Origin of the sequence: Streptococcus sp. 1343 (genome assembly GCF_013277355.1) — a bacterium.
In the GTDB taxonomy this organism is placed as follows: domain Bacteria; phylum Bacillota; class Bacilli; order Lactobacillales; family Streptococcaceae; genus Streptococcus; species Streptococcus pseudopneumoniae.
In genome coordinates, this window is record NZ_VMMT01000006.1 from 1,769 (window position 1) to 44,319 (window position 42,551).

Below are 42,551 nucleotides of genomic sequence, written 5' to 3' on the forward strand. Positions count from 1 at the left end.
CTTCGTCAGTCTTATCTACACCCTCAAAGCAGTGCTTTGAGCAACCTGCGGCTAGCTTCCTAGTTTGCTTTTTGATTTTCATTGAGTATTAGCAACAATATAGATAAAAATAGAGATGACAAATTTTTAAGATTCATTAAAGTGTCTAAACCCTTGATATTACTGATTTTTTGAAAAATCACATTTGATTAAATATCATTAAAAGGTCTTAAAAATTCTCAAAAAGTCCACAAAAAAAGCCCCTCAAAAAGGGCAATAAATGACGAGTTCAGCAGGCAAGAAACTAGCACGGTCAAACGTGCTTTTTTTATTGCTGATTGCTGATAGGTATATTATAACACGATAAAGACGATAGGGCAAAATATCCTATCAAGATGATATACACTTACTTATACACTTCTAGCTCTCCGTTCTGGTGGATTCTCGCAAAGTTTAAGACGGCTATCTGTTTGTATCGGTGGTAGCTAGTGGAGCTAGTACCTGCCATCTCTACGCATTCGCTTATAGTTTTCTTTCTCATGTAGCAATAATGGATAATAAAGTATTTTCTGGCTCGCTTGTTCTCTATCTTATTGATGTCGTTGGCGAATATTTCCAATCCCTCACGGATTGCTTTTTCATGCTCGCCGCTCAAATGCCACTGATCAGGTAAGACAAGTTTCCAAGCCTCTTCATCTATCGTAACTTGGTTTTCACTTCCTGCCATCCTCTGGAAACGTAGAAAGTAAGTCATCCGCTCTCTTACGTTCATCATCGTTTTAAACTTATCCAGCTCCATTAGTTCGCTCCTTTATGATATAATATTTTTATCGGAATATCACAAAGGAGTCAGCTGTGCTGGCTTTTTTTGCGTTTTCTCGGCGTTCAAGGATATTCTCCTTATCTGATTGATAACTGAAAAGCTCTAATCATCACAAAAACCTATATTATCCCAGAATATCCGCAATCCTTTTGTATCTTTAATTCGTGAAATACCTTCTTCTGCTGCTTCTTTTGTCGGATAGACTTCTATAATATCTTTGGAATTTTTTCCACCTATCCTATATCTTACCTCAAAATGTCCGGTATCAATCTGCGTCAAAAACACGGTATCGACTTCATCAATCACAGCTAACTTATTCAACTTATTTAAACGGTTTTTAATCGCCTTCATTTAGTATCTTAGCCTCTAATACTTCTAATTGCTCCACTACCTCAACCATTTCAACTGCTTTATAAGCCATGTTTAAAACGCTCTGGGCGCTCTGTTGTCTAGCATACGGGCTTACTGTCTTATCAAGCATGATTTCCCTCAACACGTTTACCGCCTCAACGCTTGCATTCTGTAAAAGTGTAGTCGCTTCTTTAAGTTGTTCGCTACGTCTTTCACGGTAAATTCTCTTAAAGGTTGCATCGTTCAAGTAATTGTAAGCCGTCTTTCTGGTAATCTCACTTAATTCACTAGCTTTTTTTACATTCCCAGTCATGAGATAATTGGCCATAAATATTTCTTTTTTTCTGCTTAATCCTGTCAAATACTGTTCACCTCGCTTTATTGCTCTAATTCTGAAAACTCACTTATCCCAGTCATTTCCCTAAGTTCATCCATACGTTTTTTTGATTTCTTATAGTCTGCTAGCTTAATATCTTTAAATGGTGTTTTAATAAAATCATCCATATCTATCTTTATTTCATCTTGCTGAAAAGCAAATCTTAAACAATCCACATATAAAGATATACATTCATCAGTTGTTGCATATTCCATCTTTCCAGCATACTCTTCTAACTTTTCTAGTCTTGCTTTTGAACTTCTAACCATTCCCCTACCTCGTGTGTAATTCTGTCTGATTTATGTAAAAAAAGGGGATTGCTCCCCTCCACATCACAAACCGCGTTTTTCCTTGCCTAGTAGCTTATCATACAGGGCTTTATCTTTCTCAAATAGTTCATGTCTACGCTTGTAGCCCATAGCTTTAAACTCTTCAAGGGTCACAGCTTCCTCTTCATAAGATTTTGAAATACTTTCTACGTTCTTGGCAAGTCCTTGCAGTAAGTCAGCTTGTCTCTTCTCTTCTTCGATTTCTTGAAATAGTTGTTTATGTTCATCTTTCATTATTGTTCTCCTTCAAAATAGTTAATACGATTCACAAAATACGCCAAATCATCACTCGGATCTAAATAGCGGTATTGGCTTCCCATATAACCAGCTACACCACTATAAATGTAAGGCTTACTTACTCCACTATATTCTGGGGATGTATTCAGGCGGTCAAATAACTCTTCGATACCTGTTTCTCTTACCTCATCCGCCAATCTTTCAGCAGTATTTTTGTAATTTTCGTTATAATTTGCAATCAATTCCAAAAGCTCAATAGATTTCTGCTTGATTTCTTGGCGCTGGCGCTTCACTGTTTCATCTTGCTCTAATGCAGTTCCTAAATAACCTGATGCATTAATTTTTCTAGCGTCTGCTACGATTGAGTCAATCCGTTCTTTCTCAAGTTTTGTTCTTTGCTCTTTCATATCAGCAATATACTTTTCTTTTACGTTAATAGCTTGAAAATCTTCAAATGTTTGTACATCTGCTTTCTTGGATTTGATATCCTTAACTTCTTTTTCTGCTTTCTTGATTTCCTCATCAAAGCGATCAAAAATCTCTAATTGAGTCCGTACTTTGTCCATCTGGTTTTTCACTTCTTGCAATGTTGGCATTTCTTTTTCCTCCAATCTTCCCAAAAACAAAAGAGACATAGCCAAAATAGATTGCTCCACTTTATGCTATACCTCTGATTTTTTCAGTCAGTATTCTTTTTAAATATTATTGTTTTAGATTCCACGCTGGAGACAATCTCGCCGTCTTGTATTTTAAGCGTGATACTCCCAAATCTTGGAATCTCTAACAATTTTATTATACCATAACTTTTGAAATAAATAAAGCCATTTTGTATCTCCATTCGTTATCCTTTCATCTGTTTTAAGGGTGTCACTAGTAGTTACACCATTGCAAGGGGGTCGGTACTATCTACCCCATTTTATTATCTGTATAATACCAATACGGTAGCTACTGAATTAAAAGGTTCACTAGATGATGTACCAGAAAATTTAACGTCCAGCACTTCAACAGTTGCCATGAAGTCATTGATCTCTTTCTCAAAGTCTTCTTTTTCCCATCGTCTAGTATATTCAAATAGTTTAACTTTCATGTTGTTATCCTTTCTTTATTTTAAGATAAATTATGTAAACTAGCTTATTTTCGCCATTTTTATCTATGTTTTTTATACACTTATCGAAAATTTTAGACACTTTATTTTCGAAGTGTATAAAATTAAAAGCCTGTCATATCAAGGGTTTAAGTCCTGTTTTATACGCTTTATACACTTTATACACTAGTTTATATAATTTACGAGAAATTAGCGCTTAATACTGTAAAAGAAAAAACCTACCGTATAAAGTGTATAAGCGTCTAAAGTCCTTGGCGCTCTAGGGGTTTCAGCTCCCACACTTTTTTATCAAGTGTATAAAGTGTATAACTTATTTCTTCCTTTTCGCTCTGCCATTAAAATACCCCCGTTCATTTTTAGCTTTTTTTCGTTGTTCAGGTTTTTCCCTGCCATTAAAATATGGATGTGCGTAAGGTGCTGAATCTTCGTGCGGATAGAAACCAATGTGAAGTTGTCTCCCTGCTGGTATTGTTTTCTGTCCTACCGTTATCCAGCTTGGTAGATTGCTTTTAATTTCTCTATGCAACCCCATTTCTGTCTTGTGTAGCTTCACTCCATAATATTCTATGAATCCTTTCCAATTATGGAAAACAAAATCATTAGGTAAAAACTCACTTGATAGATCATCAGTAAAGAATGAAGATACAAAAGCAATAACTGGATTGTTATCCTCATGGTATTCTTGCAAAATCTCCTTTGATTTCTCTGGTGTGATGTCCTTTGTCGGTGTCTCAAGGGCTAGGCGTGTGAAATACTCCAATACTTCCTTCCTGTTGATGTAGTCGTCTTTAATTGCCTTGTTTGGTTTCCCTTTAAAGACCTTGGTAAATGGTAGAATCTTAAACCGCCTGTCAATCGCTGACCTGTCCCCGTTCATTCTTGGTAAGCCGTTGGATGACTGGATAATAGTCATATTCAAGCGTAGACTGTAAGGGCGTTTTCCTTTATCCTCTATAGTCATAATGTCACCAGTCGCAAGACTAAACATGTTTGACGTATCTTTGATAACTGCGTCCTTTTGTACATCGTCCCCAATAACCAAACTCTTACCTAACAGAATGGAGGTAGAAAAACGGCTTTTGTCAAACTCAGTCATCTTGAGACTTGCGACGTTCTCCATGCCTACCAAGTTAATAAGCAGCTGCTGAAAGGTTCCTTTACCAGTTCCACCCTCGCCATAAAGCCAAAAGATATTTTTTAGGGTTCTACCTGTGATAGTTGCTTTAATAATCTGAATAGCCAGATCATATAATTCTTGGTCGTTATCAAACAATTCAGCAAGCCACTTGCTGGGCTTCCAACCGTATAAAGTAGGCTCATAGGCTTCTGGGTCGTACCTTGTACGGATTTTTCTAGTTACAATAATGCTAGGTGTTAAAGGTTCAAATGTTTCTTTACTAGCGTTATATAGCTGATTTCCGATAACCGTATAATCATTTTGAATAGACTTTAACGGGCTACGTCTAGCGATTTTGTAAATCGTATCAAAGGCTTGTTTTTCTGTCGTATCTGGTTGAATGGTTGAAATTAAATCTTGAAGTAACTCGTTATCTTCTATCCAGATTCCCTTATCAGGATGATAAAAATATAAGGGCGCTTTCTGTCCCTGCGCTTCTGGTCTGATTCTCACAAATCGGATATACTTTCTAAGAAAGTCAGCAACCCCCAAAGATTTAGATGGTCTATCTTCCCCAAGATTCTTACATACGTTGAATAAAAAGCCTTGTACCCCTTTAAAGGTTTTCAGATAGCTTTCTGATTCTTCTATTGCCTTAGTGGGTTCATGCTGCTGATTCTCTTCAATGATTTTATTTACAATGTCATTGCTATTCAAAAGCCACCTCCTTATAGAATTTTGTTGCTACTTCTAGGAAATAGCTTGCTAGGTCTTTGCGTTTAACGATTGCAGAAAACAAGTCCACTAACTGGCTAAAACTGTAGCCATTCACAAATAGCAGTCGGACAAAAAGCGAAGTCTCATATCTGGTATAAATCCCGTTACAAATCAGGTCAAAAATCCAACCCTTTAACTCCACTCCAAGCCCCTGCCGTTGCTCGGTCAATTTGTTTACCTCTAAATCTTTCAGGATCGTCAGCAAGTTAGGACTGGACAAACCTATCTCTAAATCTCTGGCCAATTCCCAGCCCTTTACTTCCTCGCTTTCGTCTTTAACTACCACATACAAGCCTTTGTAGTGAAAAGCCGTCAAACCCTCGCCTATTGGCTCAAAATAGATAAATTTATAGTGATTGCCATTCTTCCAAACTTGGGTTGGGCTAGACTTGAGAAAGCCAAACAAAGGTAATTTTTCAGCGGATAGAATTAACTCAAGCACTCTCATTCATCCACCCCCAGAAACTTCCAGATGTCGGTCACTAAATAGTAAATCATTCTTGAACCATCGTCTGGCGGTTGATAGCGTCTTAAACCCTGACTTTCCCACTTATTCAGCGTGTTGTCACTAATTTTTAACTCTTCTTTGAGTTCAATCCTATTTATTAACTTGGTCAATCTTGGCGGTGCTTTCTCATGCGCTTCCAGGTATCTTTCCACTACCTCCAGAATGCCATGCGCTAGGTCTTGCTCGCTTTCTCGGCTTAGGCTAAACATATCCGCCCACCTCCTTCAAGGTTTCTTTGTAGCTTTCTAGGTCGCTATTCATCAACACCGCTAGGCGCTTGCTCTCCTCCTGTACTTGGTTGTAAAAAGCCTTAGCGCCATCTAGTAACTCGCCTTTATTCGCTGGAATAAAGTACCCACTAAAAACGCCGCATCTAACCCCTACAATAGGGATGTTGTGCTTAACTACTAGACGCTTGATAATGTCACGTACAGTTCTTTCTGTTAGCTTGGTTGTCAGGCTAATTTCTGACCCTGTTATGGAGTTCTCAGCCCCTACCTTGATTAATCTTAATACTCGTTTATCGTTCTCTGATAGGCTCATCCAGTTCCTCCTCTCCTTTACTTTTATTTACAAAGGTTATTTGTCCGCTCGCTACCCCTTGCAAAATAGCTTTTTGAGTCTCTATGATTGTATCCAAGGTTTTCAAGATAGCTGTCTCAGCCTCTGAATCCAACGCTTGTTTTGTCAACAAGCCCATAGTTACAGCTAACTTTGTTGCATTGTCCATACACGTAGCTAGAAAAATATCTTTTGTAAAATAAGGTTCATCTGGTATTTTTTCACTATCAAGGTATATCTTCACTGTGTAACTCATTTCATCCCTCCGTAAACTCTTACCCCTGCAAGCTGGATATATCGCCCATAATCAGGGTTTAAATCCTCGCTAGGTGTTTCTATCGTCTGTTGGTTTTCTCGCTCTATTTGGGCGCTTTTTTTACGGTCTCGGTGGTTTAGATAAAGTAGTAAGCCAATCAATACCACGATTAAGACAGCAGCCTGTGTATTGGTCAAATCTAGTTCGTTCATGTCAGTGTTCCTCATAAATCATCATTCCACGGGTGTACTCAATCGAACTTGTCCATAAGCCCAAGAGGTTCTTTTTATCTCGTTTTTTCTTTGCAATATCAATTGCCAAAAGTTCCCAGACGTAATTTAATACTTGGTTTTTATCCATAGGATAGTCATTCTCTTTGGTTATTTCCGCTAGGTATGTGCTTATGAAAAGAAATCCATCAAAATTAGAAAGGCATTTTAAAAGATCCATATCCCCCCAAAAATTTTTATAATATGAATATTCTCTCCACTCTAATTCTCCTATTACCTCAGATACTACTCTCTGTTTCATCCTTTCCGTCTGTTCCTTGAGTGTTTCCTGTTGTTCATGGTATTCTGTGCTAGTTAGTTCATTATAAATATCGTCTAAGTCGTTCAATACTTTACTGATTTCCCTTTTAGCTAATGCAGTTCCATTTCCTACAAGAATTTCTTGTATTTCTTCTAAATTTGTTGAAATAGCTTCTAATTTATCTGCTATCATATTTTCCTCCGTTGACCTTTTAATTATCGTTTCTTATACAGGATATCCTCACACTCAGAGTCGCCAAGTTGAAAGCGTGAGAAAGTACCAGTTTAAAGAGTTGGCGCTCTATGCTTTTCAAAACCTTTTCTAATTGCTTGCCTGCTCTTCGGTTTTATTAGTTTTTCTTAGTTTTGCTATTTACTCATAAATCTCTGACAACTCTTTATAGATGTCATCTGGTATTGCTCGCATTGCTTTCTGTTGCAATTCAATCGCCTTGGTCTTGTCGTTGTCCTTACTGGTGTTTGACTCAATGATTCCAGTTAAGGCTAAAACTTGTCTGAAATATAAATCCATCTTCAAACGTTGCTCGGCGCTGATCTCTTGTTTTGTCTCCTGCTTGCTTTTTAGTAGGAAAATCTCACTAAATTCCCCATCTTCTACCCTGTAGTCAATAACTTTACGGTAACGCCAATTTGATAAACGTCCCTTGATGGCTTTTTCTGACCAAGTTGGTAAAGCGTCTAGTATTAAGTCTACTGTGATGATTCCATTTTCTTCTTGTATGTTTCTTAGTATTTCTTGTGTAAATACTTGTTTTCCCATTGTTTCCCTCATTTTTTGGGTACGCAAAAAGCGCACTCTATTTCTGTGTTTGACAAATAAGAGTACGCATGATAAGATATTTACGTACCTCATTCGTGGGGGCTGAGTCTGTTACGTTATCGCTTTGGTCGGTTGAGAACGTAGCAGGCTTCTTTTATTTTTGTGACTTTAAAAGTTGAATGCCTTTAACTATCGTGTCAGCTTTAGAAATATTCAAACTGTCAGCAACTTCTTGAATTTCGTTATATTCGTCTGCTGTCAGTCTAACCTCTAATCGTTTATCACGCTTAGCATTCCCCTTTATAGGTCTTCCTGTTCTTGGGCTCATTATATCACTCCTTTACTTTTGCCCGTGCTTTTTATTATATACTTATGCACGGTATAATGTCAACCCCTAAACCGAAAAAAATTTAAAATCTTCCCAGCGTACCTTATTTTATTTTCAATGTACTAGCGGAAACCGCTGTATTATGCTATAATCTAGGTATAAATCTTACTAAAACCTCTTTGATAATAGCTTGCCTGCTTTTTGTTAAATTCGTTTTAGTGTTAGTGTTAAAGGCTCTGCGGTGTGGTTATTGCTAAGCCTTTTTTTGTTGCTCTCACGCGCTTCTTTGGCGTGTATTTTTATTTCTGAATGCCATAGCCTTGATTTCTTGGTAACTCATATTCAAGCCAATCATAGCTATTACCATATCCTCAAAAGCCTGGTATTGCTCCAGCTCGTCACTGGTCAAGCTATCAATGCCATTATAGCCCCCACGTTCTTCCCTTAACTGCTTAGCGTTCCTGTCGGTTACTGCTTTTAGTAGCAGGTTGTTCATGGTGCTATGCGCGTGCTTTGGGGCTTGTTCCCAATTCTCAATGCTGTCATGCAGTGTTTTTCTTTTTGGCTTTTCTAGCGCCCTCTGCATACGGAACTTAGAAAGTTCCTCACGCATTTCAAAAAATGCTTTGACTAGGTTCATTTTGAATTGCCGTACAGGTTCAGTATTCTTTAGATAAGTGATCAGCAAGGTCGCTTGTTGCTCATTCAAGCGATAGATTTTCATTGGTCGCCCTCGCCCATCTAATTTACGGATTTCAAATCCGATTATTCCGTAGCTTTCAAAATCCTCTTGATGATTTCTTATTAAGCTTTGCACTGTATCGTGTTTAACTTCAGCACATTCAGCTATGATTGCACTCGTAGTATACGGCTCTTTCTTGCCGTCCATGTAAACCAGTTCCATGTTTTTGCTCCTTTCTAGCTATAAAATAGTTCATCTATGGTTATATCTGATTTGATTTCTGCAACCATTGACTTAATCGCTAAACGTTCTTTGTCATTGAATGGCGTTTTACCTAATTCTTTGTTGTTGTACGACTGCAAAGAAATTTTTAGCTTGTCCGCCATTTGTTGCTGAGTTAGTCCTAACATAACTCGATAGCCTCGTAGTTTGCTCATAGGTTTCCCCCTTTCTAAAAAATCCCCCTCCATGAATAGATTGAAAGTGTGAAAGGCTGGAGGAGGTGGTATCCGATTTGGATAACTTGTGTTTTATTATATATCCATTTTGGTTAATTGTCAACTGTTTTTTAGATTTTTTTGTATCATTTCTTGATACTTTTCTAAAAATCAGATATAATCATCTTTGAAAGGTGTGATAAATTATGAATAGATTGAAAGAACTGAGAAAACAAAAAGGGCTAACCCAACAAGGATTAGCTGATAAAATTTCTATATCTAAAATCACCATATTGCGGTGGGAAAACGAGGAACGCCAAATAAAACCAGAAAAAGCTCAGCAACTAGCTGACTTCTTCGGGGTAAGCGTTGGATATCTGTTGGGGTATAGTGAGTATAGAGAATTAGAAAAAGCATTGGATAAAACAATTTTTTCAAACTATCCTGATGTTGAAACATTCCTCACTCAAGAGATAAAAGAGCTAATCGGAGAAAGAACAAAAGATTTTTATGAGTATATTGATAAACAATTTTGTGAAAGCTATAAAAATACTGCCGTACCTCCCGAAATAGTTGTAAAGCACCGTGAAGACTTTTATAGCTCGTTTCTATTTCTCCCTGCTAGATTACAAAAATTTATAGCTTTATGGAGCATACTAACAGAAACTGAGCAAGAAAATATAGGTAAAACTATTGAATTATTAGCTATGAGAGGAAAATAAAACTCCCCCACATTCGCCAATAGCAACCCCATCCCATGGGTCTATTGTGCAAAAACGGGGAAATTTGAAGAATAGAAAGCCGATTTACAGACTAAAGCGCAAAAATGGGCAAAAGTGACAAATAGAAAGGAGAATTATGACCTACTCACAAAACTATCTGGACGATATACTGGTACGCATGGCCTACCATTCTAGCGGTATCGAAGGGAATACTATCTCTCTACCCGAAACCGTCAGCATTATCTTAGAAAGCACCTTACCACGCAACGGCAAAAGTATTCGTGAGTTTTATGAGATTGAAAACCATAAACAAGCCTTTTCTTATCTCTTGGACTCATTGGCAAACCATCAAGCCCTTACTGTGGGGCTGGTTCAAGATTTTCACGCCTTATTAGTGGATAGGCTGCAACATGATCGCGGACAATTTAAGCAAGTTCAAAATGCCATTATCGGGGCGGAATTTCAAACGGCTAGCCCAGCAGAAACGCCCTACTTGATGACACAATGGGCGGATAATACTGCTTATCGTTTGGAGCATGCTCAGAATGAAAAAGAAGTATTAAAGATTTTAGCAGACACCCATATCCAGATTGAACGGATTCACCCATTTAGCGATGGTAACGGTCGTACCGGTCGCCTGATACTTATGTACTTGGCTATGAAGTATCTAAACGCTCCTATCATCATCCCAAAAGACTCAAGGGCGCATTATATGGAACTCCTCGCAAATCAAGACGTAACTGGACTAGCTGACCTCTTCAAAAAGTCACTGGACTACGAAAGAATACGAAAAAAACAGTTTTAAAGCAACAAAAAAAGACAAGCTAGCTACTGACAACTTGTCTAATATCGCCTGAACTGAAATAACGGGAAAGATTCAGGCGATAATACCGAGAATAAGACTAAATAAACCACCAAAAACGCTTAGTAATTGAGGTTTGGGGATGAAAATCATGCTAGATTTTAAGAACTTGGACTTTTTCAAACCTCTTAGTCTACGCTATTATTATACCACTCTTGCATTTAAAAAGCGAATGACGGCATTTCTCACGCTCATTAGGCTATAACTCTCTAATGCAGTATAATGCGGTATAATTTAGACGATTTTCAACACTTCGGCATTTTAGGAACGCTTAAAGCGCTCTAAACAATATCAAAAAAAATAAAACTCTTGAAATATTGGGGCTTGTATGCTAGAATGAAAGCATAAAGGGAAAAACAGTGCTTCTAGCATATGTAACTAAAAAGCCCCACCGTTACAGCGATGGGGTTTTTTGCTACTCTCCCACTGGATCATAGCAATTTCCTTGGCCATGTCTAGCTTGATGATGTGGTCAACTTTGTTGTGACCCCCTCGTCCTGTTTGCTGCTCATTTTTGAGATGCAAAAAATCTTGATTTTCTGTTTAAAGGGTTAAATGCTACTTGCTACGTCTCTTTATCTATAACTTGAAAAGCTCAGATAAGACGTTAACAAGTAACGGAGCTAGAAAAAGGGAAAACAACTCTAGCATATATAACACCTCCCTTCTCTAAATTGAGGGGGCGAAAACATTATATCAAAAACACCCATCACAAACAAGCTCATATAAGCCCCATATCCGCCTTGTTTCATATTCTGGTACAATTTACCATCTGACTGCTTAAAATCGAAAATAGGGGCATTCTCGTAGTCCCTCGCATGGTATAAACTCAAAATCTTTTCTAATTGCTTGCCTGCTGATGGAAAAAGGAGTAAAACCATGAAAATAACAGAATACACCAAAAAAGACGGGTCTACAGTCTATCGCTCTAGCGTCTACCTTGGTATCGATACCGTAACAGGTAAGAAAGTCAAGACGACTATATCAGGGCGAACCAAGAGAGAACTCAAAGCCAAAGCGCTACAGGCTCAAATCGACTTTGAAAAAGACGGTTCTACAGTATATAAAGCAGTTGAGATAAAGACTTACGCCGAACTGGTGGAGAATTGGCTGGAAACATACTGCCATACGGTCAAAAAGGCAACCCTTACAATAATCAAGAGTAGACTAAAAAACTATCTACTTCCAGCCTTTGGAGACTACAAACTAGATAAGCTAACACCCCCAGTTATTCAAAAGCAAGTTAATCAATGGGCAAAAGAGTACAATCAACTAGGAAAAGGCTACCAAGAATATCCGCAACTTAACTCGTTAAATAAACGCATACTTAAATACGCCGTATCCTTGCAAGTTATCCCTTTCAATCCTGCCCGTGATATTATCGTCCCACGTCGTAAGGCAAAAGAAGGGCAAAAACTAAAATATCTGGATGATGATAACTTAAAAAAATTCTTAAATTATCTGGATCGGTTGCCTAATACTTACAAAAATTTCTACGATACAGTGCTGTATAAGACGCTTTTAGCGACTGGTTTGCGCATTCGTGAATGTTTAGCCCTCAAATGGTCTGATATTGACTTACAAAACGGTACACTAGACGTAAATAAGACTCTAAACTGTGAAAAAGAAGTCACTACCCCTAAAACAAAATCAAGCGTTAGAATGATTGACTTGGATAATAAGACGGTGCTCATGCTGCGGCTTTACAAAAATAGACAAGCGCAAGTTGGTAGAGAAATAGGCTTGACTTATAAAAAAGTATTTTCTAATTCCTTTGACGAATATAGAGACGCTAGGGCGCTTAGGTCAAGACTTGAGAAACATTTAAAACTTTCTGAGTGCCCTCGTTTAACGTTCCACGCCTTCCGCCATACTCACGCTAGTATCTTACTCAATGCTGGACTGCCTTACAAAGAAATACAAACAAGGCTAGGGCATTCTCAAATATCAATAACCATGGATACTTATAGCCACTTGTCCAAAGACAACAAGAAAAACGCTACTTCATTTTATGAAAAAGCCATTGAAAAATTAAAAAGTTCTTAAAAAGTCCACAAAAAGTTTAAAAATCCATTAGCTCAATTGTGAAAAGTAGCTATATCAAAGGCTTTGCACGTCATACTTGAAATAAAGCACATTTCTCATAAGAAAGGCAAACATGATTACCAGATAGCTCACTATAAGGAAAACATGCTTAAAAATACTAGTATCAAATAAACTCACGATAGCTAATAATAGATTCATAATAAATACTATAGTCGCAAATAGTTGTACTTTTTTATCTTTCATAACTAGTCCCAGCCTAAATTACTTTCCAATATCCTACCGAAATTATAGCCGGTAATATAGCCTGACATATAACCTGTTGCTGCACCACAAGTAGCTAAAATGAATGCATAGCTAACTGTACCAATAACTGGTAAGGTTATTGTCCCTAGTGCTGCACCAGCTGCCGCTCCAGTTATAGCTCCTGCTATTCCGCTTGCGACACCACCTACACCTCCACAAAGCAAGGCAAGCCACCCTTCACCATCAAGATACATCATCTCTTCTTGCTCAATAGCAACATAGTTGTTTGGTAATACGAGTTCCATCAAAATTCTCTTTTTTATTAATCATGGTTAGGATAGTTTCCTAACAAGTGATCGCAGGCTTTGTTTAGTTACCTAAATTAGACTTCCTTCCTTTATCTTATTTTAAATATTTAAAACCAGTTACTGCTTGAAGCTTAACAGTTTACTTAATTCAAATAACAGCTAATCACTGATTCCCTAATTTTATCAAATATACTAATAACAACAATTGTGATACGATCATCATTATAAGAACAACATTTAACGAATCAAAGTTTTTCCGAGATAATAATAAAGCAACAGCAAGCAGTATTATTACTAAAGATTGAATAACTACTATTACTCTTAACATTTTATCCTCTACCAGTAACCAAAGCATAGTATCTATTTTCAAAACCGAGCATAACTATTGCACCTATTGCTCCAAATGCAACCAGCATTGCTCCCCTAATACCCCACTTATTTTTTTGATAATCAGAGTTTTTATATCCTGAATAGTAGACTCTTTCTCCTAACACATATCCTGTGCTATACGATGCGCCACCAATTGTGATAGCCAAGGCAACAATGGCCGAAATTGACATTGGTTCTCCGCCATCAAGATACATCATCTCTTCTTGTTCAAGATCAACATAATTATTTGGCAATACGAGTTCCATTTGTTTTCTCCTTTTTTATTAAGCATGGTTAGGATAGTTTCCTAACAAGTGAGCATCGACTTTGTTTATAGCACTTAGTTACCTAGATAAGATACTTTTTTGCCTAATCATATTCTATAGATGAACAGATTTGCAAACCTAATTAGTTGAAATTATTTCATTTGTTGTACGAACAGTATGAATCTAGATTATCTTCTTATTACTAATCAATATCCTTCGTGATTTTATCTTATCATACTCTCTATTCATACAGAAATTAAAATTATTTCTTAACCAACTTGTATAATAGAAAAAATCTAGTTGATTGATTCTGATGAGCCGTATTCTAATTTTATCAATCTTTTCTTGCCAGTTATTATTGTTACTAATAGAAATCTCATACAGCAGTAACTCGGCAAGACCTGTACACAGAAGGGTGTTCTGAGAATCTTCGATTTTTTTCAAAATATCCTCAAAGATCTCGCTATCCGTTAAAAAGGTAGATTGGTTAATCGCATCATACAGCAGAATACACATTAAGTCAGAATAATTTAGCTCTGATTTTTGTATTTTATCCTTTAAAGTATTGCTCAAATCCCTGTCAAACGAATCTTCTTTTTGCCATTTATTTTGATTGAAAAGAAATTCCGTCTTATTAAAAACGATATGGTTGATATCCATTATATTCCAAAAAAATATTGTAGTAAGCACGATGAGGGCAGAAGGAATTTTTAAAATAAATACTAGAATAATAGCTATTTCAAGAATAAAACTCCATATAATCCTCGATTTTAAATCATCAGCAGACAAACTTTTACGGTGGAATGAAAAATAGGGTGAGAATCGCACATTTACTTTCTTCTTTCCTGTAAAAATAAAAGGAAAAATTGTAATAAGACCTTCTTTCTTGTATACATCTTTCAATGCATATACTAGGTCTAAAACTATTTTTGAGAAAATCAAGCTACAGAAAGTAAGACCCATACTGATAACAAAATCAAGGGGAATTTCTAAATTCAATGGCAAGTTATTCACTAAGACATGCAACTCTAACCACAAGCCTAAAAAAGGAAGCATTAGTAAGAAAACAATTAGTTTACGCATCATAATTTTACATCACCCTTATCTTTTTTTAATTTTGCATAAACTATCATTGCTATGGTTAAAATCAAAAATATTAAATTAATCATAATGATTAATTTCTTTAGTTCCTCATCAACATGATCATATGCTAAAAAAGTTACAGAGGAAATTAGTAGAAATGCCAAAAATACAATAACAAAAATTTTTTCAATTTTCATACCCATTTTACAATCACCTTAAGTCGTTTAAGTTTAGATCTCTGCGATGAATATCATTATTTGCCCAAATTGTTGTGATTGCATCACCAATTGACATCCAAGTTGCAAATCTGTTAATAGCAGAAGTTGCAAAACCTGCTTTATTGATAACAACTTTAGTCATCATCGTCTCTATAAAAATATTTTCTATACACTCTTGATAATACCAAAATTAATGTCAATATCATACCAAGAGCTATAATAATAGAATTTATTAGATTTATTTTATTATATCCAGCAAAAAAATGTTTCATTTTAAATATCCCAATTTTACCTTTCGTCTTAACAATCCACTAACAAATCTATTTACTTCTCTTTTTTTTGAAAAATCTTGACAGCAAATTTACTCCACTTAATGCTACTAAGATTTCAATGGTAGCATTCCCACAAGAGAAAAATGCAAACTGACAAAGTTCCTACTAAAACACTATCCTCCCAGCAAATAGAGAGTCAGCAGAAATAAAACAACCGAGATTGGCAGAAAAGCAGCATGATTTGTTTTACAAAAAATAGAATAACAAAGACTACCTATCGAAAATGTCAGAATAACTTCAATAGTTATCTTTAAAGCAGGATAATATATATTTTTAATAAAAAAAATTAAAAGGATAAAAAATACCAATGAACTAAGAACAGATTTGATATAAAATTTTAAATGAGTCATATTATGGGATATACACGTTATAAGACAAACTAATGCCAGGTATGTGATCTCCTAGATGCAAGACAGTTACACCATTTTCAACACCCCATTTAGCTAATGCTGCAGCAGAAGCTGTTACAAGCGCAGCAACACCAGCTCCCCACGGTCCTGCCGCTGCTAATTCCTTAGCATACCAACCAAAATAGCCACCTGCAAAAGCCGCAGCAGCCCATCCATTCATACTTCTAATTTTAGGACCAAGATTAATATACAAACCGACAAATCCTCTAAATTGAGTTTTTCTCACATCTAATTCTGCAATAGATAATATATCTTCAGCTTCCTGCTCAGTAATCTCTAAGTCTTCCATTAACTGTTCTTTAGTTGCGTATAAAACTGGATCTCCATATTCATTTTTCGAAAAATAATTTTCTAATTTCAAAGCAACTTCTGTCAATTTTTTATCATATGAATACTGTCCGTAATTTGTAATTATATTTATATCTGCGGAAGTAAATTCATCCACCTTATCTGAACTACTTATATTAGAAATCGTAGATGCATTAGCAAGTGTTGGAGCCACTGCTCCAAATAATGATAATGCTACTATAGATGATGTTATTAATTTTTTCATGTTATTCTCCATAATTCTTAAAAAATCTAACAAAATAAGCAACGCTAAGTTTATATTGTGTATCAAAACAAGAAACAAGTATTATTCAAATCGAATATTGAAAACGATTGATTTCAGTTATTTATGGTAATTTACTTTATAGAGTTAATCTACTATAACTAATATCGTCTTTATTATCCCATTTACAATACACATATTTTAATATTATTATTTATTAAAACTTCTATGAAATAATGTAATAAACTAAAAATCAAAATTATAATTAATTCAAATTTATCGAATAACTACTTTAAAACAAAATTAACATTCACAGAAAATCTTATGCAATCACTAAATTATCCATTGGACTCACCTTCCTTCTTTATTAAAAACGAACTCATCACATCGGCCATTTCCATGGGAAAACCGTAGCAATGCTGAATAAGAAAGCAAGAACAACTAAAAAGCGAAAAACTTTTTTATTCATACTTTTTCCTCCTATCTTTATTTTATATCTATAGTATACCTCTTCTTTACTCTATTTTAAAATTACGTTAACTTTTTTCACACATTATTTTAGTTTTCTTTTTTACTATTCCTGTTATTATGATACAATATTTTTAATAGGATTTTATTATTTGTTAACTTTTTTCACAGAAAGGAGAAAATCATGCGTTATGATTTCGGAAAGGTCTATAAAGAAATACGTGAGTCAAAGGGGCTGACCCAAGAAGAGGTCTGTGGGGGTGTTCTCTCAAGAACCAGCTTATCAAAAATCGAAAGTGGCAAGACAACCCCAAAATATGAAAATATGGAATTTCTTCTCCGTCAAATCAATATGAGTTTTGAAGAGTTTGAATATATCTGTCAACTTTATCAACCAAGTCAACGCACAGAGATTATGCAAACCTATCTCAATATGCGTTCCATTATCGGGACCAGCGATCTTGTCAATTTATTTCAAAAATTCCAAGACTACCTCAAGACCCACCACGATCTCCCTATAGAAGAAATCAGAGATATGCTTGAAGTTGTCATTTATATCCGTCAACACGGGGCAGGTGAACTATCAGATCACGCAGAACAGGTTGTCAAAAAACTTTGGAGAAAAATTGAAAAACAAGATACATGGTATGAGAGTGACCTAAAAATCCTCAATACCATTCTTTTCAGTTTTCCCATTGAATACCTCCATCTCATCACTGGAAAAATATTGCAACGCCTAGAAGTCTATAAAAACTATCAACATTTATATGACTTGCGAATGACAATTCTATTAAACCTTTCCACACTCTATCTATACACTCAAGATAAAAACATGTGTAAGCAAATCTGCTACACTTTACTAGAGGACGCCAAGAATAAGAAAAGCTACGATAGGCTGGCTATCTGCTATGTCCGTATTGGGATTTGTACAGATAATGCTAAACTTATCCAAAAAGGGTTCTCCCTTCTGGAGCTAACCGAGGAAACTTCTATACTGTCTCATCTCGAAAAAGAAGTAGAGATCTATTACCAAGCGAAGGAAAGATAAAAAAGCCGAGGGATTTCCTCGACTCTTTACATATTATTTGTTCGTTAGTTCTTAATACCAGCCATTGTTAATCCCGAAGTTTTTAGCTCTGCCAAGCCACATAGTTTGCTTACTACTACGTGTCCATGTCACCATGAATCGCCGAACGATTTAACGAGAAAGTATGACTTTTACGTTTATCCCAACTCAATTATGACATTTTTTTCAAAAGTCAATATATCTCACTTTTTTAACGACAAGAAAGAGGCTGTCAATCGACCAACCTCTTATTCTGAACCTATCAATCTAGCACTTTTTAGCTTCATTCGCTTTCTTAGCGACTGCAATTTGGTATTTCACTTGGTCAAACCCTGTACCTCCCAAGGAATTTCGTCTTTGAACAGCAGTTTTAGGTTGCAAGTAGACATAGATATCCTCAGCAATGAGGGAATGATAGGTTTGCAATTCCTCCAGACTCCAATCTTGAATATTTTTAGCAGACTTGATAGAGTCTAACACTAATCTTCCCACAACCTCATGAGCTTCTCTAAATGGCAAACCTTTCCCTGCCAAATAATCTGCCAACTCAGTCGCATTTGAAAAGTCCTTCTCTGTAGACTCTTGCATTTTTTCCTTATTTACCTGTAAGCTAGATAACATACCTGCCAATACATCAAGGGAATTTAAAATCGTTTCGACCGTGTCAAACATTCCTTCCTTATCCTCTTGCAAATCCTTATTATAAGCTAAAGGCAAGGACTTCATGACTGTCAATAGTCCAAACAGATTCCCATAAACTCGACCAGTCTTTCCTCGAATCAACTCAGCCATATCTGGATTTTTCTTTTGGGGCATAATAGAGGAACCTGTTGTAAACGTATCTGACAAGGTAATGAATTGGTACTCAAAGCTACACCAATTGATCATTTCTTCGCAAAAACGGCTCATATGCATCATGAGTATGCTGGCATTTGATAGAAATTCTAAGATAAAATCGCGGTCACTAACAGCATCCAAAGAATTTGTATAAGGTTGCTTAAACTCCAGCAAATCGCTAGACAATTGGCGATCAATGGGGAAAGTCGTCCCTGCCAAAGCTGCCGCACCTAGAGGGCATAGATCTGTATGCTTCTGGTTAAATCCAAAACGTTCACTGTCTCTTTGAAACATATTGTAGTAAGCCATCAGATGATGGGCAAAACTAATAGGCTGGGCATGTTGCAGATGGGTATAGCCCGGCATAATCGTCTCCACATGATTTTCCGCCAAGTCTAATAAAACACCCTTGAGATGAGCCAGTTTATCTAGGACATGACCTAGTTGCTCCTTGAGATACAAGTGCATATCTGTCGCAACTTGGTCATTTCGAGAACGAGCTGTATGTAGCTTCCCTGCAAGGGGACCAATTTTTTCTGTCAGTAACACTTCCATATTCATATGAATATCTTCGTTTCCGATATCAAAGTCAAGTTGGCCTGCCTCTAGCTCTTCTAAAAGCTCTTTCAAGCCTTCTTGAATCTTTTCTGACTCATTCAAACTCAAAATGCCCGTCTGACCCAACATCTGAACGTGGGCTAAGGAACCAATCACATCAAATTTTGCTAATTTCTGGTCAAAAGATATACTCGCACCAAAGCGCTCTACCCAGTCTTCGACAGTACCTTCAAAGCGACCACCCCATAATTTTGTATTCTTAGTCATATCACATCCACCTCTCTATCCAATCGCCCTATTTGGCGCTTTTTTGAACCTCAGAATAAACCTTGGTTGGAAGTCCCCACAACTTAATAAAGCCAACAGCCGCATCTTGGTCAAAGGTATCTGCACTGGTATACGTCGCCAAATTTTCATCGTAAAGAGAATTTGGTGATTTCCGAGCCACGACCTGAGCGCTCCCCTTATAGAGTTTAACTTTTGCAGTCCCATTGACAACTTTTTGAGTTTCTTTAATATAAGCAATCAAGGCTTGCGTAGCCGGACTAAACCACAAAGCATTATAAATGAGATTTGATAATTCATTTTCTATAATTGGTTTAAAATGAGCTACTTCTCTCACAAGCGTCAAGTCCTCAATTTCCTTATGAGCTGTCAGCAGGGTCACTGCCCCTGGGCACTCATAGATTTCTCTTGATTTAATCCCAACCAAACGATTTTCCACGTGATCAATCCGTCCGACCCCATGTTTCCCAGCTATTTCATTGAGTTTTTGAATCAAATCTGCCAATTTTAACCCTTCTCCATTAAGGGAAACTGGAACGCCTTCACTAAACTCAATATCAATGTACTCTGGCGTATCTGGAGCTTGCTCTGGAGAAGTTGTGATACCAAAGGCTTCTTCTGGAGCCTGATTCCATGGATTTTCCAAAATACCACACTCATTGGCACGTCCCCAAAGATTTTGGTCGACAGAGTAGGGATTGTCAAGGTCAGCAGGAACAGGCACCCCATTTTCCTTGGCATAATGAATTTCTTCCTCCCGAGACCATTTCCATTCACGAACTGGCGCAATCACTTTTAAATTGGGATCCAAGGCTGCAATCGATACTTCAAAACGTACTTGGTCATTCCCCTTACCTGTACAACCATGAGCAATTGTAGTCGCTCCTGTCTGATGCGCGATTTCAACCAATTTTTTAGAAATAAGAGGGCGGCTCAAGGCAGATACTAAGGGGTACTTTTGTTCATAGTAGGCATGTGACTGAAGAGCCACTAGCACATAATCTGTAGCAAATTCGTCCTTAACATCAATGACATAAGATTCTACTGCCCCAACCTTAAGAGCCTTATCATGGATGAAATCTAAGTCTTTCCCTTCACCCACATCCATACAGACTGCAACAACATCATAATCTTTCTTTAACCAGGTAATAGCAACTGATGTGTCTAAACCGCCAGAATAGGCCAAAATTACTTTTTCTTTACTCATATTCTTTTCCTTCTTTCTATTTTTCAATGGACGCTTTAAAGGCATCCTCAATGAGTTTGTCTAATTCTCCAGACTCCTTCAACTTTTGAATGGTTTTATCGACTGCCTCTTTTAATTCCTTGCTATCTTTTTTCATGGCGACCGCGTAGGAATCATCTTGCTCTTTTTCAAAATTGAGGTCTGCGATTGCTAAATCAGGATTATTTTCCACAAATCCCTTGGCAACTGGTTCTTCAAAGATGACGGCATCCACTTGCCCTGATTTTAAATCTGTGATTAAATTCCCATTTTTAGGCAGAGATACGAGGGATGAATTTTGTAGCAAATCTTTCGCCATCGTCTCTTGAATCGAACCTTTCTGTGCTCCGACCTTTTTCTGCGCCAAGTCGTTTACAGACTGATAAGTGGCCAAGTCAGATTTTTTGACAATGAGTTTATTTTTTGCAGTATAGTAGGGAATTGAAAAATCGAACACCTTGCTCCGCTCATCTGTCTTAGAAACACCAGATATGGCAAGGTCAGCTTTACCTGATTGAACACTAGCCAGTACATTGTCAAAACTCATAGGAGATAGTTCCAATTCGACACCTAGTTCTGTTGCGATAGCCTTGGCTAATTCGATATCTGAACCCACAATCTGATTTTTCCCATCAACTACTTTTTGGTATTCAAATGGAGCAAAATCTGGATTGAGGGCTACAACCAATTTTCCTTTGGACTTGATGGCTTCAATTCCAGCCGATTGATTGTTACTACAAGCAAATAGTAGGGGGAGCATCACTAAACCAAACATCGTCATCAACACCTTCTTCATCTTATTCATAACAAAGCCTCCTTTATGTTTATTCCTTTTGTTTGTATAAATAATACACCTATCTTCATCCTTTGTCAAGCCTAAATTGTAATTTTTTTCAATTTAAAACAGAAAAACCTAGGAAAATTACATAAAAATGTCATTCCTAGGCGTATTTATGCTATTTCTCTCTGAAAAACATGAGTATTCAGTCAGTCAAATGAAGCTGAATGAACTCATTTTCCCTCGCCCAATTCAATGATACGATGACATTGTTGGGCTACATAAGCATCGTGGGTCACAATAATGACTGTTTTCCCCTCTCGATTCATCTCTAGGAGAAACTTCAAGACCAAATCTCTATTTTCAGGGTCCAGAGAACCTGTTGGTTCATCGGCTAAAATCAGCTGGCTGGGTTTTAAGATGGCTCTAGCAACTGCAATTCGTTGTTGTTCGCCACCAGACAACTCGGAGACCTTTTGGTGCAAAGTAGCTGACAAACCTACTCTCTCTAAAATCTCTTCCACCTTTTTGAGCTTGTCTTTCTTGGTCAATTTCACATATTTCAGCGCCAGCATGAGATTGTACTCGACCGTTTCATCATCAATCAGGGCAAAATTTTGAAATAGATAAGAGATATGTTCACGGATTATTGTTTGCGACTTAGCAGAATTGACCGCTAAATTTGTCTGACCAAAAATCTCATACCGTCCGCTATATTCACCGTCTATCAAACCTAATAAATTTAACAAGGTTGACTTACCACTACCACTCTTGCCAACAATGGCTACCAAATCCCCCTGATCAATCCTGAGAGACAAGTGATCCAAAATCACTTTTCCCCCAATGATTTTGGTAATATTTTCCAACTCAATCATAAGATACCCCCTTTCAATAACTCTACTAGACTTCTTTTCTCCATCCTAGAAGCCAAAACTAGCACAAATAGTATATCCAGACATGTAAAGCCTGCAAACAGCAGAAATGGCAAGAACGCATGGGCAAAGAAAATCAAGACTAGAAGAGGCAGACTATAGCCCAGCAAGAGCAGAACGAGGAGAGGACGGTAGCGATCGACCAGTTTCCACCCCATAAACTTCTTGGTAATGATATCCCTGCGCTTCAATAAGAAAGTTGTTACTAGTAAGAAGTAGGAAATCATCATGCTAAGGAGACCAAACAAAGCAAAGAGTAGGTTAAAATTCCGAACAGCATCTCGATAAGAATCCACTTTCTCTTGTTGAATGGCTTGAATAGATGAAAATTTTAAATAATTTCCATCTGACAATTTCTCAACTAACTCTGTAATCTCTTTTTGATGTTGAACCGTATTTTCAATTTTAATCGGATTATTTAAGCCAGTTGTTGACAGGGAGGCTTTCTCATCCCACATCATATCAGAATCATTGACCAAGCTAATAATTGGATTGGAGAGATTTTCCTTTCGCTTATCACTATATGGGAAAAATGACCAATCTCCTTCATAATAGGCAATCTCGACATCCATCTCCTCTATCGTTCGTTTTTGCTGCTCTTCATACTTCATCGAATGAAAGGCAATTAACTTCCCCAAGAGCTGATTTTTATCTTCTTGTCCTTTGTCACTAGCTGGCAACAAAATCACCTTTTTAGTGCCGGTATCTGGTAGCTTGAATCCCTTGCTCTTTAGAAAATTGCGATTGGCATAGTAAACATCCACCGTATCTGTTAACTGATATTGCTGAATCTGTTCTGATTGGACAAAATTTTTTACAGGAAGACTGCTACTCTGCACATAGCCCGCCTGCGTTTTTTCTACCAAATCCTGATAAAATCGATAGAAATAATCTGTAGATTTCCCTGACCCTGCTAGCTCTTCTTGCCACAGATTATCATTGAGTTTGAAGGTTTCTAAGGTCAGGTAATTACCTTGACTTACCCACTGTTGCTGATAAGCAAGTTCTTTGTTTTCTTGTTCTAAACTTCTGCCCACCCCAATCAGTAAGGCCGTCAGTAAAATAGTTGTCCCTATTTTCATCACATAATTGAAGATAAGACCAAATTTGAAAGATGAAAAACCTTTCAACATGGAACTGACTGTCATTTTCTGAATCATCAGGTAGGTCAGCCAACTGATGAACAAATACAACTGTAAAAGCAGAAATTGGGATAAGAGTAAACTTGGAAACAAAAGTTTTGGCCTGTAGTCCAGCACTAAAAATAGTCCCAAGTCAATGACAAGACTTCCACCCAAGAGAAGATAAAAATTAGTCTTTACAAAACCAGCTAAAATCGCCCTGCTTTGAAAACCAAGTAACTTTTGAACCCCCACTCGTTTCATCTCCATCATCGGCTGATAAACTGTCATTAAAATCACAAGCAAGATTGCCAAGATAAAGATAATGATAGATAGTAACAAATCTTGATTTAGCACTCCAACCTGACTTCGGTAAGTGGGTTCTAATAAAATCGTCTTATCTATCTGGAAAAAATCACTCCACTTTTGTAGAATGGTATCGCGATCTATCTCTTTGCTGGAGGTAATCATGTAGCGCCCATTTACAGTATGGGATTTATCCTCAATATAGGATTGGAAGGTCTGGAGTCGAATGAGTTTCACCTTTAAAAAGGTGGGAATGGTTCCTAGATTATTGGGAAGATCCTGGTTGCTGTAGACCCCCTTCTCATTCTTTGAAAAATCAAGAGAAGTCAGACTGAACTCCTGATAGGGGAAGGTTTCCTTATTAAAAACACCAGCCTTGACGGCTTCATCGCCATTATCTACTTTGATAATAGAGACCTTGTCTTGATTTGCAACCTCTTCAAAAAATTGGAGAATCGTTTCTGTCGGTTTAGTGACATCTTTCAAGTACAAGTCAAATGAATAAGTTGTTTTGCCCATCTCCTGAATCCGCACTATTTCTCGTGTAACATTTACATTCAGGACAAAAAACGTAGTACACAGTAAGAGCAGGAGCATACAAAGATGACTGATTTTTTTCATAGAGATACCTCCCGTAAAGAAACTCCCTCTCCAAAAGGGGAGGGAGAATTTTAATTAAAATCCATAGAAATATTCCATTCCCGTTGGTGGGAATTTGAAGATTGAAGCCCGAGCCCATGCCTCAGCTTCTGCACGATCCTTAGAGAATTTATTTCCATCTTTAACAGTTGCTGTATGAGAGCGAGTAGAATGTAAATAATCAGAATAACCAAAATTTCCTGACCATCCTACTCCATAGTTCCATTGACCACCATCAACCCATACTGCCAAAACACTTGTAGAAGCAAGTATACTACATACCATTAAAGATGCAACACCAATTTTAACTAATTTTCTCACTATCTCATTTCATTTTTAAACAACGAACTTACTCTTAACTAGGAGAATAGTTCTCTTCTGTATCAGGTCTTTGAACAACCAGAGTAGTATTAAGCACACTCTAACTATTACTCAAGAATCAGCCCAATAAACAACATGGATAGCGTTTTCAAATTTTTAAACTCCTATCCCATCCTTTTATCTATATTATTATAAGCGAAAATATAATAACTGTCAAGTAATTGAAGTGAATTTTATAAAAAAATTACAAGCCAAATTTGTAAAGTTTACAATAAACAACTAGGGCAATTGTCGATCAGAATGTTCTTTTATCTGTTAATAATCCTAGAAAATCTTGTCGTTTCAAGTCTGAGAAATGTTTGGTAGAAAGACTTCCTTTTTGAAGTCCATCATCTCTAACCTGTAAATAATAGCTATGTTGGCTTGTTTTAATTGTCAAAAAATCGCCAAATACAAAAAATTTTTTCCAGTTACGAATCTCAAATTCTTTCATCTCTGATTTTGGAATGCGGATAAGTCCTTGCCGCAAATCACGATGATGCTCACTTGTGAAAGTCATCCCATTCCCAAGATTTCTTATCAGTAGTTCATCTGGAGTTACCATCACCAGCGCTATTTTAGTTAAGAAAATTTCAACTGTTGGTGGTAAAATCGCCAAATCAAACCAAGGATGTAGGTAGCGATACGCTAAGAAATAATGAGGCTCCTCACCCAATCCTAGTTGTTTATATAAGTCCTTGACCTCACTATCTAACCTCGCTTCAAAAGACACATCCGAATGCTCTTCTTCCTTCTTCTGATTAAAATAACGCATCCAGACTAGGAAACCTATAAAGGCTAGGACAAATATTCCTGATAAAAGATATTTTAAATTGTAGTTCATCACTTAACCTCCTGATTCACGCTTCTGCCTAAAGAAGAGGCCTATCTATTTTGAAAATAGTTCCATAACAACTTTAAATAAGACTGGTAATATTGTATCAAGCTAGAATTCTTTCTTTTCTAGCTACATCATAGTACTACTTAAACTTATTTTAGTTTTCTCCCTTACTTTCTATATTACTATTATACAATATTTTTGCTAAGATTTTATTATTTGTTAACTTTTTTCACAAAAAGGAGTACATCATGCGTTATGATTTCGGGAAGGTCTATAATAAAGTTAGCCACCTACCATTACTAAAAGTTAGATATCTCAACTAATTTACCATTTTTCAATTCAAGAACAATATCAGATAATACTTCAATATCCTCTTTATTGTGAGATGTGACCAACATAGTAATATGATTCTTTCGAGCATAACTCTTAATTATTTTTCTAAGTTCTTCTACACCTTCATAGTCCATACTATTAAATGGTTCATCTAGGAGTAAAATCTTAGGATTTTCCATCAATGCTTGGGCAATCCCTAACCTTTGTAACATACCTAATGAATAATTTTTTACTCTTACATCTTTATCCTGATATAAATCTACCTTATTCAATACTTCCTCAATCTCTTTCTTAGTAATTTTATTTTTGATTGTAGCTAATTGCTCTAAATTCTCTAATGCAGTTAGACTAGACAAAAATCCTGGATGTTCAATAAGTAAGCCTACATCAAGTGGCATAGAGCCATTTTCACCAACAATTACACTTCCAACTGTAATCTTACCCGTAGTAGGTTTCATTAGTCCTGAAATCATTTTAAATAATACACTTTTCCCGCATCCATTGGTTCCTATAATTCCATATATTTTACCTGATTCAAAAACATAACTAACATCATCTATAACACACTTTTTCCCAAATGTTTTTGAAAGATGATCTACTTTTATACAATCCATACGTTTCAACTCCTTACTCATCTTGATACTGCTTACTTCCTTTAGGTAATGTAATATCTTTATTTTCAAATATTTTAAAATTTAATAGAACTAACATTGCATCAACAAATACCAATATCCCACATCTACCAATGAAATTTATACCGTAACCATATACTGAACCGGAAATAGAAAACAATGAAAATGGTCTCAGATGTTCTCCTAACAAGCCCAATGTTGAACCCGCCATTACAATCAAAGTGCCCGTATAGATAACAAATACTAACGATTGTGATATTCTAAACTGTGTTAAAAGTGCATGGAGCAGGGAAAAGAAATATAGCAACAATCCTTGTAAAATTATTATCTTCCCTATCTCATAAATTACGATATTCGTTTCAAAATTTCCAAATAAATACGTTTCTGAAAATTTTTTTGTGGCTGTTGAAATGCCGATGCCAAAGTTAGAATCTCCTATTCCTACTATAGTGGAAAATATACAAATACTAACCACATAATAAATCACACTTTTCAAAATTTTGAAATGCTTATTTCTATAAAAATCATTTCTACTTGAATACCTACTTAGTACAAAAAATATATTTTGTTCAACTGGGCTTTGTAGCATCATTATGAAAGCTAATAAAAACGGAAATGTGAAATATCCAGTATAGGAATCATTAAACATGATAAGAATCAGCTCACCAAAATGAAAATTCCCAAATTTATATTTCAATACTATCAGCTGACTAAAATTTGCTAATATAGCAAAAGCCACTAATAAATATATAAAACCTATATAAAAATCTTCTTTATTTTTTAATTCTTTAAATTTCTTCATCAGTTTCTATATCCCTTTTAAATTTTTTATACGACATCCAATATGATATTACTACTACAAGTATCAAATATACAAAAACAAATATTATGCTTATTCCTTTTACTCTTGAAACATCAAAAATTGCCATTGGTTCAATTTTAGTAAGACCTAAAAACATAGCAAACAATGATCCTATTGTCGTTAAAATAAATGGGGATAACCATGCAACAAATTTGCTCTTAATAAAATATGACATCGCCAATCCAACACTACTATATGCAACGCCAACAAAGGAACAATGTAAAATGATTATTACTACATAAAATAACGGGGATGTCCTCACTGCTGATTCATAAATAGAAACTTTTGTTATTGCATAATAAGCATCCATATTTATACTTCTATTAAAAAATAAAATTGACATTATCAAGAATAATAACATTCCAAAAATAAATGTTGTAAATGATATGAATCCATTGATTATAAAAATAGAATTAAAATACTGTTTATATCCCATCCTTGATATAATATATTTCATTATTCCACTTTTTCTATTTTCGATATGCTGTGACGCAAAAGGAATTGTTGCAATAAGAGGTGCCAAAACTATTAACAACGACCTATCACCATTATAACCTTGTAAAAATACCACAATATAATCATGATTAAAAAAATACTCCATCCCCTCTTCAATAAATGCACTTACAGAAAATATCATAGAAGTTAAAATAATTAATATTGCTAAAAAGAATTGCTTATTTTTCATCCCTTTTAAAAATATACTGACCTTGTAATCCATACTTCTCTCCTATAAAACAAATGGGATGAGCGAACATGCTCACCCCCAAATATACAAACCTATATTCTAGCTCTTAATACTCATCAGGACTCCACGAACCGCTGGTTTGAACTTTAACATATGTTGCGAACCCTGTCCATCCACCCAATCTAAGATTAGATCCTTCTGCATCTGATGGACTATTATAATTCAAATAAATCCTATCTCCACTGCCTGAAGAATATGTACGTGTCATTTGAGCGTCACCTCTAAAAATAGCACAGTGCATTGTATAACCACCACCGATTGATGTATTATTATTTACTCCTCTTGATTGATTTGTTTTATATAATGAGTCAGTCACTGTACGACCTCCGAATCTCGGCATAATCATATCGTAGTCCGAAATTTCTCTAGCAGAGACAGCCATTGCACCAATCATTAACGTAGCACATATACTTGCAAATAACTTTGTTTTAGTATCTAGTTTTTTCATTATTACAATCCAATCCTTTCGCTCCACTTACGACACAATACAAAATGAAAAACATGTTGTATTGTGTTGTTTTCTTTAATTTGGGATATGATATACTTCCTGTGAAACCAAATATGATAAACTAAAAATCAAAATTATAATGAATTCAAATTTATAGAATAACTACCTTAAAACGAAATTAACATTCACAGAAAATCTTATGTAATTACTAAATAATCCATTGGACTCATCTTCCTTTCATTTTTGCAACTAGCGCATTATATCGGCCATTTCCATGGGAAAACCGTAGCAATGCTAAATAAGAAAGCAAGAACAACTAAAAAGCGAAAAACTTTTTTATTCATACTTTTTCCCTCCTATCCATATTTTGTATCTATAGTATACCTCTTCTTTATTCTATTTTAAAATTAGTTAACTTTTTTCACACATTATTTTAGTTTTCTTTTTTACTATTCCTGTTACTATGATACAATATTTTTAACTAGATTTTATTATTTGTTAACTTTTTTCACGAAAAGGAGAAAATTATGCGTTATGATTTCGGAAAGGTCTATAAAGAAATACGCGAGTCAAAAGGCTTGACCCAAGAAGAGGTCTGTGGAAATGTCCTCTCAAGAACCAGCCTATCAAAGATTGAAGGCGGTAAAGCAACTCCCAAATATGAAAATATGGAGTTTCTTCTCCAGCAAATCAATATGAGTTTTGAAGAGTTTGACTATATCTGCCATCTCTATCAACCAAGCCAACGAACAGAAATCATGCAAACCTATCTCAATATGAGCTCAATCCTAGGGACTAGTGAACTCGAAAAACTATTTCAAAAATGCCAAAACTATCTCAAGACCCATCATGACCTCTCTATAGAAGAGATCAGGGATATGCTGGAAGTTGTCATTCATATCCGTCAACATGGTACAGAGCAACTGTCAGACCAAGTAAAACAGACTATCAAAAAGCTTTGGGAAAAAATTGAAAAACAAGATACATGGTATGAAAATGACCTAAAAATCCTCAATACCATTCTTTTCAGCTTTCCCATTGAACACCTCCATCTCATCACTGGAAAAATCTTGCAACGCTTGGAAGTCTATAAAAACTACCAACATTTATATGACTTACGAATGGCAATCCTACTCAATCTGTCCACCATTTACTTATACCATCAAGACAAAAACATGTGTCAACAAATCTGCTATACTTTACTAGAGGATGCCAAGAAAAAGAAGCACTACGATAGACTTGCTATCTGCTATGTCCGTATCGGGATTTGTAGGGATGACGCTAGACTTATCCAAAAAGGTTTCTCACTTCTAGAGCTGACCGAGGAAACTTCTATGCTGTCTCATCTCAAAAAAGAAGTAGAGATCTATTCTCAACCGAAGGAAATATAAAAAGTCGAGGGATTTCCTCGACCTTTTCATATTATTCTGTTCGTTATTTCTTAATACCAGCCGTTGTTAAGCCAGAAGTTTTTAGCAGCAGTCCATGAACCGTAACGTCCTGCTACATAGGCATCTGCTACACGTTCTTGGTTTTCAGCTGAGTAGTCACCGTTCAAGTATGAATCGGTCAATTGGTAACGTCCGATATAACGTCCGTTTGTAGCTGTGTAGCTACCACCTGATTCTTTTTGAGCAATCCATTCTTTGGCTTCTGCTTCAGATCCGCTTACAGTTGAAGCAACTGTTTCTTCTGCTACTGTTTCACTTACTACTGGAGTTTCTTCCTCTACCTCTGTAGTTTCTGCCACTGGAGCTGAAACAGCCTCATCTTGGGCTGCTGGAGCTTCATAGGTCGTTGAAGCTGGTACTGCTGGCGCTACAGGACCATCGATAACCAACTCTTGACCAACATAAATCAAATGAATGTTGTCGATGTGGTTGTTTTCTGCCAATTTCTCAACAGTTGTGTTGTGAGTTTCAGCGATTTCTGAAAGTGTATCACCTTCTTTAACAGTGTAAGTTGATGATTCTTGAGCAGATACAAATGATGGAGCAAATACTGCAAACAAGGCAGCTACTCCTGCAAGAGTTGTTTTAATCTTTTTAGTTGTTGATTTCATATTTGAAAATTCTCCTTCTTTCTATAGTTCTATCATACCTTTTAAATATTACTATTTCTTAACACTTTTATGTAGAAATATTACAAAATTATTTTTTATTTCCCTAAATAATGTGTTTTTTGTCATAAAAGATACTATTTTTATGCTATTTAAGGTATTAGAAAGGTTTTCATCCACAATTAAAGCCAAGCCCCTCATTCTTTGATATAATAGAGATAAGAATTTTTATAAGGGGAAACTGATGAAATCACTTCGTTTTCAATCTGTCTTTGATATCATCGGACCAGTTATGATTGGCCCATCTAGTAGCCATACCGCTGGTGCTGTTCGTATTGGGAAGATTGTCTCTTCCATTTTTGATGATACTCCGACAGAAGTTGAATTCCAACTTTTTAACTCATTTGCCAAGACCTATCGTGGTCACGGAACAGACCTAGCCCTTGTTGCAGGTATTTTAGGAATGGATACAGATGATCCTGAAATTCCAAATAGTCTGGAAATTGCCCACAAGCGTGGTATCAAGATTGTCTGGACCATTCAGAAAGACAGCAATGCCCCTCACCCTAACACCACTAAAATTACTGTTAAAAATGCCCACAAGACCATCAGCGTGACTGGTATTTCTATCGGTGGAGGAAATATTCAGGTAACCGAACTCAATGGTTTTGCCGTCTCTCTCAATATGAATACACCGACTATCATCATCGTTCATCAAGATATTCCAGGTATGATTGCCCTTGTTACAGAGGCGCTTTCCCGCTATGGTATCAATATCGCCCAGATGAATGTTACTCGTGAAAAAGCTGGTGAAAAAGCCATTATGATTATCGAAGTTGACAGTCGCAACTGTGATGAGGCTATCGAAGAAATTCGAAAAATCCCTCATCTCCACAATGTCAATTTCTTTAAATAGGAGGAAGCATGTTTTATTCTATCAAAGAATTGGTCGAGCAAGCAGATCTGGACTTTCAAGGAAATGTCGCAGAACTCATGATTACAACAGAGTTTGAATTGACCGGTCGCGAACGTGAAGAAGTCTTCCTTCTCATGGAACGCAATCTGGAAGTTATGAAAGCCTCTGTCCAACTTGGCCTCAATGAAAATAAATCTCGTAGTGGCCTGACAGGTGGAGATGCTGCCAAATTGGATCACTACATCGAAAACGGAAAAACTCTGTCAGATTATACGATTCTCTCGGCTGCCCGAAATGCCATCGCAGTCAATGAACACAATGCTAAAATGGGCTTGGTCTGCGCTACTCCTACCGCAGGAAGTGCCGGTTGTCTCCCTTCCGTTCTCACTGCTGCTATTGAAAAATTAGACCTCAGCCACGAGCAACAATTGGATTTCCTCTTTGCTGCTGGTGCCTTTGGACTAGTCATCGCAAACAATGCCTCCATCTCAGGTGCTGAGGGTGGGTGTCAAGCTGAAGTTGGTTCAGCCTCTGCTATGAGTGCTGCCGCCTTGACTCTGGCTGCAGGTGGAACACCTTATCAGGCCAGTCAAGCTATTGCCTTTGTCATTAAAAATATGCTAGGCCTCATCTGTGACCCTGTTGCAGGTTTGGTCGAAGTTCCCTGTGTCAAACGTAATGCCATGGGAGCTAGCTTTGCTTTCATCGCAGCAGACATGGCCTTGGCAGGTATCGAATCTAAAATCCCTGTGGATGAAGTGATCGATGCCATGTACCAAGTAGGAGCAAGCATGCCAACTGCCTTTCGTGAAACAGCTGAAGGTGGACTCGCTACCACCCCTACTGGTCGTCGCCTCCAAAAAGAAATTTTCGGAGAATAAGTTTATCAAATAGGAGAAACCATGACCTCTATCACAGCGATTTTTTTCGATCTGGATGGAACCCTCGTCGACAGTTCTATCGGAATTCACAATGCCTTTACCCATACCTTTAAGGAGCTGGGGGTGCCTAGCCCTGATGCCAAAACGATTCGTGGTTTTATGGGACCGCCCCTCGAAAGTAGTTTTGCGACCTGCCTGCCCAAAGAACAAATCGCTGAGGCTGTGCAGATATATCGTTCTTACTACAAGGCAAAAGGCATCTATGAAGCTCAACTATTTCCTCAGATTGTAGACTTGCTTGAGGAGTTATCAAGCAGTTATCCACTCTACATCACCACGACAAAAAATACTCCAATCGCTCAAGACATGACTAACAACTTGGGAATCCATCATTTCTTTGATGGCATCTATGGTTCCAGCTCTGAAGCACCTCATAAGGCAGATGTCATTCGCCAGGCCTTGCAGACACATCAACTAGTCCCTCAACAAGCCATCATCATCGGAGATACCAAGTTTGATATGCTTGGAGCTCAAGAAACAGGCATTCAGAAATTGGCCGTCACTTGGGGATTTGGAGAGCAAGCAGATTTGCTCAACTATCAGCCTGATTATATCGCCCACAAACCCTTAGAAGTTTTGGCGTATTTTCAATAGCATAGACTGGGTAACAACTCCATTTCAGAAGAAAATGAAGTAATACTCAATGAAAATCAAAGAGCAAACTAGGAAACTAGCTGTGGGATGCTCAAAACACTGTTTTGAGGTTGTAGATAGAACTGACGAAGTCAGCTCAAAACACCGTTTTGAGGTTGCAGATAGAACTGACGAAGTCAGCTCAAAACACCGTTTTGAGGTTGCAGATAGAACTGACGAAGTCAGCTCAAAACACCGTTTTGAGGTTGCAGATAGAACTGACGAAGTCAGCTCAAAACACCGTTTTGAGGTTGCAGATAGAACTGACGAAGTCAGTAACATATACCTACGGCAAGGCGACGTTGACGTGGTTTGAAGAGATTTTCGAAGAGTATAAGCCTCTACATAACAAAACGCATATTACCAAGGCTCAAGACCTGATAATATGCGTTTTTCTTTTTTATTCAACGTGGGTTGTTTGATTGGCAAAGGCGATAATAGCCTGCTTCAACTCATCTCCACTAAGAGTGCGGAACTCTTCAATCTTTTGATCGATGGCTTCTAGAGGCATGACATTAACCTTACCAACGAAAATCTTATCCATAACTTGGTTATCAACAAGTTCTGTTGATACCAAGAGTTCTTCGTAGAGTTTTTCACCTGGACGGATTCCAACTTCAACGATTGGAATTTCGCTTTCGGTGTGTCCACTTAGAAGGACCATTTTCTTGGCCAAGTCATAAATCTTGACTGGTTTGCCCATATCAAGGATAAAGACTTCCCCATCCTTGGCATAAGCACCAGCATGGATAACCAGACGGCTAGCTTCTGGAATAGTCATAAAGTAACGGGTCATACGGAAGTCTGTCACCGTTACAGGCCCACCTTCAGCAATCTGACGTTCAAAGACTGGAATGACACTACCTCGGCTACCAAGAACATTCCCAAAACGAACCGCACAGTAAGTCGATTGGCTACGTTGGTTAAAGCCAGTGACAATCAACTCCGCCACGCGCTTAGTTGCTCCCATAACATTGGGTGGATTGACCGCCTTATCTGTCGAAATCATAACCATCTTAGGTACTTTGGCTTCATCAACAGCCTTAGCAACATTGTAAGTTCCGCGGATATTGTTTTTGAAGGCTTCTTTTGGATTGCGCTCCATCATAGGAACATGCTTGTGGGCTGCCGCATGATAAACAATAGCAGGTTTGTACTGCTCAAAGACTTGCAAGAGACGGTCGTAGTCTTGAATGTCCGCAATCACAGGTACATAATCAATCCCTTGGAACTTACGAATCAATTCATGATAAACAAGGTAGATTGAGTTTTCCCCATGACCGAGCAAGACAATGCGTTCAGGATTGAAGCGACTAACTTGACGACAGATTTCAGAACCGATTGAACCTCCAGCTCCTGTGACTAAGATGGTCTTACCTGTCAGTTCTGCACCCAGACGCGATTCGTCAAGACGAATTTCCTGACGGCCCAAAAGGTCTATGATATCAATTTTTTGGAATCCAGTACCTGCTGGGTGAAGTCCTTGAACAACAGTTTCAACATTAGGCATCTTGTAACATTTGACATCCAGCTTATTACACATCTGCAAGATACACTCATATTCTGACGGGTCAAGCGACGGAATTGCAACGATAACTCGCTCGATTTGATGGCGTTTGGCTAATTCAGGCAGATTGTCATAAGAGCCTAAAACAGGGATACCACCAAGTTTTTGACCCTTTTTCTTAGCATCCTTATCCAAAATACCAACAAGTTCCAAATCACTGGTTGGGTGTTGGTAACTGTTCATAAAGAGGGCTCCGCCATCACCAGCACCAATCAAGAAGGTTCGACGGTGTTCTCCATCGCCACTTCCTTTTTTGCGTCTAGAGTAGATTAACTGCCAAGTAATCCGTGGCAATAAAATCAAGAAGGTACTCAACAAGATAAAGAGAATGATGAAACGGATGGAGAAGAGTGGCAAGAAGGCATAGCAGATTCCATAAGACAAAACACTGCTGGCAGTCACACCAAAAAAGATTTTCATGAAATCCGTAATCTTGCTGTAACGACTAATACTAGCATTCAACCCCCAAAAACCAATCATCAATTGATAGAACAGAAAGGCCAAACTCGTATAGATAATGTAGTCAACAGGTGCTGGATTAATCAGCCCATAAAATAAAATATAAGATACAATGATCGAAACCACCATACTGAAAATATCAAATATTCCCCAGAAAACCTGCTTTTGTTGTTTATTTAAAATTTCCACCAGATCAATCACATAATCTGTTAGTTTTTTATTCATGTCAATCTACTCCTCCTTAAAAGAGTTTTACTATATTGTTATTGTAGCACATTTTAATTTATTTGGCTTATTTTTCCAAATAAATTACTGTTCCCTTGTACTCTTTCTTCCATTTAAATCCTCTAATTAAACCTACAATCGTTCCAAGGCCATAAGCAAAGTGAATGGAAAATAAAAGAAAGGGCATCACAATTAGAAATCCATTTTTATGTTTTAATAAAGTCAGCAAAGTGAGTAGTGATAAAAGTAAAAAATAGGCGCCTAATAGTAAAGTTATGAATACGAATGTGATCGGTAACAATGCTAGACTAAACACAAGACTCAAAACAAATAAACAAGGAACATAGTGAAATAATGATAAACACTTAAACTGAACATGACTTGTCAAGCCAATCCACAAACCATTTGAATACTTTTGATGCAGCATTTTCTTGAATGTTGGTCGAATATACTGATAAGATAGAATACTTGGGCTATAGCGGATTTTATAACCATGTTCTCGAATTCTATAATGAATATCATTATCTTCAGTTCGGCCAAGTTGCTCATTTACTAAACCAACCTTCTGGAAAACCTCTCGTTTATACATCCCATGAAAAATAGAAGAAACATATCTATCCTCGGCACTATTTCGATAATTGGCAATGCTACTGCCAAACATATTTTCCTCAACAAGATGCAAGGTCTCTGCCCATTTTCCTTTTCCTTCGACAATCGTCGGTCTAGGCCCCCCACAGACAAATTCACCTTGTTGAATAATAGCCACATTGTTCATTACAAAAGTCTCAGTAACTTTTGAATGAGCATCAATTTTTAAAATAAGGTCCCCTACAGAATGTTTAACTCCCAGGTTAAAACCACTAGCTTGATTTTTCTTAGGATTGTTATACAATCTAATTGAGTTAAACTCTGTATCTTCCTTTATCAATTGCTGAATGATAGCTGTGGTCCCATCTGTGGACATAGCATTTATAAATAGAATTTCAATATTCTCTTTAGGATAGGTTTGATTTTTTAAGTCTTCAATTAGACCAGGCAGATATTTTTCTTCATTGTATGCACTGATTACAATGGATACGAGAAGACTTTTAACATTTTGAGTCACTACTACTCTCCTGAATTTTTCCTTCCACCATTCTATCATAATTTTCAAGACTTTCCCATTTTTATCTTGAAAGCCAGAAACCTTACTTGACATTATAGTGAAAAAGCCTTAAAATAAGCTGTTATTAAAATCAGCTATAAGAGGTATTATATGAAAAAGCAATCACTCTTTTTTGTTCCAGGTATTATCCTGATTGGTGTTTCCTTGCGAACTCCTTTTACTGTTTTACCCATTATTTTGGGAAATATTTCGCAAGGTCTAGAGGTAGAAGTTAGTTCGCTTGGTGTCTTGACCAGCCTGCCTCTCCTTATGTTTACCCTCTTTTCACCATTTTCTACCCGACTGGCTCAGAAAATCGGCTTGGAGCATCTCTTCACCTACAGCCTCTTCTTCTTGACCATCGGCTCACTTATTCGACTAATCAATCTGCCCCTGCTCTATCTAGGAACCTTGATGGTTGGGGCAAGTGTCGCAGTCATCAATGTCCTGCTTCCTAGTCTTATCCAAGCCAATCAACCAAAGAAAATTGGTTTTCTGACCACCTTATATGTAACCTCTATGGGGATTGCAACGGCTCTGGCTTCCTATCTAGCTGTGCCCATTACACAAGCCAGTTCTTGGAAAGGACTTATCCTCCTCCTCACGTTACTCTGTCTAGCAACTTTTTTGGTCTGGCTCCCAAATCACCGCTATAATCATAGACTAGCTCCACAAACCAAACAAAAAAGTCAAATAAAGGTCATGCGTAATAAACAGGTTTGGGCAATTATTATCTTTTCAGGTTTTCAATCCTTGATCTTTTACACCGTCATGACCTGGTTACCTACCATGGCTATCCATGCAGGCCTATCCAGTCACGAAGCTGGCTTGCTGACTTCTATCTTATCTCTGATTAGCATTCCTTTTTCAATGACCATCCCAAGCCTGACAACCAGTTTGTCAACTCGCAACCGTCAGCTCATGCTCACTCTGGTCTCACTAGCTGGTGTGGTCGGCATTTCCATGCTCTTTTTCCCAATCAATCATTTCATTTACTGGCTTACCATCCATCTCCTCATCGGAACCGCAACCAGCGCCCTCTTCCCTTATCTCATGGTCAACTTTTCACTCAAGACAAGCGCCCCTGAAAAGACAGCCCAATTGTCCGGCCTATCTCAAACAGGAGGCTATATCCTAGCAGCCTTTGGGCCAACCCTCTTTGGTTACAGTTTTGACCTGTTCCACTCTTGGGTACCATCTGTAGCTGCCCTCTTGCTCATCGATATCCTGATGACTGTGGCCCTCTTTACAGTGGACAGAGCGGATAAGATCCTTTAAACTTCTAGTTTTAGCTAGAAGTTTTTTATATATAAAAATTTTACACATTTCTCTTGACAGGGCTTTCTTTTAGATGTACAATGTATGTGTAGAAAAATTATATATAAAAATCTTACACATTAGAAAAGGAGGTTTCCCATGTACTTTCCAACATCCTCTGCCTTGATTGAATTTCTCATCTTGGCCGTACTGGAAAAAGGGGATTCTTATGGTTATGAGATTAGCCAAACCATTAAGCTCATCGCTAATATCAAAGAATCCACACTCTATCCCATTCTCAAAAAATTGGAAGGCAATAGCTTTCTGACAACCTATTCTAGAGAGTTCCAAGGTCGCATGCGCAAATACTACTCCTTGACAAATGGTGGTATAGAACAGCTCTTGACCCTAAAAGATGAATGGGCACTCTATACAGACACCATCAATGGCATCATAGAAGGGAGTATCCGCCATGACAAGAACTGAATACCTGACTCAGCTAGAACTCTATCTCAAGAAACTACCTGAAGCTGACCAAATTGAAGCCATGGACTATTTCAGAGAGCTCTTTGACGATGCTGGAGTCGAAGGAGAGGAAGAACTCATCGCTAGCTTAGGAACTCCTAAGGAAGCAGCTCACGAAGTCCTCTCTAATCTTCTCGATAAAAAAATCAATGAGGCACCCGCTCAAAAAAATAACCGACAAATTTTGCATATCGCCTTGTTAGCCCTCCTTGCAGCACCCATCGGTATTCCTCTGGGAATCGCCATCCTCGTGACCCTGTTCGCAATCCTTGTAGCCGCTTTGACTGTTATTCTGGCTTTCTTTGCAGTTTCCATACTTGGTATCATTGGCGGATTCCTATTTTTAGTTGAAAGTTTCACTGTCTTAGCCCAAGCCAAACCAGCCTTTATCTTGATTTTCGGTTCTGGTTTACTGGCTATCGGTGCTTCTTCACTAGTTTTACTAGGCATTTCCTATGTAGCTCGTTTCTTCGGTCTACTCATTGTTCGCTTGGTGCAATTTGTTCTTAAAAAAGGAAAGAGAGGTGACCAGCATGCGTAAATTGACAAAAGGATTTCTCATTTTTGGTGTGGTGACTACCGTTATCGGCTTTATCCTGCTCTTTGTAGGCATCCAATCTGACGGAATCAAGAGCCTACTTTCCATGTCCAAAGAGCCTGTCTATGATAGCCGTACGGAAGAACTGACCTTTGGCAAGGAAGTCGAAAACCTAGAGATTACGCTCTACCAACACGCGCTGACCATCACAGACTCTTTGGATGATCAAATTCACATTTCTTATCATCCATCTATTTCTGCTAACCATGATCTTATCACCAATCAAAACGATAAAACGCTAAGCCTCACTGATAAGAAACTGTCTGAAAGTCCGTTTCTCTCTTCTGGAATTGGCGGGATTCTCCATATCGCAAGCAGCTACTCTAGTCGTTTTGATGAAGTTATTCTCCAATTACCAAAAGGAAGAAGCCTAAAAGGAATCAACATCTCAGCCAATCGCAGACAAACCACCATCATAAATGCTAGCCTTGAAAATGCGACCCTCAATACAAACAGCTATATCCTCCGAATTGAAGGAAGTCGTATCAAAAACAGTAAACTCACAACACCCAATATCATCAATATCTTTAGCACAGAACTGACAGATAGTCAGCTAGAGTCAACAGAAAATCACTTCCACGCTGAAAAAATCCAAGTCCATGGTAAGGTTGAACTAACTGCCAAAGATTATTTCAGAATCATCCTAGACCAGAAAGAAAGCCAACGAATTAACTTGGACATCTCAAGTAACTACGGTTCTATCTTCCAATTCACAAGAGAAAAGCCTGAATCAAGAGGCACGGAATTAAGCAACCCTTACAAAACTGAAAAAACCGATGTCAAGGATCAACTCATTGCGAGATCTGATGATGATATTGAACTAATATCCACACCAAGCAGACGTTGACAAAAACGCTTACATCTGCTACTATGGAAACATATTTATCTAACTAAAAGGAGGTTCTACCATGAAACAAGAATGGTTTGAAAGTAATGATTTTGTAAAAACAACAAGCAAGAACAAGCCTGAAAAGCAAGCTCAAGAGCTTGCAGACAAGGCTGAAGAAACGATAGCCGATCTCGATACACCAATTGAAAAAAATACTCAAGTAGAGGAGGAAGTCTCTCAAGCTGCAGTCGAACTGGAAAGCCAGCAAGAAGAGAAAATTGAAACTCCTAAAGACGGTGAAGCGAGAACAGAAATAGAAGAAAAGAAGGCATCTAATTCTAGTGAAGAAGAGCCAGATCTTTCTGGAGAAACAGAAAAAGTCACTATAGCTGAAGAAAGCCAAGAAGCTCGTCCTCAGCAAAAAGCAACCACAAAAGAGCCCCTTCTTATCAGTAAATCTTTAGAAAGTCCTTATATCCCCGACCAAGCTCCAAAATCTAGGGATAAATGGAAAGAGCAAGCGCTTGATTTTTGGTCTTGGCTAGTGGAAGCAATCAAATCTCCTACGAACAATCTTGAAACAAGTAGCACACACAGCTATACAGCCTTTCTCTTGCTCATTCTGTTTTCTGCATCTTCCTTTTTCTTTAGTATCTACCACATCAAACATGCTTACTATGGACATATAGCAACTATAAACAGCCACTTCCCTGAGCAACTAGCACCTTTAACTCTCTTTTCTATCATCTCTATCCTAGTAGCGACAACACTCTTCTTCTTTTCATTCCTCTTGGGTAGTTTCGTCGTGAGACGATTTATCTACCAAGAAAAGGACTGGACGCTAGACAAGGTTCTCCAACAATATAGTCAACTCTTGGCAATTCCAATCTTCCTCACTGCTATTGCTAGTTTCTTTGCCTTCTTTGATAGCCTACGATTTTCAGCCCTTTTATGTGTGATTAGCATTGGAATCATTCTGCTTGCTAGTCTCCATATCATTACCAGACCAAGTCAAGCAAGTGAAGCCGACTCCTTCTATCAGTTATTCTTGTCTGTCCTTGTGAACGGAGTTATTATCCTCCTCTTCTTTGTAGCTGAAGTGGCACTGATTGGAGATTATCTTCGTATCTTGGCCTTTCTTTAAACTTCATACTCTTCGAAAATCTCTTCAAACCACGTCAGCTTCGCCTTACCGTAGATATATGTTCCTGACTTTGTCAGTCTTATCTACAACCTCAAAACAGTGTTTTGAGCAGCCTGCGGCTAGCTTCCTAGTCGGCTCTTTGATTTTCATTGAGTAGCAATCCTGTCTTCTATGGCAGGATTTTTCTATGCCAAAAAAGCAAGTCGATTGACCTGCTTCTGCTTTACTTTTCTTGTGCTAATGCTTTAAAATATTTGTCTAAGATGGGTTGTACTTCTAATTGATTGGCGTCTAGTTGGTGGTAAGATGCTGATGGTAGTGACTCTAGGAATTTTGCATAGTCCAAGCGAGCGATAGCCTCATAGTCTTCTGGTTTAGAGCCGTCTCCTGTGATTTGAACCAAGTCAATCTCCCACTGGACTTCCTTATCCACCAATTGCTCCATATAGGCTGCAGGAACAAATGGTTCTCTCTGCAAAACAGTCTTGACGCCTTGAGCCAAATGGTAAACACCGTGCACTTTTCCTTCTCCATCCTGATAGAAGGAAACTCTTGCAAAGTAAGCATCTGTCTCTTGAACTGCACGTACACGTGCTTCAAACTGTGCCAAACCATCCTCCTCTAAAAACCTTTTCAAATCCTCATGACTAAAGAAAACAGGATTAAAAATTCCTTGGCAAATCGTAAAACGGGCTGCAGTGTCTGCAAGATGGGCTTGAATACTTGCTTGGAAATAATCTTCAAAGTCAAAACCATCTAGTCCTTCAATCTCAGTCCCTGTATAAGCAAGCAAAGCATCTAAAAATGACTTGATGATTTCCCAGTCTGTCTTCGTGAGTAGGTCAGGAAGATCGACACGGTAAGCTTTTTGACCATCAGCATAACTGACTTTAAAAAGAAATTGTGATTGCCCCACTATCGCACACTCGATATACTCGAGACGGTTAAGAGGCTGACGGAGATAGACAGCATCATAGCTATGTGACTCCAAACCATCTACCAAGGCCAAGATTGACTTGGCAGTCAAAATTTCCTGTTCTCCTAAAATGCTCTGTTTATTTGGAATAAAAATTGTTTTCTCCATAACTGAACTCCTTTGAAATCGTTTACATACAGTATACCTTATTTTTCTGAAAGATACAAAAACAAACTTTATACTCTTCGAAAATCAAATTCAAACCGCGTCAGCTTCGCCTTTCCGTAGATATATGTAACTGACTTCGTCAGTCTTA

The 42,551-nt window shown here is 37.5% G+C and carries 51 protein-coding genes and 2 pseudogenes; 14 read left to right on the forward strand and 39 right to left on the reverse strand.

What is annotated here, in order from left to right; all coding sequences use genetic code 11:
• Positions 1–385 precede the first annotated feature (385 nt).
• The 18 genes from HT709_RS00795 to HT709_RS00885 all read right to left on the reverse strand — a co-directional run bounded on the left by HT709_RS00795 (position 386) and on the right by HT709_RS00885 (position 9,177).
• Positions 386–778, reverse strand: coding sequence for a hypothetical protein (locus HT709_RS00795; RefSeq protein WP_000417884.1), 393 nt, complete (start codon positions 776–778; stop codon positions 386–388).
• A gap of 126 nt (positions 779–904) precedes the next feature.
• Positions 905–1,153 carry a hypothetical protein gene (locus HT709_RS00800; protein ID WP_000644290.1) on the reverse strand — a complete coding sequence of 83 codons (249 nt, stop codon included), beginning with the start codon at positions 1,151–1,153 and terminating at the stop codon, positions 905–907.
• A complete protein-coding gene (locus HT709_RS00805; RefSeq protein ID WP_000035040.1) occupies positions 1,140–1,481 on the reverse strand; it encodes a hypothetical protein in 342 nt (113 codons plus the stop codon). Before HT709_RS00805 ends, HT709_RS00800 begins: the two co-directional genes overlap by 14 nt.
• A gap of 50 nt (positions 1,482–1,531) precedes the next feature.
• Entirely contained in the window at positions 1,532–1,798 is a 267-nt protein-coding gene (locus HT709_RS00810) for a hypothetical protein (RefSeq protein ID WP_000252561.1), read from the reverse strand.
• A 63-nt stretch (positions 1,799–1,861) separates the two neighbouring features.
• Positions 1,862–2,092 (reverse strand): hypothetical protein, encoded by a 231-nt coding sequence (locus tag HT709_RS00815; protein WP_000650801.1) that lies wholly within the window; start codon positions 2,090–2,092, stop codon positions 1,862–1,864.
• Complete coding sequence (locus tag HT709_RS00820) at positions 2,092–2,691, reverse strand: hypothetical protein (RefSeq protein WP_049779946.1); 600 nt, start codon at positions 2,689–2,691, stop codon at positions 2,092–2,094. The genes HT709_RS00815 and HT709_RS00820 overlap by 1 nt, the downstream gene beginning before the upstream one ends.
• A gap of 323 nt (positions 2,692–3,014) precedes the next feature.
• The gene (locus HT709_RS00830; RefSeq protein WP_000865232.1) at positions 3,015–3,182 is read right to left on the reverse strand and encodes a hypothetical protein; all 168 of its coding nucleotides are present in this window, start codon (positions 3,180–3,182) and stop codon (positions 3,015–3,017) included.
• A 328-nt stretch (positions 3,183–3,510) separates the two neighbouring features.
• A complete protein-coding gene (locus tag HT709_RS00835) occupies positions 3,511–5,034 on the reverse strand; it encodes a DNA primase family protein (protein ID WP_001087516.1) in 1,524 nt (507 codons plus the stop codon).
• Entirely contained in the window at positions 5,027–5,542 is a 516-nt protein-coding gene (locus HT709_RS00840; RefSeq protein ID WP_001264266.1) for a hypothetical protein, read from the reverse strand. The genes HT709_RS00835 and HT709_RS00840 overlap by 8 nt, the downstream gene beginning before the upstream one ends.
• Positions 5,539–5,811, reverse strand: coding sequence for a hypothetical protein (locus HT709_RS00845; protein WP_000492134.1), 273 nt, complete (start codon positions 5,809–5,811; stop codon positions 5,539–5,541). Before HT709_RS00845 ends, HT709_RS00840 begins: the two co-directional genes overlap by 4 nt.
• Entirely contained in the window at positions 5,804–6,145 is a 342-nt protein-coding gene (locus HT709_RS00850; protein ID WP_000058847.1) for a hypothetical protein, read from the reverse strand. Before HT709_RS00850 ends, HT709_RS00845 begins: the two co-directional genes overlap by 8 nt.
• Positions 6,123–6,419: a hypothetical protein gene (locus tag HT709_RS00855; protein WP_000122740.1), complete on the reverse strand. Its 297-nt coding sequence runs from the start codon at positions 6,417–6,419 to the stop codon at positions 6,123–6,125. The genes HT709_RS00850 and HT709_RS00855 overlap by 23 nt, the downstream gene beginning before the upstream one ends.
• Entirely contained in the window at positions 6,416–6,631 is a 216-nt protein-coding gene (locus HT709_RS00860; RefSeq protein WP_001003765.1) for a hypothetical protein, read from the reverse strand. Before HT709_RS00860 ends, HT709_RS00855 begins: the two co-directional genes overlap by 4 nt.
• 1 nt (position 6,632) lies before the next feature.
• A complete protein-coding gene (locus tag HT709_RS00865; RefSeq protein ID WP_000559698.1) occupies positions 6,633–7,142 on the reverse strand; it encodes a hypothetical protein in 510 nt (169 codons plus the stop codon).
• A 180-nt stretch (positions 7,143–7,322) separates the two neighbouring features.
• The gene (locus HT709_RS00870; protein ID WP_000517976.1) at positions 7,323–7,730 is read right to left on the reverse strand and encodes a hypothetical protein; all 408 of its coding nucleotides are present in this window, start codon (positions 7,728–7,730) and stop codon (positions 7,323–7,325) included.
• 154 nt (positions 7,731–7,884) lie between these two features.
• Positions 7,885–8,058 (reverse strand): hypothetical protein, encoded by a 174-nt coding sequence (locus tag HT709_RS00875; RefSeq protein ID WP_000075008.1) that lies wholly within the window; start codon positions 8,056–8,058, stop codon positions 7,885–7,887.
• A gap of 274 nt (positions 8,059–8,332) precedes the next feature.
• Positions 8,333–8,962, reverse strand: a complete 630-nt coding sequence (locus tag HT709_RS00880) for a Rha family transcriptional regulator (RefSeq protein WP_000424673.1) — start codon at positions 8,960–8,962, stop codon at positions 8,333–8,335.
• A gap of 14 nt (positions 8,963–8,976) precedes the next feature.
• Positions 8,977–9,177 carry a helix-turn-helix domain-containing protein gene (locus tag HT709_RS00885; RefSeq protein WP_000040966.1) on the reverse strand — a complete coding sequence of 67 codons (201 nt, stop codon included), beginning with the start codon at positions 9,175–9,177 and terminating at the stop codon, positions 8,977–8,979.
• 206 nt (positions 9,178–9,383) lie between these two features.
• Here HT709_RS00885 and HT709_RS00890 point away from each other — a divergent pair, with 206 nt between their 5' ends.
• Both HT709_RS00890 and HT709_RS00895 read left to right on the forward strand, forming a co-directional pair.
• The gene (locus tag HT709_RS00890) at positions 9,384–9,899 is read left to right on the forward strand and encodes a helix-turn-helix transcriptional regulator (protein WP_001080843.1); all 516 of its coding nucleotides are present in this window, start codon (positions 9,384–9,386) and stop codon (positions 9,897–9,899) included.
• A gap of 136 nt (positions 9,900–10,035) precedes the next feature.
• Positions 10,036–10,704 carry a Fic family protein gene (locus tag HT709_RS00895; RefSeq protein WP_000222520.1) on the forward strand — a complete coding sequence of 223 codons (669 nt, stop codon included), beginning with the start codon at positions 10,036–10,038 and terminating at the stop codon, positions 10,702–10,704.
• A 483-nt stretch (positions 10,705–11,187) separates the two neighbouring features.
• Here HT709_RS00895 and HT709_RS11610 read toward each other — a convergent pair.
• Positions 11,188–11,301: pseudogene (locus HT709_RS11610) on the reverse strand (antA/AntB antirepressor family protein); the annotation flags it as partial.
• Between the two features lie 339 nt (positions 11,302–11,640).
• Here HT709_RS11610 and HT709_RS00905 point away from each other — a divergent pair.
• The gene (locus HT709_RS00905; protein WP_000704674.1) at positions 11,641–12,807 is read left to right on the forward strand and encodes a site-specific integrase; all 1,167 of its coding nucleotides are present in this window, start codon (positions 11,641–11,643) and stop codon (positions 12,805–12,807) included.
• A 245-nt stretch (positions 12,808–13,052) separates the two neighbouring features.
• Here HT709_RS00905 and HT709_RS00910 read toward each other — a convergent pair whose 3' ends face one another.
• The 5 genes from HT709_RS00910 to HT709_RS00935 form a co-directional block, all read right to left on the reverse strand.
• A complete protein-coding gene (locus tag HT709_RS00910) occupies positions 13,053–13,355 on the reverse strand; it encodes a hypothetical protein (RefSeq protein WP_000424403.1) in 303 nt (100 codons plus the stop codon).
• 332 nt (positions 13,356–13,687) lie between these two features.
• Positions 13,688–13,993, reverse strand: a complete 306-nt coding sequence (locus tag HT709_RS00915) for an SPAR17_0115 family bacteriocin-like peptide (protein ID WP_000424423.1) — start codon at positions 13,991–13,993, stop codon at positions 13,688–13,690.
• A gap of 183 nt (positions 13,994–14,176) precedes the next feature.
• On the reverse strand, positions 14,177–15,079 hold the full coding sequence (locus tag HT709_RS00920; protein WP_000984724.1) for a hypothetical protein: 903 nt from the start codon (positions 15,077–15,079) through the stop codon (positions 14,177–14,179).
• On the reverse strand, positions 15,076–15,279 hold the full coding sequence (locus tag HT709_RS00925; RefSeq protein WP_172925418.1) for a hypothetical protein: 204 nt from the start codon (positions 15,277–15,279) through the stop codon (positions 15,076–15,078). The genes HT709_RS00920 and HT709_RS00925 overlap by 4 nt, the downstream gene beginning before the upstream one ends.
• Positions 15,280–15,977: 698 nt before the next feature.
• Positions 15,978–16,589 (reverse strand): hypothetical protein, encoded by a 612-nt coding sequence (locus HT709_RS00935; protein ID WP_000733993.1) that lies wholly within the window; start codon positions 16,587–16,589, stop codon positions 15,978–15,980.
• 649 nt (positions 16,590–17,238) lie between these two features.
• Between HT709_RS00935 and HT709_RS00940 the strand changes: the two genes are divergently transcribed.
• On the forward strand, positions 17,239–18,102 hold the full coding sequence (locus HT709_RS00940; protein WP_001268175.1) for a helix-turn-helix transcriptional regulator: 864 nt from the start codon (positions 17,239–17,241) through the stop codon (positions 18,100–18,102).
• Positions 18,103–18,387: 285 nt separating this feature from the next.
• Here the strand turns inward: HT709_RS00940 and argH are convergent, their stop codons facing one another.
• From argH to HT709_RS00995, 11 genes are all read right to left on the reverse strand, one after another.
• On the reverse strand, positions 18,388–19,782 hold the full coding sequence (argH, locus tag HT709_RS00945) for an argininosuccinate lyase (RefSeq protein WP_000164984.1): 1,395 nt from the start codon (positions 19,780–19,782) through the stop codon (positions 18,388–18,390).
• A gap of 28 nt (positions 19,783–19,810) precedes the next feature.
• A complete protein-coding gene (locus HT709_RS00950) occupies positions 19,811–21,007 on the reverse strand; it encodes an argininosuccinate synthase (protein WP_014017181.1) in 1,197 nt (398 codons plus the stop codon).
• A 16-nt stretch (positions 21,008–21,023) separates the two neighbouring features.
• Positions 21,024–21,830, reverse strand: coding sequence for an ABC transporter substrate-binding protein (locus HT709_RS00955; protein ID WP_050223629.1), 807 nt, complete (start codon positions 21,828–21,830; stop codon positions 21,024–21,026).
• A 206-nt stretch (positions 21,831–22,036) separates the two neighbouring features.
• On the reverse strand, positions 22,037–22,678 hold the full coding sequence (locus tag HT709_RS00960) for an ABC transporter ATP-binding protein (protein WP_050223630.1): 642 nt from the start codon (positions 22,676–22,678) through the stop codon (positions 22,037–22,039).
• Positions 22,675–24,783 (reverse strand): bacteriocin-associated integral membrane family protein, encoded by a 2,109-nt coding sequence (locus tag HT709_RS00965; protein WP_138707253.1) that lies wholly within the window; start codon positions 24,781–24,783, stop codon positions 22,675–22,677. The genes HT709_RS00960 and HT709_RS00965 overlap by 4 nt, the downstream gene beginning before the upstream one ends.
• A gap of 54 nt (positions 24,784–24,837) precedes the next feature.
• A complete protein-coding gene (locus HT709_RS00970; protein ID WP_001230167.1) occupies positions 24,838–25,122 on the reverse strand; it encodes a lactococcin 972 family bacteriocin in 285 nt (94 codons plus the stop codon).
• A 295-nt stretch (positions 25,123–25,417) separates the two neighbouring features.
• The gene (locus HT709_RS00975) at positions 25,418–26,005 is read right to left on the reverse strand and encodes a hypothetical protein (RefSeq protein ID WP_001108790.1); all 588 of its coding nucleotides are present in this window, start codon (positions 26,003–26,005) and stop codon (positions 25,418–25,420) included.
• Positions 26,006–26,301: 296 nt separating this feature from the next.
• On the reverse strand, positions 26,302–26,949 hold the full coding sequence (locus HT709_RS00980) for an ABC transporter ATP-binding protein (RefSeq protein ID WP_049779943.1): 648 nt from the start codon (positions 26,947–26,949) through the stop codon (positions 26,302–26,304).
• Between the two features lie 13 nt (positions 26,950–26,962).
• Positions 26,963–27,769 carry a hypothetical protein gene (locus HT709_RS00985; protein ID WP_000713604.1) on the reverse strand — a complete coding sequence of 269 codons (807 nt, stop codon included), beginning with the start codon at positions 27,767–27,769 and terminating at the stop codon, positions 26,963–26,965.
• Entirely contained in the window at positions 27,756–28,547 is a 792-nt protein-coding gene (locus tag HT709_RS00990) for a hypothetical protein (protein ID WP_000385027.1), read from the reverse strand. Before HT709_RS00990 ends, HT709_RS00985 begins: the two co-directional genes overlap by 14 nt.
• A 73-nt stretch (positions 28,548–28,620) precedes the next feature.
• Complete coding sequence (locus HT709_RS00995) at positions 28,621–29,022, reverse strand: hypothetical protein (RefSeq protein ID WP_000732159.1); 402 nt, start codon at positions 29,020–29,022, stop codon at positions 28,621–28,623.
• Positions 29,023–29,549: 527 nt separating this feature from the next.
• On the opposite strand from HT709_RS00995, the gene HT709_RS01000 reads away from it, so the two are divergent.
• Positions 29,550–30,413, forward strand: a complete 864-nt coding sequence (locus HT709_RS01000) for a helix-turn-helix transcriptional regulator (protein ID WP_001268181.1) — start codon at positions 29,550–29,552, stop codon at positions 30,411–30,413.
• 50 nt (positions 30,414–30,463) lie between these two features.
• On the opposite strand, the gene HT709_RS01005 is transcribed toward HT709_RS01000, so the two are convergent.
• Positions 30,464–31,084 carry a LysM domain-containing protein gene (locus tag HT709_RS01005; protein ID WP_023939095.1) on the reverse strand — a complete coding sequence of 207 codons (621 nt, stop codon included), beginning with the start codon at positions 31,082–31,084 and terminating at the stop codon, positions 30,464–30,466.
• Positions 31,085–31,325: 241 nt separating this feature from the next.
• On the opposite strand from HT709_RS01005, the gene sdaAB reads away from it, so the two are divergent.
• The 4 genes from sdaAB to HT709_RS01025 are packed head-to-tail and all read left to right on the forward strand — an operon-like array spanning position 31,326 to position 33,887.
• A complete protein-coding gene (sdaAB, locus tag HT709_RS01010; protein ID WP_000838912.1) occupies positions 31,326–31,997 on the forward strand; it encodes an L-serine ammonia-lyase, iron-sulfur-dependent subunit beta in 672 nt (223 codons plus the stop codon).
• 8 nt (positions 31,998–32,005) lie between these two features.
• Complete coding sequence (gene sdaAA, locus HT709_RS01015; RefSeq protein WP_000500038.1) at positions 32,006–32,878, forward strand: L-serine ammonia-lyase, iron-sulfur-dependent, subunit alpha; 873 nt, start codon at positions 32,006–32,008, stop codon at positions 32,876–32,878.
• Between the two features lie 21 nt (positions 32,879–32,899).
• Positions 32,900–33,532, forward strand: coding sequence for an HAD hydrolase-like protein (locus HT709_RS01020; RefSeq protein ID WP_023939097.1), 633 nt, complete (start codon positions 32,900–32,902; stop codon positions 33,530–33,532).
• Between the two features lie 49 nt (positions 33,533–33,581).
• Positions 33,582–33,887, forward strand: a complete 306-nt coding sequence (locus tag HT709_RS01025) for a hypothetical protein (RefSeq protein WP_172925419.1) — start codon at positions 33,582–33,584, stop codon at positions 33,885–33,887.
• Between the two features lie 84 nt (positions 33,888–33,971).
• Here HT709_RS01025 and HT709_RS01030 read toward each other — a convergent pair whose 3' ends face one another.
• Positions 33,972–35,822, reverse strand: coding sequence for a nucleoside-diphosphate sugar epimerase/dehydratase (locus HT709_RS01030; RefSeq protein ID WP_001035691.1), 1,851 nt, complete (start codon positions 35,820–35,822; stop codon positions 33,972–33,974).
• Between the two features lie 53 nt (positions 35,823–35,875).
• Positions 35,876–37,020, reverse strand: a pseudogene (locus tag HT709_RS01035) (glycosyltransferase family 2 protein).
• A gap of 57 nt (positions 37,021–37,077) precedes the next feature.
• On the opposite strand from HT709_RS01035, the gene HT709_RS01040 reads away from it, so the two are divergent.
• The 5 genes from HT709_RS01040 (at position 37,078) to HT709_RS01060 (ending at position 41,319) form a co-directional block, all read left to right on the forward strand.
• The gene (locus HT709_RS01040) at positions 37,078–38,244 is read left to right on the forward strand and encodes a CynX/NimT family MFS transporter (RefSeq protein WP_172925420.1); all 1,167 of its coding nucleotides are present in this window, start codon (positions 37,078–37,080) and stop codon (positions 38,242–38,244) included.
• 138 nt (positions 38,245–38,382) lie between these two features.
• Complete coding sequence (locus HT709_RS01045; RefSeq protein WP_000273854.1) at positions 38,383–38,709, forward strand: PadR family transcriptional regulator; 327 nt, start codon at positions 38,383–38,385, stop codon at positions 38,707–38,709.
• Positions 38,696–39,289, forward strand: coding sequence for a DUF1700 domain-containing protein (locus HT709_RS01050; RefSeq protein ID WP_172925421.1), 594 nt, complete (start codon positions 38,696–38,698; stop codon positions 39,287–39,289). Before HT709_RS01045 ends, HT709_RS01050 begins: the two co-directional genes overlap by 14 nt.
• Positions 39,282–40,193 carry a DUF4097 family beta strand repeat-containing protein gene (locus HT709_RS01055; RefSeq protein WP_172925422.1) on the forward strand — a complete coding sequence of 304 codons (912 nt, stop codon included), beginning with the start codon at positions 39,282–39,284 and terminating at the stop codon, positions 40,191–40,193. Before HT709_RS01050 ends, HT709_RS01055 begins: the two co-directional genes overlap by 8 nt.
• A gap of 61 nt (positions 40,194–40,254) precedes the next feature.
• Complete coding sequence (locus tag HT709_RS01060) at positions 40,255–41,319, forward strand: DUF6574 domain-containing protein (RefSeq protein ID WP_172925423.1); 1,065 nt, start codon at positions 40,255–40,257, stop codon at positions 41,317–41,319.
• Between the two features lie 223 nt (positions 41,320–41,542).
• Here the strand turns inward: HT709_RS01060 and HT709_RS01065 are convergent, their stop codons facing one another.
• A complete protein-coding gene (locus tag HT709_RS01065) occupies positions 41,543–42,403 on the reverse strand; it encodes a DUF4299 family protein (RefSeq protein WP_172925424.1) in 861 nt (286 codons plus the stop codon).
• Positions 42,404–42,551 lie beyond the last annotated feature (148 nt).

Bases quoted from the DNA above. Each gene is read 5' to 3' on its own strand.
- HT709_RS00885 (WP_000040966.1), bottom strand. From the start codon at position 9,177: ATGAGCAAACTACGAGGCTATCGAGTTATGTTAGGACTAACTCAGCAA.
- HT709_RS01065 (WP_172925424.1), bottom strand. From the start codon at position 42,403: ATGGAGAAAACAATTTTTATTCCAAATAAACAGAGCATTTTAGGAGAA.
- HT709_RS00990 (WP_000385027.1), bottom strand. From the start codon at position 28,547: ATGGATTACAAGGTCAGTATATTTTTAAAAGGGATGAAAAATAAGCAA.
- HT709_RS01020 (WP_023939097.1), top strand. From the start codon at position 32,900: ATGACCTCTATCACAGCGATTTTTTTCGATCTGGATGGAACCCTCGTC.
- HT709_RS00890 (WP_001080843.1), top strand. From the start codon at position 9,384: ATGAATAGATTGAAAGAACTGAGAAAACAAAAAGGGCTAACCCAACAA.
- HT709_RS00985 (WP_000713604.1), bottom strand. From the start codon at position 27,769: ATGAAGAAATTTAAAGAATTAAAAAATAAAGAAGATTTTTATATAGGT.
- HT709_RS00940 (WP_001268175.1), top strand. From the start codon at position 17,239: ATGCGTTATGATTTCGGAAAGGTCTATAAAGAAATACGTGAGTCAAAG.
- HT709_RS00855 (WP_000122740.1), bottom strand. From the start codon at position 6,419: ATGAGTTACACAGTGAAGATATACCTTGATAGTGAAAAAATACCAGAT.
- HT709_RS00830 (WP_000865232.1), bottom strand. From the start codon at position 3,182: ATGAAAGTTAAACTATTTGAATATACTAGACGATGGGAAAAAGAAGAC.
- HT709_RS01055 (WP_172925422.1), top strand. From the start codon at position 39,282: ATGCGTAAATTGACAAAAGGATTTCTCATTTTTGGTGTGGTGACTACC.
- HT709_RS00810 (WP_000252561.1), bottom strand. From the start codon at position 1,798: ATGGTTAGAAGTTCAAAAGCAAGACTAGAAAAGTTAGAAGAGTATGCT.
- HT709_RS00805 (WP_000035040.1), bottom strand. From the start codon at position 1,481: ATGGCCAATTATCTCATGACTGGGAATGTAAAAAAAGCTAGTGAATTA.
- HT709_RS00935 (WP_000733993.1), bottom strand. From the start codon at position 16,589: ATGAAAAAATTAATAACATCATCTATAGTAGCATTATCATTATTTGGA.
- HT709_RS00965 (WP_138707253.1), bottom strand. From the start codon at position 24,783: ATGAAAAAAATCAGTCATCTTTGTATGCTCCTGCTCTTACTGTGTACT.
- HT709_RS01005 (WP_023939095.1), bottom strand. From the start codon at position 31,084: ATGAAATCAACAACTAAAAAGATTAAAACAACTCTTGCAGGAGTAGCT.
- HT709_RS00905 (WP_000704674.1), top strand. From the start codon at position 11,641: ATGAAAATAACAGAATACACCAAAAAAGACGGGTCTACAGTCTATCGC.
- HT709_RS00850 (WP_000058847.1), bottom strand. From the start codon at position 6,145: ATGAGCCTATCAGAGAACGATAAACGAGTATTAAGATTAATCAAGGTA.
- sdaAB (WP_000838912.1), top strand. From the start codon at position 31,326: ATGAAATCACTTCGTTTTCAATCTGTCTTTGATATCATCGGACCAGTT.
- HT709_RS00980 (WP_049779943.1), bottom strand. From the start codon at position 26,949: ATGGATTGTATAAAAGTAGATCATCTTTCAAAAACATTTGGGAAAAAG.
- argH (WP_000164984.1), bottom strand. From the start codon at position 19,782: ATGACTAAGAATACAAAATTATGGGGTGGTCGCTTTGAAGGTACTGTC.
- HT709_RS00840 (WP_001264266.1), bottom strand. From the start codon at position 5,542: ATGAGAGTGCTTGAGTTAATTCTATCCGCTGAAAAATTACCTTTGTTT.
- HT709_RS01045 (WP_000273854.1), top strand. From the start codon at position 38,383: ATGTACTTTCCAACATCCTCTGCCTTGATTGAATTTCTCATCTTGGCC.
- HT709_RS00915 (WP_000424423.1), bottom strand. From the start codon at position 13,993: ATGGAACTCGTATTGCCAAATAATTATGTTGATCTTGAACAAGAAGAG.
- HT709_RS00875 (WP_000075008.1), bottom strand. From the start codon at position 8,058: ATGAGCCCAAGAACAGGAAGACCTATAAAGGGGAATGCTAAGCGTGAT.
- sdaAA (WP_000500038.1), top strand. From the start codon at position 32,006: ATGTTTTATTCTATCAAAGAATTGGTCGAGCAAGCAGATCTGGACTTT.
- HT709_RS00895 (WP_000222520.1), top strand. From the start codon at position 10,036: ATGACCTACTCACAAAACTATCTGGACGATATACTGGTACGCATGGCC.
- HT709_RS00795 (WP_000417884.1), bottom strand. From the start codon at position 778: ATGGAGCTGGATAAGTTTAAAACGATGATGAACGTAAGAGAGCGGATG.
- HT709_RS01050 (WP_172925421.1), top strand. From the start codon at position 38,696: ATGACAAGAACTGAATACCTGACTCAGCTAGAACTCTATCTCAAGAAA.
- HT709_RS00950 (WP_014017181.1), bottom strand. From the start codon at position 21,007: ATGAGTAAAGAAAAAGTAATTTTGGCCTATTCTGGCGGTTTAGACACA.
- HT709_RS00800 (WP_000644290.1), bottom strand. From the start codon at position 1,153: ATGAAGGCGATTAAAAACCGTTTAAATAAGTTGAATAAGTTAGCTGTG.
- HT709_RS00860 (WP_001003765.1), bottom strand. From the start codon at position 6,631: ATGAACGAACTAGATTTGACCAATACACAGGCTGCTGTCTTAATCGTG.
- HT709_RS00865 (WP_000559698.1), bottom strand. From the start codon at position 7,142: ATGATAGCAGATAAATTAGAAGCTATTTCAACAAATTTAGAAGAAATA.
- HT709_RS01000 (WP_001268181.1), top strand. From the start codon at position 29,550: ATGCGTTATGATTTCGGAAAGGTCTATAAAGAAATACGCGAGTCAAAA.
- HT709_RS00870 (WP_000517976.1), bottom strand. From the start codon at position 7,730: ATGGGAAAACAAGTATTTACACAAGAAATACTAAGAAACATACAAGAA.
- HT709_RS00960 (WP_050223630.1), bottom strand. From the start codon at position 22,678: ATGATTGAGTTGGAAAATATTACCAAAATCATTGGGGGAAAAGTGATT.
- HT709_RS00955 (WP_050223629.1), bottom strand. From the start codon at position 21,830: ATGAATAAGATGAAGAAGGTGTTGATGACGATGTTTGGTTTAGTGATG.
- HT709_RS00975 (WP_001108790.1), bottom strand. From the start codon at position 26,005: ATGAACTACAATTTAAAATATCTTTTATCAGGAATATTTGTCCTAGCC.
- HT709_RS00920 (WP_000984724.1), bottom strand. From the start codon at position 15,079: ATGATGCGTAAACTAATTGTTTTCTTACTAATGCTTCCTTTTTTAGGC.
- HT709_RS01030 (WP_001035691.1), bottom strand. From the start codon at position 35,822: ATGAATAAAAAACTAACAGATTATGTGATTGATCTGGTGGAAATTTTA.
- HT709_RS00815 (WP_000650801.1), bottom strand. From the start codon at position 2,092: ATGAAAGATGAACATAAACAACTATTTCAAGAAATCGAAGAAGAGAAG.
- HT709_RS00845 (WP_000492134.1), bottom strand. From the start codon at position 5,811: ATGTTTAGCCTAAGCCGAGAAAGCGAGCAAGACCTAGCGCATGGCATT.
- HT709_RS00880 (WP_000424673.1), bottom strand. From the start codon at position 8,962: ATGGAACTGGTTTACATGGACGGCAAGAAAGAGCCGTATACTACGAGT.
- HT709_RS01060 (WP_172925423.1), top strand. From the start codon at position 40,255: ATGAAACAAGAATGGTTTGAAAGTAATGATTTTGTAAAAACAACAAGC.
- HT709_RS00925 (WP_172925418.1), bottom strand. From the start codon at position 15,279: ATGGGTATGAAAATTGAAAAAATTTTTGTTATTGTATTTTTGGCATTT.
- HT709_RS00910 (WP_000424403.1), bottom strand. From the start codon at position 13,355: ATGGAACTCGTATTACCAAACAACTATGTTGCTATTGAGCAAGAAGAG.
- HT709_RS01025 (WP_172925419.1), top strand. From the start codon at position 33,582: ATGAAAATCAAAGAGCAAACTAGGAAACTAGCTGTGGGATGCTCAAAA.
- HT709_RS00995 (WP_000732159.1), bottom strand. From the start codon at position 29,022: ATGAAAAAACTAGATACTAAAACAAAGTTATTTGCAAGTATATGTGCT.
- HT709_RS01040 (WP_172925420.1), top strand. From the start codon at position 37,078: ATGAAAAAGCAATCACTCTTTTTTGTTCCAGGTATTATCCTGATTGGT.
- HT709_RS00820 (WP_049779946.1), bottom strand. From the start codon at position 2,691: ATGCCAACATTGCAAGAAGTGAAAAACCAGATGGACAAAGTACGGACT.